Below are 56,795 nucleotides of genomic sequence, written 5' to 3'. Positions count from 1 at the left end.
GGTCCTCCAGCACCGCACGCAGCTGCGCCGGCGTCCGGACGAACGTCGAGCACTCGAACCCGAGCTCCTCCTCGAGCGCCGCCTGCACCGCGCGCTCCACCGCGGCCCGAGCCCCGGTCGCGTCGAGGACGACGTTGCCGCTGTTGACGTACGTCCACACGTCCTCGTACCCGAGGCCCTCGCACACGGCGACCACGCGGCTCATCGCGACGCGGCGCCGGCCGACGTTGACGGCCCGCAGGAACCCCACCCGGGTGCTCATGGCGCCCACCCTAGGCCCGTCGCGCGCCCCGGTGGGACGCTCGCCGAGCTGCGCCGCCGGCGGGAGCTCAGCCCGCCGCCGGACCCGTCGTGAGCCGCACCTGCTCGTCCGAGAGCCACAGTCCGATCAACCCCGCGAAGTGCGCCTCGAAGCGCTCCCACTCCTGCGGCGGGTACGTCTGCTGCACGGTGGAGACGAGCATCCGGTGGAAGTCCTCGGAGCCGACCCACTCGAGGACCATCTCGGGGACGTGCGCGAGCGTCGAGTCGCAGAAGGCGCGGTAACGCTCGGCCTCGAAGTGGTCGTCGGCCAGGGCCTGGTAGGCGGCCAGGCGACCCTGGTGGTCGAGCACCTCGTCGTCGGCCACGGCGAACCACGGGGCGGTGTCGATGTGCGGCCGCGGCGAGCGCCCGGTCACGGTGCAGAACGTCGTCCAGCGCAGCAGCGCCGTCATCGCCCAGGGGAAGTAGTAGTGCAGCGACGTGACGGCGACGTCTGGGCACGCGTTCGCGTAGTCGATGGGGTACACGACCCCGTCCTTGACGAGCATCTCGCAGGAGTTGAACTCCCACCGGAAGAAGGCGTTGACGGTCTGGCTCACCGTGAGGACCTCACGGCCGACCTCGTCGGAGAGGAAGTCGTGGACGACGGCGTAGCGCTCGTGCATCGGCTCCTCGGGGCGGAACTTCATCGCCATCGTCTCGGGGCCGATGGTCAGCGTGCGGACGAAGTGCTCGTAGTCCGGCACCGACGCCTGCAGGTGCATGAGCATCTCGCCGGAGTCGTCGTACGCCCGGTGCAGGTCCTCGCGGTCGCGGACCTGCGAGACGCCGCGCCAGCCACCGCCGTCGAAGGGCTTCATGTAGAGCGGGTAGCCGAGCGAGTCGGCGATCTCGTCGAGGTCGAACGAACGGTTGTACTTCGCCGAGGTGAAGGCCCAGCGGGCGTTGTCGACGGGGTTCTTGTACGGCACGAGCACGGTCTCGGGCACGTTCATCCCGAGCCGCATGAGCGCGCAGTACGCCGAGTGCTTCTCCATCGACTGGAAGGTGAACGGGCTGTTGAGCAGGTAGACGTCGTCCATGAGCGCGGCCTTCTTGAGCCACTCGCGCGGGTGGTAGTACCAGTGCGCGAGCCGGTCGATGACGAGCTCGTGGCGCGCCCGGTCGCGCAGGTTGAACGGCTCGATCGTCATCCGCTCGGTCGAGAGCGTGTGCCGCGAGCCGTCGGGCGCGGTGAGCACGCCCAGCCGGGCGGCGAGCGCCTCGAACGCGGTCGGCCAGTCCTGCTCGGCGCCGAGCAGGAGGCCGACGGGGTGGTCGGTCGGGTCGGTCACGGCGAGGTCCCTTCGTCAGGTGAAGCGGGGCAGGTGGTGGGCGAGCTGGCGGGACCACCACGGCCAGTCGTGGGCGCTGTCGTGGCCCCAGACGTCGAGCTCGTGGCGGATCCCCTTGCCGGACAGCACGTTCGCGAACTCGTGGGTGGCGGGCAGCGACCTCGTCGGCGAGACCTCGAACGGCCCCTGGCCGACGACGAGGAGGATGGACACCCGCGAGCGCAGCCAGTCGAGGTGGTCCCCACCGGCGTGCGCGAGGTAGGCCGAGGGGTTCGAGAAGTACGTGGCGTCGCCGACCTCGCCCCAGCCGTTCCACGTCGTCGGGTCGTAGTTGCCCGAGAGCCCGATGGCGACGGGCACGACGTCGGCGCGGGTCAGCGCGAGGTGCACGGCGTGGTACGCGCCCATCGACGGCCCGACCGCCACGACCTCCGACGAGCCGCCGGTCTCGGCCCGCACCCACGGGAGGACCGCCTCCGACAGCCACGCCGTGTAGGCCCCGGCACGGCGGGCGCGCTCCTCGGTCGGCAGCGAGGTGTCGGACCAGGACCAGCCGTCGAGGGAGTCGACGCAGAAGAGGTTGACCCGGCCGGCGTCGACGAGCGGGCGGACCGCGTCGAGCATCCCGTTGCCCTCGGCGTCACGGGCCGCGCCGGCCTCGGACGGGAAGAGCAGGACCGGCCGCCCCCAGTGGCCGTACCGCACGACCTCGAGGTCGGCGTCGTGACCGGGGACCCCGAGCCGGACGCTGCGCTGCTCCATGCGCCCCGACCCTAGCCGGGCGTCAGGCCGGCTCGCCCTCGGAGCACCACACCGTCCGCAGGACGTCGGTGAGCGTGGGGTCGAGCGCGTCACGCCACGCCGTGTACGAGTGCAGGTCGTCGACCTCGCGGTGGCGCACGTCGTGGCCGGCGCGGGCGAGGGCCGCGGCCATGTCACGGTTGTTCGCGGCGTTCTCCTCGAGCGCGCCGCACGTCATCCCGACGACGAGCGGGTGCTCCGCGTGCCGCGTGTCGAGGACGGCCTGGACCGCGCGGGAGATGCGGCCGAAGTACCGGAAGCCGCTCTCGGAGTCGTCGTGTCGGACCTGGAAGAACGAGCCCGACTGCGCGAGAACCCCACCCACGCGCGGAGCGGCGGCCAGGGCCAGCAGCAGCGCCGTCAGGCCGCCGAGGCTGGCCCCGACGACGACGACCGGCGCCGAGACGGGATGCGCCGCCGCGATCCGGTCCAGCCCGGCCTCGGCGACGGTGCGCAGGTAGCCGGGCGAGCCGGAGTACCACGCGTCGCGCAGGACCGGATGGGCCAGCGCGACACGGTGCGGCGGGAGGACGCCGGCCTCGACGAGCGCGCCGGAGTAGCGCGTCATCCCGGCGAGCAGGTCGTACTCGGGCCCGTCGTGGACGAGGAGCAGCGGCGCGGGCTCGTCGTCGGCGAGCTGCTCGGGGGTCCACACGGTGACGGGCACGTCGTCGGCGGTCTCCCCCGCGACGGCCATCGGCGACATCCGCCCGGGGGCGACGGGCGCGTCGAGCCACCACGGCGGTGCGTAGCCGGGCAGCTCGAGCACCGACCGGTCGCCGAACGCGGTGGCGACGCGCAGCGGGTTGGCGGGGTCGCAGACGACCTCGGTCTCCTCGCCCCGGCGCAGCGCGAGCCGGTACTCGACGCGCCCGAGGGCGGGCCGGGGCAGGACGAGCCGCCAGCCCCCGGGGACCGCCGTGAACTCCCGCGGACCGGGCACGGCGGGGTCGCAGTCGAGCGAGACCCCGGTGAGCGTGGCGTCGTCGGTGTCGTGGACGAGCTCGAGGGTCTCGTCAAGGACGACGACGGGCACCGTCAGAAGAGGGCGCTCATGAGCGCGGTGCGCCCCTTGCGCACCCGCTCGTCCTGCGCGCCGACGACGTCGAAGAGCCCGAGGAGGTGGGTGCGGGCGCGGTCGCGCTCCTCCCCCGCGCTCGTGCGCACGAGGTCGACGAGGCGGGTGAAGGCGTCCTCGACGTGACCGCCGAGGACGTCGAGGTCGGCGACGACGCAGGCGGCCTCGACGTCGGACGGGTCGGCCGCGGCCGCCGCGCGGGCGGCGTTGAGGTCGACCCCCTGGGTGCGCTCCATGAGCCGCACCTGCGCGAGCCCGAGGCGCGCGTCGTCGTCGGAGGCGTCCGCGGCGATCGCCTGCTCGTAGGCCTGCGCGGCCGCGGCGAGGTCACCCCGCTCGATGGCCTCGTAGGCCGCCTCGTGCAGCGGCGAGAGGGCCTCCTCCTCGGCCTCGGCGCCCTCGGGGAGCGGGCCGAGGTCGACGCGACCGGTGATGCCGTTCTGCACCGCGGCCTGGAGCAGCTGCTCGACGGCCTGCCCGACCTGGCCCTCGTCGGCGATGCCGGGGAAGAGCGGGACCGGCTGGCCCTGGAGCAGCCCGAAGGTGGCCGGCACGGTCGGCTGGCCGAAGGCCTGCACGAGCAGGGGCTGGAAGGCCTGGAGCAGCTCGGGGTGGCCGGTGAGGTCGGCGGTGAGGACGAGGACGCGCCCCTCCTGCCGGGCGGCGACCGCCGCGACCGTGTCGATGAGCTGCCGCGTCTGCGGGTGGCCCGAGGACCACAGGACGAGCAGCCCGGCGACGTTGACCGTCCGGGTCAGGGCCTGCTGGAGCGTGGCCGGCGTGACCTCGACGACGAGGCCGTCGGGGACGGCCGGAGCGACGGGCGCGGGCTGCCCGGGCACGGGCCCGGCGGGTGCGCCCGGGCCGGCGGTGGCGGCACCGGGTGTGGTCATCGCCGCCACGGCGGACAGGTCGACGGCGCCCCGGGCGCCGGCGGGGTCGGGAGTCTGCGTCATGGTCGGATTCTCGCGCACCTCGGGCCCTCGCGCGGGACCGGGGTCAGCGGCCCTTCCCGGAGACGAGGAGCTCGGTCGCGCCGATGGCGGACACCTCGCCCTCGGTCGGCACGACGAGGACGACCGGCTCCAGGCTCGTGAGGCGCACGTCGCGGGTCACCTTCTTCTTCCCGACGAGCCGCGAGTAGCGCGAGGGCAGGACGAGCTCCTTCGCCTTGGCGCCCACCGTGATGGTGTCGGTGCGGCGCATGAGGCCGAAGGCGACGGCGCTCCCGTCGGCGAGCCGGAAGGCGACGGCGTCGTCGAGGTCGGGCTCGTGCTCCTGCTCCAGCTTCGCGAGCGAGCCGAGGGCCTTGGCCTGCACGGCGGCGGTGGACCCCAGCGCCTGCCCGAAGGGGTCGTCCGTCGTGACGTCGGCGGGGGCCTTCTTCGGGGCCGGGCGGGCGAGCGCGCTGGCGTAGGCGTCGAACGCCTTCGCCGGCGACATGACGAGCCCCTCCCCGTCCTCGACGTCGACGAACGGCGCCCCGCCGTCCGTCGAACCGAGGCTGGGCAGCCGCGAGCCCGCGAGCATCGGCACGGAGGCCTCGATGCGGTACGGGTCCGCCGGCTTGCGGGCGACCATGACGTGGAGGGACTGGGTCGAGGTGGTCTCGTCGAGCGTCGTCGCGAGGATGGCCCGCGGCCACTCCCGGCCCCGGGACTGCGCGAGGACCGTCGGCGCCGGCTGCTTCGCGAGGTCGGACCCGGCGGTCGTGGCGGCACCGCGGGCCGCGGTCGAGTCCGCGACGGTCAGGGCGTCGCCGGCGAGGACCTTCGCGCGGGCGTCGTGCCCCTCGTCGCCCTTCGTCGCGGCGTCGGCGGCCGCGGCGGCGAGCAGGCGGGTGGCGATCGCCACGGCACCGTCCTCGTCGAGGGGGGCCGAGGCGGGCTGCTCCGCCGGGGCGGGGTGCAGGCCGACGAGCGCGTCGGTGGCCCCGCACCCGGTGGTGACGAGCGCCAGGCCGACGGCCGCGGCGGCGAGGGCGGTCCGGCGGCGGGGTCGGACGGGGTTCGGGTGGCGGGTCATCGGGCGTCCTCCGGGGTGGCGGCGGTCGGCTCGGGGGTCGGGCGGGTGGGCACGGCCGGCACCGCGGCCGCCGTGCGGGAGCGGCGTGGCCAGAGGGCGACGACGCCGGCGGCGAGGAGGAAGAGGCCGACGAGGACGGCGACGACGGACTCGACGAACCAGCGCTTGTCGACGACGGTGAGCGTCACCCGTTCCACCGACCCGCCGTCGGCGGCGATGACGACGCTCTCGGGTGCGTCGGCCTGCTCGACGGTCAGGGTGACCGGCCCCTCGGCGTCGTCCTGCTGGCGCCAGAGGTCGGCGCTGCCGAGCTGCGCCGGCTCGCCCGAGCCGCGCGCGCTCGTCGTGAGCGCCCAGTCGCGGACGGAGACCCCGCTCACCTCGACGCGGCGGCCGTCACCGATGACGGCGGAGGCGTCGGAGGGGTTGGCGCGGGCCATCCAGAGGGAGGCCCCGCGGGACGGGGTGGCGCTGACCCGGACGTCGGCGTCGACGCGGTTGAGCACGTCGGGGGTGATGACGACCGGGCTGCCGGGCGCCGGCGTCGTGGTGAACTCGGCGGTGCCACTGCCACCGAGGGCGACGGCGAACCACACGCCGGTCGCCGTGAGGGCGAGCCCGGCCAGGGCGGCGAGGGCGCCGGCCACCCGCGTGAGTGTCCTGAGCATCGAGAGGGTTCCTTCGGGTCCGGGGACGCCCCGCGCCGGGTCGGTCTGGCGCAGGGCGATCTCTCCACGATGACAAACGCCCGGGGGTCCCGACAAATCCCGGTCTCTCAGGGAAGGAAGTCCCGCGACCCCACCCGTACCTCGCGCAACAGGGAGAACAGGAGGGCGTGCTGCTCCTCCGAGAGCGAGGCGAGACCGAAGTCCGCCTCCTCGAGGTCGCGCGTCACGGCCTCCATCGCGGCCCGCCCGGTGTCCGTGATGACGGCGAAGGCGCCGCGCCGGTCGGCCGGGTTGGGGACCCGCTCGACGAAGCCCTGCGCGACGAGCCGCTGGACGATGTTCGTCGCGCTCGTCGGGTGGACCATGAGCCGCTCGCCGACCTTCGACATCGACAGCCGCCCCTCGCGGCTGAACGCGAGGAGCACGAGGGCCTCGTAGCGGGCGAAGGTCAACCCGTGCCGCCCGGCGATGGCGTCGAAGCGCCCCAGCAGCAGCTGCTGCACGCGCATCACGGACGTCGCGGTGGCCATCGAGGTCGCCCGCGACCCCTCGCCCCACCGCGCCACCCAGAGCTCGCGCGCCCGCTCGATCGGGTCGAACGGGAGGCGCACCGGCTCGCTCACGCCTCAACGCTAGCGAACGCGACACGCCCGCCGTTCGCCCGTCCGGGCCCCGTGTCCCTACCGTGGTCCCCGTGACTGGCTCGAGAAGCGTGGCCTGGGACGCGTACGCCGCCGTCCTCTTCGACCTCGACGGCGTGCTGACGCCGACCGCCGAGGTGCACATGGCGGCCTGGGCGGAGATGTTCGACGAGTACCTCGCCGGGCTCGACACCTCCCGGCCCGGCCTCGAGGGGGCCGACACCTCCCCCTACACCGACGCCGACTACTTCGCCCACGTCGACGGCAAGCCCCGCTACGAGGGCGTCGCCGACCTCCTCGCGGCGCGGGGCATCACCCTGCCGCACGGCTCGCCCGACGACCCGCCCTCCGCCGAGACCGTCTGCGGGCTGGGCAACCGGAAGAACGACGCCTTCCGCACCGTGCTCGAGCGCGACGGCGTGCGCCCCTACCCGGGCTCGGTCGCTCTCCTGGACCACCTCCGCGACCTCGGCACCCCCCTGGCCGTCGTGTCCTCGTCCGCCAACGCCCCGGCGGTCCTCGACGCGGCCGGCCTCACCGACCGGTTCGTCACGGTCGTGGACGGGCGGGTGGCGCGCGAGCTCGGGCTCGCCGGCAAGCCCGCCCCTGACACCTTCCTGCACGCAGCGCAGGTGTGCGGGGCGCAGCCCGCTGCCGCGGTCGTCGTCGAGGACGCGGTCTCCGGCGTGCGGGCCGGCGCCGCGGGCGACGTCGGCCTCGTCGTCGGCGTGGACCGCGGGGCGGGCGCCGAGGCGCTCACCGCCGCCGGCGCCGACCTCGTGGTCGCCGACCTCGGCGAGCTGGCGTGAGGACCGCGGCCGTCGGGCCGGACCCCGTCGACCGGCTGCGCTTCCCCGCCGACCCGTGGCGGCTCGTCGAGTGCGCCCCGGACATGGACGACCTCGGGCTGACCGAGACCCTCTTCACCGTCGCCAACGGCTACCTCGGCCTGCGCGGCAACCCGGAGGAGGGCCGCGAGGCGCACGAGCACGGCACCTTCGTCAACGGCTTCCACGAGACCTGGCCGATCCGGCACGCGGAGTCCGCCTACGGGTTCGCGCGCACGGGCCAGACCATCGTCGACGTCCCGGACGCCAAGCTCATGAAGCTCTACGTCGACGACGAGCCGCTCGTCGTCGGCATGGCCGACCTCGAGCACTACGAGCGCGCGCTCGACTTCCGGGCGGGCCTGCTGCGGCGCTCCCTCGTCTGGCGCACCCCGTCGGGCAAGCGCGTCCGGGTCGACTCCACGCGGATGGTCTCGATGACCGAGCGCCACCTCGCCGTCCTCACCCTCGAGGTGACCATGCTCGAGGGCGACGCCCCGGTCGTCGTCTCCTCCCAGCTGCTCAACCGCCAGGACGGCGAGGACGAGTACCACGCCCCCGCCCCCAGCCGCGCCTCGACGAGCGACCCCCGCAAGGCGTCGGTCTTCGAGGGCCGGGTCCTGCTGCCCCTGCTGCACACCGCCGACGAGGACCGCCAGGTCCTCGGGTACCGCTGCGCGAGCTCGGGGATGACGGTGGCCGTCGCCGCGGACCACCGGGTCGCCATCGAGGACCCCTACGAGGTGGTCGTCCGCGACGACGACGACCTCACCAAGGCCGTCTACCGGGTCGAGGCGCGCGAGGGCCACACCATCCGCGTCGAGAAGCTCGTGGCCTACCACACCTCGAGCAGCCTGCCGGTGCGCGAGCTGCGCGACCGCTGCGAGCGCACCCTCGACCGCGCGGTGCGCCGCACGGTCGCGGACCACCACGCCGCGCAGCACGCGTGGTTCGACACCTTCTGGGCCGCGAGCGACGTCGAGGTCGACACCGCCGACGCGCACGCCGACGCCGTGCAGCAGGCGGTGCGGTTCAACCTCTTCGCCCTCGCGCAGGCGAGCGCGCGGGCCGACCGGATGGGGGTGCCGGCCAAGGGCGTGACGGGGTCGGGCTACGAGGGCCACTACTTCTGGGACAGCGAGATCTACGTCGCGCCGTTCCTCACCTACACGCAGCCGCAGACCGCCCGGAACCTGCTGCGCTTCCGCAGCCTCATGCTGCCGGCGGCCCGCGACCGCGCCCGGGAGATGTCGCAGCGCGGGGCGCTGTTCCCCTGGCGGACGATCAACGGCGAGGAGGCCTCGGCGTACTACGCCGCGGGCACCGCGCAGGTGCACATCGACGCCGACGTCGTCCACGCGCTGACGCAGTACCTCGCCGCGACCGACGACGTCGACTTCCTCCTGCGGCACGGCATGCCGATCCTCGTCGAGACGGCGCGCCTGTACGCGGACCTCGGGTTCTGGCGCAGCAACGGCACCGACAGCTTCCACATCCACGGGGTGACCGGGCCGGACGAGTACACGACGGTCGTCAACAACAACCTCTTCACCAACGTGATGGCCCGGGCGACCCTCGAGCACGCGGCCGACGCGGCCGACCGGCTGCGCGTCGAGCACCCCGACGACTGGGCCGTCCTCGCGCACCGTCTGCACGTCACGCCGGACGAGGTGACCGAGTGGCGCCGGTGCGCCGACGGGATGCACATCCCGTTCGACGCCGGCCTGGGCATCCACCCCCAGGACGACTTCTTCCTCGACCGCGAGGTGTGGGACCTCAGCCGCACGCCCGCGTCGCTGCGGCCGCTGCTCCTGCACTACCACCCGCTCGTCATCTACCGCTTCCAGGTGCTCAAGCAGGCCGACGTCGTCCTCGCCCTCTACCTCCAGGGCCACCGCTTCACGGCCGACGAGAAGCGCGCCGACTTCGAGTACTACGACCCGATCACCACCGGGGACTCGACGCTCTCGGCCGTCGTGCAGTCGGTCGTCGCCGCGGAGGTCGGCTACCACCAGGCCGCGCTGGAGTACTTCCAGGACGCCCTGTACGTCGACCTGGCCGACCTCCACGACAACACCGTCGACGGCCTCCACGTCGCCTCCGCCGGCGGCGTGTGGGCGACCCTCGTCGGCGGCTTCGGCGGGATGCGAGACCACGGCGGCCGCCTCACGCTCGACCCCCGGCTCCCCGCGGCGTGGGGTTCCCTGTGCTTCCGCCTCACGTGGCGGGGGACGCGGGTCGCGGTGCGGCTCACCGCATCCGAGCTGCGGATGGAGGTCGAGGCGGGCGACGGCGAGGTGCCGGTCTCCGTCCGGAGCGCCGACCACGTCGTCGCGCCGGGCCGACCGGTCGTCGTCGCCCTCGAGCACCAGGGACCCCGCGTCGACGGCCTGCTCCCCAAGCGCCCGCAGACCGGCGGCACCCGCGCCGACGGCAGCCGGATCACCGCGGGCGTGCCGGACCCGATGCCCTTCGACGTCGCCGACTCCCCGGACGCCTTCGCGGGCGGGACGACGAGCTGAGCGCGCCCGGCCCGACCGCCCCGTCAGGTCGTGCGGGCCGCCTCGACGAGGCGGTCGGCGGCGGACCACGCGTCGGTCCGGCCGTCGACGACCTCCGCGGCGAGCGCGGCGATCCGGTCGGCCCCGGCGACCCGGCCGACGCGGGCCCGCAGCGCCTCGAGCGCCAGGCCCTCGACCTCGCGCGCGGCCCGGGCCAGCCGCCGGTCGCGCAGCCCGTCGGTGCCGAGGTGCGCCCGGTGGCCCTCGACGGCCTCGACGAGGTCGTCGACGCCCACGCCGGACGTGGCGACCATCCGGACCACCGGTGGGCGCCAGCCGGACGCGCCCCGGTCGGCCATCTCCACCATGTGCCGCAGGTCGCGGGTGGTGCGTGACGCGCCCTCGCGGTCGGCCTTGTTGACGGCGAGGACGTCACCGACCTCGAGGATGCCGGCCTTCGCCGCCTGGATGCCGTCGCCCATGCCCGGGGCGAGCAGGACGACCGTCGTGTCGGCGGTCCCCGCGACCTCGACCTCGCTCTGACCCACCCCGACGGTCTCGAGGAGGACGACGTCGCAGCCGGCGGCGTCGAGCACGCGCAGGGCCTGCGGGGCGGCCCAGGACAGCCCACCGAGGTGGCCGCGCGAGGCCATCGAGCGGATGAAGACCTCGGGGTCGGCGGCGTGCTCGGACATCCGGATGCGGTCGCCGAGCAGCGCCCCGCCGGAGAAGGGCGAGGACGGGTCGACCGCGAGCACACCGACACGCCGGCCGCGCGCGCGGTGGGCCGCGACGAGCGCGTTCGTCGTCGTCGACTTGCCGACCCCGGGCGCGCCGGTCAGGCCGACGACGTGCGCGCGGCCGGAGTCGGGGGCCAGGGCCACCATCACCTCGCGCAGGGCGGGGTGGGCGTCCTCGACGAGGGAGATCAGCCGGGCGACGGCGCGCGGGCTCCCCTCCCTCGCCGCGGAGACGAGGGAGGGGACGTCGACGTCGCGCGCCGCGGCCAGCGGGGTCAGCCCCGGGCCGGGACCTTGACGACGAGCGCGTCGCCCTGGCCGCCGCCGCCGCAGAGGGCGGCCGCGCCGACGCCGCCACCGCGGCGCTTGAGCTCGAGGGCCAGGTGCAGCGTGATGCGCGCGCCGGACATCCCGATGGGGTGGCCGAGCGCGATCGCCCCGCCGTTGACGTTGACCTTGTCGGCGTCGAGGCCGAGCTCCTTGGTCGAGGCGAGCCCGACCGCGGCGAAGGCCTCGTTGATCTCGACGAGGTCGAGGTCGGTCGGCGAGATGCCTTCTCGCGCACAGGCCTTCGCGATGGCGCGGGCCGGCTGGCTCTGCAGCGTCGAGTCCGGGCCGGCGACGACGCCGTGGGCGCCGATCTCGGCGAGCCACTCGAGGCCGAGCTCCTCGGCCTTCGAGCGCTTCATGACGACGACGGCCGCGGCGCCGTCGCTGATCTGCGAGGCCGAGCCCGCGGTGATCGTGCCGTCCTTGCTGAAGGCCGGGCGCAGGCCGCCGAGCGACTCGGTCGTGGTGTCGGGGCGGATGCCCTCGTCCGACTTGAACTCGACGGGTTCGCCGCGGCGCTGCGGGATGCTCACGGTGACGACCTCGTCGTCGAAGAGGCCGTCCTTCCACGCGCGCGCCGCGAGCTGGTGGCTGCGGGCCGAGAACTCGTCCTGCTGCTCGCGGGTGAAGGCGAGGTCGCCGGTGTTGGCGGTCTCGGTGAGCAGGCCCATCGCCTGGTCGGTGAACGCGTCCCAGAGGCCGTCCTGCGCCATGTGGTCGTGGAGGGTGACGTCGCCGTACTTGTAGCCGTCCCGGCTCTTCTCGAGCAGGTGCGGCGCGTTGGTCATCGACTCCTGGCCACCGGCGACGACGACGTCGAACTCGCCGGCGCGGATCAGCTGGTCGGCGAGCGCGATGGCGTCGATGCCGGAGAGGCACACCTTGTTGACGGTCAGCGCGGGCACCGACATCGGGATGCCGGCCTTCGTCGCGGCCTGGCGGGCCGGGATCTGGCCCTCGCCGGCGGTGAGGACCTGGCCCATGATCACGTAGTCGACCTGGTCCGGCGCGACGCCGGCCTTCTCGAGGGCGCCCTTGATGGCGAAGCCGCCGAGGTCGGACCCGCTGAAGCCCTTGAGGGAGCCGCTCATCCGCCCCATCGGGGTGCGGGCGCCGGCGACGATGACGGTCGGGTCGGTGGACATGCGGTGGCCTCCGTGGTCGGGTCGGGGAATCCTCTCGATGCTAGTCGGCGGCCTCCGACGCTGCCGACCCCGAGGGACGGTGACGCTCGCCACCGTGCCCTGTCGCCGCGCGCGGGGCCGACCTACGCTGGCCGCATGACCGCCACCGACCTCTTCACCGCCATCGACCACGTGGGTGTCGCCGTCCGCGACCTCGACGAGGCGGTCGCCTTCTACGAGCGCGCCTACGGGATGACGAAGCTGCACGAGGAGACGAACGAGGAGCAGGGCGTGCGCGAGGCGATGATGGGCGTCGGCGACAGCGGATCCTGCATCCAGCTGCTCGCGCCGCTGTCGGAGGAGTCGACGATCGCGAAGTTCCTCGACCGCAGCGGCCCCGGCATCCAGCAGATGGCCTACCGCGTCGAGGACATCGACGCCGTGTGCGCGACCCTGCGCGAGCGCGGGCTGCGGCTGCTCTACGACACCCCGAAGCGCGGGACGAGCAACAGTCGGGTCAACTTCGTGCACCCGAAGGACGCCGGCGGCATCCTCGTCGAGCTCGTCGAGCCGGCGGCCGACGCCGCCCACTGACCCCGGTCAGGCCTCGGGGCGCCGTCCGGCGGCCGCGAGGACCGGCAGCAGCGGCAGCAGGACGAAGGCCGGGACGACGAGCCCGGAGTCGTTGACGGCGAACCCGACGACCCCGAGGACGACGGCCGCGCGCAGGAGCACGCCCCCCGGCGGCGGCACGCGCCACCCCGCGCGCCACGCGACGAGCAGGAGCACGAGCGCCGCGAGCGAGATCGTCAGCAGCGGCGGCGAGCCGAGGTTCGTGAGGTTCTGCGCGAGCTTGCGCCCGACCACCTCGTCGGCGCCGCCGTCGAGCACGGTCTGGACGAACTCGCCGAGGTGCGTGCGCGCCGCGGCCGGCCGCAGCCAGTCGAGGACCGCGAGCGCGAGCGTGAGGACGACGACGGCCACGCCGGCCACGAGCACCCGGACGACGGTGAGCCGCAGGCCTGCCGCGGCCGCGAGCACGAGCAGGCCACCCAGGACGAGGCCGGGCGGGCCGCCGAAGTCGGCGCCGTAGGACGGATGGCCCTCGAGGGCCGTGGCGAGCAGGAGCAGGAGCGCGGCGAGGCCGACGGCGACCCGCCGGCGGGGCCGCGACCACGCCCCGAGCACCGCCATGACGGTGAGGACCGCGACACCGTAGAGCGCGAAGCTCGTGTTGCCGAAGCCGTAGAACCGCCCGCCCACGGTCGGGTTCTGCCCGAAGACCGACGAGAGCTGCAGGCGCGACCCCGCGAGGACGTCGCCGCCGAGCACGACGAGCGTGACGACCCCGACGACGAGGGCCGCGCCGAGGCGGTGGCGCCGCCCGGCCCCGAGCGCCGCGCCGGTGACGAGCGCGACGGCCGCGACGAGCGCACCGGCGAACGCGAGGCGCGGCCGCCCGGTCGACCACCACGGCACGAGGTTGGCGACGAAGGTCGAGACGGGCACCGACGCGACGGCGACGCCGGAGGCGACGAGCCACGCCGGCGGGGGTGCGTCCGCTCCCCCGCGGCGACGACGGGCCAGCAGCACGCCGACGGCGGCGGCGCACCACACGGCGAAGGCCGCCGCCAGCCACCCGGTGACCTGGGGGCTCACCTCGCGCAGCGTCGCGGCCCGGACCTCGAAGCCGTCGCGCGCGGCGACCCGCTCCGGACCGGGGACGTCGTCGGCCTCGGCGGTGACGACCCGCCCGGTCAGCCCCGACGCGTCGGCCCCGGACCACTCGAGCACCGACGCCGTGAGGTCCTGCAGCTGGACGAGGCCCGGCTGGCGGGTCGACGGCGAGGTGAGGACGCCCTCGGGCGGCCCGGAGACGACGACCGCCCGGGGGCGCACCGGCGAGTCGCCGTCACCGACCCCGGCGACGACGAGGCGGGTGCCCGGCGCCGTCGAGCGGACGAGCCCCTCGACGACCGTGTCGAGGCGGCGCAGCGCCGCGTCGCGCGCGGCGGGGTCGACCGGGAGGGTGCCGGCGTCGACGAGCAGCACCGGGCACGAGGGGGTGGCGGGGACGTCGGTCGAGTAGTCGGGGACGGCCCCGTCCTCGTCGGCGGCCGCGAGCGCGGCCCCGGGCCCGACGGCCTGCACGCACCTGCCGGCAGCGGCCAGCCGCTGCCCGAGCGTGCCCGGCACCGCGCCGTAGGAGGCGTCGCGGGCGGCCTGCCGGTAGGTGCCCCAGCCGGGGACCGTCCCGGAGTCAGGGGCGGCCGGCGGCTCGCAGGTCGCGGTCGGTCCACCGGCCCGGCGGCCCGCCGACAGGGTGAGCCAGCCGTCGACGGCACACGCCCGCGAGTGCGGACCGCGCACCGTCAGGGAGGCGACGGCCCCCTCGGCCGCGACCCGCGAGAGCCACGGCGTGCGGGCCTCGTCGATGTCGGACCACGCGAGACCGGGAGCACCGACGAGCACCACGGGGACGGGGTCCGTCGCCGCGGTGGCCGAGGCCGCCGGCACGGGCCCGAGGACCGCCGTGAGCACCGCGCAGACCGCCGCGACGAGCGCGCCTACCACGGCGCGCGGGGGTCGGCGGATGGGCTCGGGACACACACCGGAACGGTATCCCGCGCGCCCGCCCACCGGCTGCCCGCTCCGTGACCGGGGTCACGGGGTGACTGCCGTCTCAGGCAGTACCGGGGTCGTTGACCGGCCAGTAGGTTCACCCAGAACCGCTGCCCAGCACCGAAGGAGCACGACCCCATGGACCAGATCCGCGAGGCCATCCTCTCCGGTGACCGCACCCCCGAGACCTACTCGGGGATCGCCGTCCCCAGCTCGTACCGCGCCGCCACCGTGCACAAGGACGAGGTCGACATGTTCGAGGGCCTTCCGACCAGGGAGAAGGACCCGCGCCGGTCCCTCCACGTCGAGGACGTTCCCACCCCCGAACTCGCCCCGGGCGAGGCGCTCGTCGCGGTGATGGCCAGCGCCATCAACTACAACACCGTGTGGACCTCGATCTTCGAGCCCGTCTCCACCTTCGGCTTCCTCGAGCGCTACGGCCGCACCTCGGAGTTCGCGAAGCGGCACGACCTGCCCTACCACGTCGTCGGCTCCGACCTCGCGGGCGTCGTGCTGCGCACCGGCCCGGGCGTCACCAAGTGGAAGCCCGGCACCGAGGTCGTCGCCCACTGCCTCTCGGTCGAGCTCGAGGACGCGGAGGGCCACGACGACACGATGATGGACCCGCAGCAGCGCATCTGGGGCTTCGAGACCAACTTCGGCGGCCTCGCCGAGCTGGCGATCGTCAAGGCCAACCAGCTGATGCCGAAGCCGGCGCACCTCTCGTGGGAGGAGGCTGCCTCCCCCGGCCTCGTCAACAGCACGGCCTACCGGCAGCTCGTCAGCAAGAACGGCGCCCACATGAAGCTCGGCGACCGCGTGCTCATCTGGGGCGCGAGCGGCGGCCTCGGCTCCTACGCCACCCAGATGGCCCTCGCCGGTGGCGCGACCCCCATCTGCGTCGTCTCCTCCCCCGAGAAGGCCGACATCTGCCGGGCGATGGGCGCCGAGCTCATCATCGACCGCTCCGCCGAGGGGTACCGGTTCTGGAACGAGGAGAACACCGAGCAGAACCCGAAGGAGTGGCAGCGCCTGGGCAAGAAGATCCGCGAGCTGACCGGCGGCCACGACGTCGACATCGTCTTCGAGCACCCGGGCCGCGAGACCTTCGGCGCGTCCGTCTACGTCGCACGCAAGGGCGGGACGATCATCACCTGCGCGTCGACCTCGGGCTACCTCCACGAGTACGACAACCGCTACCTGTGGATGAACCTCAAGAAGATCCTCTCCTCGCACTTCGCCAACTACCGCGAGGCCTGGGAGGCCAACGACCTCATCGACCGGGGCATCGTCCACCCGACCCTGTCGAAGACCTACCGGCTCGAGGACGTGGGGCAGGCCGCGCTCGACGTCCACCGCAACGCGCACCAGGGCAAGGTCGGCGTCCTCACCCTCTCCCCCGAGGAGGGCCTGGGCGTCAGCGACCCGGAGAAGCGGGCGCGCTTCGAGGCCGAGATCAGCCGGTTCCGGGACGCCTGAGCGACATCCCGGTCACCTCCGCCCCCGGCCCGCACCCGCCACTAGGGTGTGGGCCGGAGGTGTCCTGGTGCGGATGACGACGGTGTGGGGCCCGGTGTCCCGGTGGGGCGACTACCGGCGGCGCCAGCGGCGCGTGCTCGAGCAGAGCAACCACATCGACCCCGAGGCGATCCCCGCCGAGGGCGACCTGCCGCCGGTCCCCGCGGGGCCGCTCGACCCCGGCACCGCGGCGCTGCTGCGCTACGGCTCGGCGGGCCAGCCGCTCAACCGGCACTCGCCCTTCTACATCGGGTTCTTCGGGGCCACGGGCGCGCTGCTGGCCGTCGGCCTGTGGACCGGCCTCGCCCGGCTCGCGACGACCATCACCATCCTCCTCGTCGCGTTCTTCCTCGCCCTCGCGCTCGACCCCGTCGTCGAGAAGCTGTCGGAGCGGTGGCTGCCCCGCCCCGTGGCCGTCACGGCGGTCTTCGGCGGGCTGCTGCTCGTCCTCGCCGCCATCGCCTCGCTCGTCCTGCCGACCGTCGTCGTCCAGGGGTCGGCCCTCGCCGCCCGCACGCCCGAGTACGTCGGCGACCTCCTCGACGCCCGGTGGGTCCGCGAGCTCGACCGCCACTACGACGTCATCGACCGGCTCCAGACCGAGCTCGTGTCCAAGCTGACCGACCAGTCGTTCGTCGAGGGCCTGCTCGGCGGCCTCCTCGGGGCCGGCCGGGCCGTGCTCAGCGGCACCTTCCAGGTCCTCACCGTCCTCGTGCTGACCCTCTACCTCCTCGTGTCGATGCCCCGCGTCAAGACCGCCGCCTACGCCCTGGTCCCCATGAGCCGGCGCCCGCGGGTCGTCGCGCTCTCGGAGGAGATCATGCGGCGGGTCGGCGCCTACGCCGGCGGGCAGGTGCTCATCGCGACCCTCAACGCGGTGCTGTCCTACGTCATGCTGAGCATCGTCGGCGTCCCGTACCCCGCGGTGCTCGCGGTCACCGTCGGCCTGCTCGGCCTCATCCCGATGGTCGGCGCGACGCTCGGGGCGGCCATCGTCACGCTCGTCGCGTTCTTCGACGAGCCGCAGAAGGCGCTCGTCGTCGTCGTGTACTACGTCGTCTACCAACAGGTCGAGAACTACGTCATCGCCCCGCGGGTCATGCAGCAGACGGTCTCGGTCCCCGGCACCGTCACCGTCGTCGCCGCCCTCGCCGGCGGAGCGCTGCTCGGCGTGCTCGGAGCGCTGCTCGCCATCCCCGTCGCGGCCGGCCTGCTCCTGCTCTACGAAGAGGTCCTCGTCCCCCGCCAGCGCGAGGCCTGAGGCCGGCTCAGGGCTGCGCCGCGTGTCGCGAGGCCCAGCAGCGGGTGTGCCAGTGGCGTCGCTCCTCGACCCCGCCCACCCCGGTCGCCGGCCACGCGACGACGTGCGCCGTCCCGACCGGGATGCCCTGGTGGCACCCCGGGCAGCGGTACTCGCGGCTCGACGTCGCACCGGTCAGGCGGCGGACGTGCCAGGGCCGCCCGCGCCACTGCTCGGTCGCGACCTCCGTCGAGCCGCCGAGCGGGCGGGACTCGAGGTCGCGGCGGCGACGGTTGGAGCGGGGCACGGCGAACAGTCTGCCGCTCAGCCCCGCACGCGGGCGGACGTGGGGTCGTACGGCGGGCGCAGCGAGACCTCCGCCGGGTACCGCGTGCCCGCGACGTCGACCTCCCAGGTCCCCTCGCGCAGCCACTGCGCCGTGACGCCCTCCTCGCGCTCGACGCCTGCGAGGCCGACGGCTCCCCCGACGGTCCAGCCGTAGGAGCCGCTGCGGACGTCACCGACCGCGACACCGTCGCGCAGGACGACCTCGCCGTGGAAGAGCAGCGGCTCGGGGTCGCCGACGACGAGCGAGACGACGCGGTGGCGCGGGGCGCCGGCCTCCGCGCCCGCCTGCACCGCGTGACGGCCGCGGAAGCCGCCCGGCTTGTCGGCCGCCACCGCGAAGGACAGCCCGGCGGTGCGGACGTCGTCGGTGGTGTCGACGTCGTGGCCGTAGTCGCGGTAGCCCTTCTCGAGGCGCAGGCTGCCGAGCGCGGCGAGCCCGGTCGGCCGCAGGCCGTGCGGCGCGCCGGCCCCGAGCAGCCGGTCCCAGAGGGCGGGGGCGGCCCCGGCCGGGACGTAGAGCTCCCAGCCCAGCTCGCCGACGTAGGTGACACGCACGGCGAGCACCGGTGTGCCGTCGACGTCGACGGTGCGGGCGGCCCGGAACGGGAACGCGGCGTCGCTCCAGTCCGCCTGCGGCGCAACGGTCTCGAGCACCGCGCGCGACGCCGGGCCCTGGAGGCTGAGCATCGCGCCGTCCTCGGTGACGTCCGTGACGGTGGCGTCGGCGTCGCCGAGGGCGCGGCGCAGGATCCCGAGGACCTGCGCGTGCTGGGTGTCGGAGGCGACGACGAGCAGGTCGTCGGCGGCGAGCCGGGTCACCGTGAGGTCGGCGAGCAGCCGGCCGTCGTCGGCGAGCCACTGCGTGTAGGTGATCCGGCCGTCGACCGACAGGTCCCCCGCGCTCAGCCGGTCGAGCACGGCGAGGGCGTCCGGGCCGCGGACCGCGAAGCGGCCCATGAACGACATGTCGAAGAGGCCGGCGGCCTCCCGGACGGCCCGGTGCTCGGCCTCCCAGTGCGCGAACCACGGGGCGCGCCCCCACGTCGGCTCGGCCTGCGGGGTCTCCCCCGGCCCGGCGTACCAGGCGGCGCCCTCCCAGCCCGAGACGTCGCGCAGGTACCCGCCGGCCGCGACGACGCCATCGTGGACGGGCGAGCGGAACACGCCACGCGAGGTCGTCAGCTGCACGCCCGGCGTGTGCGCCGCGTAGACGGTGCCGAGCACCTCGGCGGTCCGGGCCCGCCGGTGCTCCGGCAGCAGCTGGTGGTCGCGGAAGCGGGCGACGTCGATCCCCGTCACGTCCACGTCCGGGCGCCCGCTGAGCACCCAGTGGGCCAGGATGCGCCCCAGCCCTCCGGCCGACAGGATGCCGACCGAGTTCAGGCCCGCGCAGACGAAGTAGCCGTGGATGCCGGGCGCCTCGCCGACGCCCGGTGCGAGGTCCGGCATGAACGACTCGGGGCCGCAGAAGAACGTGCGGATGCCGGCGGTCTCGACGACGGGCACGCGGGCCATCGCCTTCTCGAGGAACGGACCGACGCGGTCGGTGTCGGGCGGGAGGGTCCCGAAGGAGAAGTCGCGCGGGATGCCCTCGACCTTCCAGGCGGCCGCGACCGGCTCGAAGAGGCCGACCATCATGCCGCCGCCCTCCTCGCGGTAGTACCCGTAGGAGGCGGGGTCCTCGAAGACCGGCGCGTCGGGGCTCATCCCGTCGATCGGCTCGGTCACGAGGTAGTAGTGCTCGGCGGCCTGGTTGGGCACGACGACCCCGTTCTGCGCGGCGAGCTCGCGGGCCCACATCCCGGCCGCGTTGACGACGACGTCGCACTCGACCGTGCCGCGGTCCGTGACGACCCCCGTCACCTCCTCGACGACACCGCGCCGGCGGGTGAGCACCTGCTCGACGCGGACCCCCTCGGCCACCCGCACGCCGCGGGCGCGGGCCCCCTTCGCGAGCGCCATCGTCAGGTCGACGGGGTTGACCCGGCCGTCCCCGGGGACGTGGAAGCCGCCGGCGAGGTCGTCGGTGCGGGCCAGCGGGAAGAGCTCGGCCATCTCCGCGGGCGAGACCTCGTCGACCTCGAGCCCCAGGCGCCGCTGGAAGGTCGCGACCCGCCGGTACTCCTCGAGCCGGTCGCGGTCGGCCGCGGCCTCGACGAGCCCGACCGGCTTGAAGCCCGTCGACTGCCCGGTCTCGGCCTCGAGGCGCGCGTAGAGGTCGCGCGAGTACAGCCGCAGCCGGGTGCTCGTCTCGCTGAACGAGCCGAAGCAGGTCATCAGGCCGGCGGCGTGCCACGTCGTGCCGGAGGTCAGGCGGTCGCGCTCGAGGAGCAGCACGTCGCTCTCGCCGGCCTGCGCCAGGTGGTAGGCCACCGAGGTGCCGATGACTCCTCCGCCGACGACGACGACACGGGCGCGGGACGGCAGCTCTGCGGCACTCACGCGCCGAGCCTAGGGGGTCGACCGTCCGGCGGACACGCCCCTGGCGCTGCTCGAGAGGAGGCAACACGCAGGGGCTCGCGTCCGGACGTCGGCGTGTCGCCTCCCCTCGCGCGGGCCTGTGGATGACGACCTCGGTCCACACGCTCGTCCGACGATGCTCGACCCATGTGCCCGCGCCGCCTGCCACCGCTCCCGGGTGGTCCGCTGTCGCTCGCGGACGCCCGCGCCCGGGGGCTCGCGGACCACGACTGGCGCGACGAGCGCCTGCACCGGGTGACCCGGGGGGTCCGCGCCCTCGCCGTCCCCGAGGACCTGCGCGAGCGGGCCCGGGCGTTCGCGCTGGCCCTGCCGCCGGACTGCGCCTTCTCGCACGTCACCGCGGCGCGGCTGCACGGTCTGCCGCTCCCACCGGCGCCGGAGCGCGACCCCCTGCTGGACGTGATGCGGCCCACGGGACGGGGTCGCGTCGAGCGGGCGGGGTGCCGGCCGCACCGGGGGCTGGAGCGGCGCGAGGTCGTCGTGGTGGACGGCGTGCGCGTCACCGGCCTCACCGACACGTGGGTCGACCTCGCCTCCCTCGACCGGTCGGTGCTCGGCCTCGACGACCTCGTCGTCGTCGGTGACGCGGTGGCCTCCCGGTGGGCGGCCCCGGGGGTCCTGCGCTCCCCCACGGAGGTCGACTCGGCCGTCGCGCCCCTCCGGTCCTGCCTCGACGCGCGCGACGCCCCACGGGGAGGGCGGCTCCTGGCGAAGGCCCTCCCCCTGGTGCGCCCCGGGGTGCGCTCGCCGATGGAGACCCGCAGTCGGTTGATGTTCGTCCGCGCCGGGTTCCCGGAGCCGGCGCCGTGCGCACCCGTCCACACCCGCGACGGCGGCTGGCTCGCCGAGGGCGGCCTCGTCTGGACGCCGCAGCGGGTCGTCGGCGAGTACCAGGGCGAGGTGCACGGCGGGATCGCCGCTCGGAGCGCCGACGCGCGGCGCGCCGGGCTGCTCCGCGACGAGGGGTGGACCGTGCTTGAGATCTACGCGCAGGACCACCGCGACCCCGTGCGACGTCGCGATCTGCTCCGGCGCTTCGCCCGCGCGCTCGGCCTCGACCCGGGCACGCTCCGGCTGGAGTGACTCCTCGAGAGGAGGCGACACGCAGGCGCGCATGTCCGGACGTCGGCGTGTTGCCTGCCCTCGAAGGAGGTCCCGGCTCCGGGACCGCTCAGGCGTAGGTGCGGAACCCGCGCCCGGTCTTGCGACCGAGGTACCCGGCGGTCACGAGGTGCTCCAGCAGCGGCGCCGGCGCGTAGCCACGCTCGCGGAACTCGAGGTAGAGCTCGCGCTCGATGGCCAGCGACACGTCGAGCCCGACGACGTCGAGCAGCTCGAAGGGCCCCATCGGCAGCCCGCAGCCGGTCTTCATCGCGGTGTCGATGTCGTCGGCGCTCGCGTAGTTGGCCTCGAGCATCTTCACGGCGTCGTTGAGGTAGGGGAAGAGCAGCGCGTTGACGATGAACCCGCTGCGGTCGCCGCAGGTGACGGCCACCTTGCCGGTCTTCGCGCAGAGGTCCTGGACGGTCGCGACGACGTCGGGCGCGGTCGAGATCGTGTGGACGACCTCGACGAGCTTCATGACCTGCGCCGGGTTGAAGAAGTGCATCCCGATGACGTCCTGCGGCCGCGCGGTGACCTTGGCGCAGTCGATGATCGGCAGCGAGGAGGTGGTCGTCGCGAGGATCGCGCCCGGCTTGCAGATGCGGTCGAGGTCGCGGAAGAGGTCCTGCTTGACGGCGAGGTCCTCGGCGACGGCCTCGACGACGAGGTCGACGTCGGCGAGCGCCTCGCGCCCGGTCGCGCCGGCGACCCGGCCGAGCAGCGCGTCGGCGTCGGCCTGCTCCATCCGGCCCCTCTCGACCGCGCGGGCGCAGCTGCGGCCGAGCGCGGTGACGACGTCGGCGACCTTGGCGTCCGAGCGCGCCACGAACGTCACGGCGTAGCCCGCCTTGGCGAAGACCTCGACGATGCCCGTCGCCATCGTGCCGCTGCCGACGACGCCGACCGAGCGCACCTCGCGCAGGTCGACGCCCGCGGGCACCCCGCCGGACGGGGTCTGCGCGTCGGGGACGACCTCGGGCGAGCCGGGGGCGGCGTAGGTGTAGAAGCCGCGGCCCGACTTCCGGCCGAGCAGGCCGGCGGAGACCATCTGCTTGATGATCGGGCTCGGGGCGTGGAGCCGGTCACGCCCCTGCTTGTACATCGTGTCGAGGATCTCGTACGCGGTGTCGAGGCCGATGAGGTCGAGCAGCTGCAGCGGGCCCATCGGGTAGCCGCAGCCGAAGCGCATCGCCGCGTCGAGGTCCTCGCGGGTGGCGTAGCGGCTCTCGTACATCGCGACGGCGTGGTTGAGGTAGCCGAAGAGCAGCGCGTTGGCGATGAAGCCCGCCTTGTCGCCGACGATGACCGGCTTCTTGCCGATGCGCTCGGCGAGGGCCTTGACGTCCTCGAAGACGTCGTCGGCCGTGATGACCGTGCGGATGACCTCGACGAACTGCTGCACCGGGGCGGGGTTGAAGAAGTGCATCCCGACGACCCGCTTGGGGTCACGGGTCGCGACGGCGATCTCGGTGACGGGCAGCGAGGAGGTGTTCGTCGCGAGCACCGCGTCGGACGCGACGATGTCGTCGAGCCGGCCGAGGATCTGCTTCTTCAGCTCGAGCTGCTCGGGCACGGCCTCGACGACGAGCTGGCAGCCGGCGAGGTCGGCGAGGTCGCTCGTGAAGCGGACCCGGGCGTGGAGCGCGTCGTGCTGCTCCTGCGTGATCTTCTCGCGGCGCAGGGCGCGGCCGGTGCTGCCGGCGAGGATCTCGCGTCCGTGCGCGACGCCGGCCTCGTTCGCGTCGACCGCGACGACGTCGATGCCGTTGCGCGCGAACACCTCCACGATGCCTGCGCCCATGGTCCCGAGGCCGATCACACCCACGCTGGTGAAGTCACGCGTCATGGCGGCGATCCTTCCAGAGGGCCTCGCAGGCCACGAGACCGGCGGGGCGTGACGCTGCTTACCCCCTCACCAGTCCACCCCGGACGCCACGAGCTCGACCTCGAGGTCGAGACGGTCGCGCGGGTCGAGGGGCAGCAGGCCGATGGGCGTCGGCACGTCGGCGTGGCCGCACAGCTGCACGAGGACGTCGTCGTACGCGGCCCGGGCGGCTGCGAGCCGCGCCGCGCGGTGCGGCTGGTCGCCACCCTCGATCCGGACCACCTCGGCCGCGAGCCGGCGCAGCTCGAGCACGAGCAGGACCGGCGGCACCGGCTGGGGCCGGGCGCGGCGCACCATCCCGACCCGCTCCATCCCGTCGGCGACGCCCCGCAGCCGGTCGGCGCACCACCGGGTGGGGCGACCCAGCAGCCGGAGCACCCGCGGCGCGGGCTCCCCCGTGAACCAGCGCAGGAGCGTGAGGCCGGCCACGAAGACGGCGCCCGGCAGTGCCACGAGCACCAGCGGCACCAGCGCTGCCCTCATCGGCCTCACCTCGGGCTCCAGTGTGCGCGCCGCTCCCGAGGCGGGGCAAGCGGTCGCGAGCGGCGATGGGTAGGGTTCACGCTCGTGCGGATGGTCATCGCGACGTGCTCGGTCGACTACGAGGGACGCCTGAGCGCCCACCTGCCCCTCGCGACCCGCCTCCTCCTCGTCAAGGCGGACGGGTCGGTGCTCGTGCACTCCGACGGCGGCTCGTACAAGCCGCTCAACTGGATGTCCCCGCCGTGCGCGATGGCCGAGGTCGCCCCGGACGAGACCGAGGTCGCCGACGGCGTCACCGCGGTCTGGGTCGTCCAGCACGCGAAGTCCGAGGACCGGCTGCGGGTGCGCCTGCACGAGGTCCACCACGACAGCGCGCACGACCTCGGGGTCGACCCCGGCCTCGTCAAGGACGGCGTCGAGGCGCACCTGCAGAAGCTGCTCGCGGAGCACATCACGACCCTCGGCGAGGGCTGGACCCTCTCGCGCCGCGAGTACATGACGGCGATCGGGCCGGTCGACATCCTCTGCCGCGACGCATCCGGCGGCCACGTCGCCGTCGAGATCAAGCGGCGCGGCGAGATCGACGGGGTCGAGCAGCTGACCCGCTACCTCGAGCTGATGAACCGCGACCCGCACCTGGCCCCCGTCACGGGCATCTTCGCCGCCCAGGTCATCAAGCCGCAGGCCCGCACCCTCGCCGAGGACCGCGGCATCCGCTGCGTCGTCCTCGACTACGACGCCCTGCGCGGCATCGACGACACCGAGCACCGCCTCTTCTGACCCGGACCGCCGACCGGCCGGAACATCCGCGTCATCACGGTGACGGCGCGGAAGCTCATCGGCGTCGCGGATGCATCCCCGTCACGGTCCAGTGTCCGCGTCATCACAGGGACGACGCGGTTCCTCCGCGCCACTGTTTCGGCGTCCTCCCGGCCGGGTAGCCGAAGGGGCATGACCGACACGAACACCACTCCCCGCAAGGTCGCCTTCCTCGTCGCCACCGAGGGCATCGAGCAGGTCGAGCTCACCGAGCCCTGGAAGGCCGTCGAGCAGGCCGGACACACCCCCGTCCTCGTCTCCACCGAGGCCGGTGAGGTCCAGGCCTTCAACCACCTCGACAAGGCCGACACCTTCTCGGTCGACGTCGTCGTCTCCGACGCCGAGGTCGGCGACTACGACGCCCTCGTGCTGCCCGGTGGCGTCGCCAACCCGGACGCCCTGCGCACCGAGCAGGACGCCGTCTCCTTCGTGCGCACGTTCGTCGAGTCCGGCAAGCCGGTCGCGGCGATCTGCCACGCCCCGTGGACGCTCATCGAGGCCGACGTCCTGCGCGGCCGCACGCTGACGTCCTGGCCGAGCCTGCAGACCGACCTGCGCAACGCGGGCGCGACGTGGGAGGACCGCGAGGTCGTCATCGACGACAACCTCATCACGAGCCGCAACCCCGACGACCTCCCCGCCTTCGGCAAGGCCCTGACCGACGCCCTCGGCGCCTGACCGACGCTCCCTCGCGCCCGTCCCGGCTCAGGCCGGGGCGGGCGCGTCGCTGTCGGCGGGGAGCGGTGACAGCCCCCGGGACTCGCGGATGACGTCGACGAAGCGGGCCATGATGTCGTTGAGCCCGAAGTCCTTCGGGGTGAACACCTCGGCCACGCCGAGCGCCTTGAGCCGGGCCGCGTCGGCGTCCGGGATGATCCCGCCGACGATGACCGGCACGTCGCAGGCGCCCGCGGCCCGCATCCGCTCGAGGACGTCGGGCACGAGCTCCATGTGCGACCCGGAGAGGATCGAGAGCCCGACGAGGTGGACGTCCTCGGCGACGGCCGCGCCGACGATCTGCTCGGGCGTCAGCCGGATCCCCTGGTAGACGACCTCGAAGCCGGCGTCCCGGGCCCGGACGGCGACCTGCTCGGCCCCGTTGGAGTGCCCGTCGAGACCCGGCTTGCCGACGAGGACGCGCAGCCGCTCGCCGAGCTCCTCACCGGTCGAGCGGACGAGGTCGCGCACCCGCGCCAGTTCGGCGCTGCCCGCGGCGACCCCGACCGAGCCGGTGACCCCCGTCGGCGCCCGGAACTCGCCGAACACCTCGCGCAGCGCGCCGGCCCACTCCCCCGTCGTCAGCCCGGCCCGCGCGCACTCGAGCGTGGCCGGCACGAGGTTGGCCGACCCGGCCGCGTCCTCGCGCAGGCGGGCGAGGGCCCGCTCGGCCCGCTCGCGCCGCGCGGGGTCGGCGTCCCGCTCCTCGCGCCAGCGCCGCACCGCCTCGACGGCGGCGGCCTCGACCCCGGGGTCGACGGTCTGGATCGCCGTGTCGAGGTCGGCGGTCAGCGGGTTGGGCTCGGTCGACTCGAAGCGGTTGACGCCGATGACCACCTCCTCCCCTGCCTCGATGCGCGCCCGGCGGCGCGCGTGCGACGCGACGAGCTCGGACTTCATGTAACCGCCCTCGACGGCCGCGACCGCGCCGCCGAGCTCGGCGACCCGGGCCATCTCCTCGCGCGCCCCCGCGAGCAGCTCCTCGACCTTGGCCTCGACGACGACCGACCCCTCGAAGAGGTCCGCGTACTCGAGCAGGTCGGACTCGTACGCGAGCACCTGCTGGATGCGCAGCGACCACTGCTGGTCCCAGGGCCGGGGCAGCCCGAGCGCCTCGTTCCACGCCGGCAGCTGCACCGCGCGGGCCCGCGCGTCCTTGCTCAGGGTGACCGCGAGCATCTCGAGGACGATCCGCTGGACGTTGTTCTCGGGCTGGGCCTCGGTGAGCCCCAGCGAGTTGACCTGCACGCCGTAGCGGAAGCGCCGCTGCCTGGCGTCCTGCACGCCGTAGCGCTCGAGCGTCACCTCGTCCCAGAGCCGGACGAAGGCGCGCATCTTGCACATCTCCTCGACGAACCGGACGCCGGCGTTGACGAAGAACGAGATGCGGGCGACGACCTCGCCGAACCGCTCCGGCGGCACCTGCCCGGAGTCGCGGACCGCGTCGAGGACCGCGATCGCGGTCGACATCGCGTAGGCGACCTCCTGCACCGGCGTCGCCCCGGCCTCCTGCAGGTGGTAGCTGCAGATGTTGATCGGGTTCCACCTCGGGATCTCGGCCACGGTGTGCGCGACGAGGTCCGTGATCAGCCGCATCGAGGGCCCGGGCGGGAACGCGTACGTCCCCCGCGACAGGTACTCCTTGATGATGTCGTTCTGCGTCGTGCCGGCGAGCGCCCGGACCGCCTCGTCGGGGTCGAGGCCGGCGGCCTCCGCCTGCTCCTCGGCGACCACCTGGTAGAGGGCGAGCAGCCACATCGCCGTCGCGTTGATCGTCATCGACGTGTTCATCTCGGCGAGCGGGATGCCGTCGAAGAGCGCGCGCATGTCGCCGACGTGCGACACGGGGACGCCGACCTTGCCGACCTCGCCGCGCGCGAGCGCGTGGTCCGGGTCGTACCCGGTCTGGGTCGGGAGGTCGAAGGCGACCGACAGGCCGGTCTGGCCCTTCTCGAGGTTGCGCCGGTAGAGCGCGTTGCTCGCCGCCGCGCTCGAGTGTCCGGCGTAGGTGCGCATGACCCACGGGCGGTCGCGCTCGGGGCGCGGGGCGTCGGTGCTCTCGGGCATGGCCGGAACGCTAGCCGCGGGCCCTCGACCCGGGTAGGTCGTCCGGCGGTGAGAGTGCCCACACGTGAGGCACGCCACGGCGGCGGCGGCACGACGACCGGCGTCGCACCGGCCGCCGCTCAGGGCACCGGGACCGGCGGCGCGAGCAGTCCGGGCAGCCGCAGCCGCAGGAGGAGACGCCGGGTGCGGTCGTCGGCGGCCACGACGACGAGGCGGCGACCGGCCCGGTGGGCCCGTCGGTGCGCCTCGAGCAGCAGCCCGAGCGCGCACGCGTCCCCGATGTGCGCCCCCGTGAGGTCGAGGTGGAGGGGGTCAGCGCCCTGGGCGATGACCCGGTGCAGCGCCGACCTGAGGTCGGCGGCGCTGCGGGCGTCGAGGCGCCCCGTCACGGTGATGAGCACACCCTCGTCCCGGGCGTGCTCGGTGATGGTCGCGGTCGGTGCTCCCCGGTCGGCCACGTCCTCCCCCTCTCCACGTCGTCGTGTGCCCCTATCGACCCACGAACCCGCCCCGGTGGCCCAGCGGACACGGTCACGATTCGACAACGACGTCGCCGATGTCACCTAGCGGCCAGCGCCGTGGCCGTGCCGGTCGCCTGCGAGACTGTGCGCATGGTCAACCTCACCCGGATCTGGACCCGGACCGGCGACGACGGCACGACGGCGCTCGGCGACCTCAGCCGCACCCGCAAGACCGACGTGCGCCTGGCCGCCTACGCGGACGTCAACGAGGCGAACGCCGCCCTCGGTGTCGCCATCGCCTGCGGCGGGCTGCCGGTCGAGGTGCGCACCGTCCTGCTGCGCGTGCAGAACGACCTCTTCGACGTCGGCGCCGACCTGTGCACGCCGCTCCAGGAGAGCTACGAGTACCCGCCGCTGCGCGTCAAGGACGAGTGGGTCGCCGAGCTCGAGGCCGACTGCGACACTTGGCTCGCCCCGCTCGAGAAGCTGCGCTCGTTCATCCTCCCCGGCGGCACGCCGGGCTCGGCGTACCTCCACCAGGCGCTCACCGTCGTCCGGCGGGCCGAGCGCTCGACGTGGACGGCCATCGAGGAGTACGGCACCGAGCCGGGCAGCGAGCGCGGCCACGGCGGGGTCAACCCGACGACCGCCCAGTACCTCAACCGGCTCTCGGACCTGCTCTTCGTCCTCGCGCGCACGGCCAACGTCGACGCCGGTGGCGACGTCCTCTGGGCGCCCGGCGGCGGCCGCGAGGCCGACCCCAACGCCCGCTGACGTCAGGCGACGTTGACGTTGAGTCCGGGCGGGCTCGACTCGAGCCAGGCCCGGACGGCGGTGTAGGCCGCGGGCACGAAGGCGAACTCGCACGAGCGCCCGGCCGCGGTGCCGGTCACGGCCACCGGCTCCGAGAGCCCGGGGATGACCTCGGTCGTCGGCTGCGGCGAGCCGAGCTCGACCTCCCCACGCAGCCACGACACCTCGGGCCGCAGCGACGGTCCGACGATGCTGAACCACTCGAAGCGCTCGGCCCCGAGCCGGGCCAGGCCCAGGCGCCAGCGTCCCCCGTCGTCGTCGCGCAGCGCGCAGAGCATGACGGGACGACCGTCCCCGGAGATGAACCGACGGCGCGCCCACACGAAGGTGAGCACGCCGAGGACGGTGAGGACGACGAGGGCGAGGACGAGCTCGGAGACGACCAGTGCATCCATCCGAAGCCCGTCCCCGCCCGTGTCGTCAGGAACCCATGCCGGCGGCGTCCACCGTCTCGGCGACGATCGTCACGCGGTCGTGGTCGACCGACATGAAGCCGCCGTCGACGACCGCGCTCTTCCAGCCACCGGCGTTGATGCGGACCTCGCCCTCGGCGAGGACGACGAGCATCGGCTGGTGGCCCGGGAGCACGCCGAGGTCACCCTCGGTCGAGCGGGCGCTGACCTGGCTGGCCTCGCCCTCCCAGACCTTGCGGTCCGCGGCGACGAGCTCGACCTGGAGAGCCATCAGAGGTTCTTCTGGATCTCGGCCCACTGGCGCTCGACGTCGTCGAGGCCACCGCACATGAAGAACGCCTGCTCACCGACGTGGTCGTACTCGCCGTCGCAGATCTTCGTGAACGCCTCGATGGTGTCGGTCAGCGGGACCGTCGAGCCCTCGATGCCGGTGAACTGCTTCGCGACGTAGGTGTTCTGCGACAGGAAGCGCTGGATCCGGCGGGCGCGGTTGACGAGGATCTTGTCCTCCTCGGACAGCTCGTCGATGCCGAGGATCGCGATGATGTCCTGCAGCTCCTTGTTGCGCTGGAGGATCTGCTTGACGCGGACCGCGGTGTTGTAGTGGTCCTCCGCGATGTAGCGACGGTCGAGAATCCGGCTCGTCGAGGTGAGCGGGTCCACGGCCGGGTAGATGCCGAGCGAGGCGATCTCGCGGCTGAGCTCGGTCGTCGCGTCGAGGTGCGCGAACGTCGTCGCCGGGGCCGGGTCGGTGTAGTCGTCGGCGGGGACGTAGATCGCCTGCATCGAGGTGATCGAGTGACCACGCGTCGAGGTGATGCGCTCCTGGAGGACGCCCATCTCGTCGGCGAGGGTCGGCTGGTAGCCCACCGCGGACGGCATGCGGCCGAGGAGGGTCGAGACCTCCGAGCCCGCCTGCGTGAAGCGGAAGATGTTGTCGATGAACAGGAGCACGTCCTGCTTCTGGACGTCGCGGAAGTACTCCGCCATCGTCAGCGCGGACAGGGCGACGCGCAGGCGGGTGCCCGGCGGCTCGTCCATCTGGCCGAAGACCAGGGCGGTCTGGCCGAGGACGCCGGCCTCCTCCATCTCGACCATGAGGTCGTTGCCCTCACGGGTGCGCTCGCCGACGCCGGCGAACACCGAGACACCACCGTGGTCGCGCGCGACACGGGCGATCATCTCCTGGATGAGGACGGTCTTGCCGACGCCCGCACCGCCGAAGAGGCCGATCTTCCCGCCCTGGACGTACGGGGTGAGCAGGTCGATGACCTTGATGCCCGTCTCGAACATCTGGGTCTTGGACTCGAGCTGGTCGAAGGCCGGGGCCTTGCGGTGGATGCCCCAGCGCTCGCTCACCTCGAAGCGCTCGCCCTCCTCGAGGTTCATGACCTCGCCGGTGGTGTTGAACACCTTGCCGAGGGTGGCGTCGCCGACCGGCACCGTGATGGGGCCGCCGGTGTCCTGCACCGCCGTGCCGCGGACGAGGCCGTCGGTCGGCTGGAGGGAGATGGCGCGGACCATGTTGTCGCCGACGTGCTGGGCGACCTCGAGGTTGAGCGACTTCTTCTCGCCGCCGATCTCGACCTCGGTGGTCAGCAGGTTGTACTGGTCCGGCATGCCGTCGACGGGGAACTCGACGTCGACGACCGGGCCGATGATGCGGGAGATCCGGCCGACCGCGCCGGCGGCGGCGGCCTCGCTCTTCTCGGTGACAGTGGCAGTCATGGTCTCTCTCTCACTCACTTGCTCTCGGCCAGCGCGCTGGCGCCACCGACGATTTCGCTGATCTCTTGGGTGATCTCGGCCTGGCGCGCCTGGTTCGCCAGCCGGGTGTACTTCTTGATGAGCTCCTCGGCGTTGTCCGTCGCCGACTTCATCGCCCGCTGGCGGGCGGCGAGTTCGGAGGCGGCCGCCTGCAGCATGCAGTTGAAGAGCCGGGCGTTGACGTACTTCGGGAGCAGCGCGTCGAGCACCTGGGCGGCGCCGGGCTCGAAGTCGTACAGCGGCAGGAGGTCGTCCGCGGACGGCTTCTCCTCGCCCTCGACGACCTCGAGGGGCAACAGCCGGATGACCTCGGGCTCCTGGGTGACCATCGAGACGAACCGCGTGAAGACGACGTGGACCTCGTCGACCCCGCCCTCGTCGGTCGCGGTCGTGAAGTCGGCGACGAGCCGCTCCCCCACCTCGCGGGCGACGTCGAAGGTCGGCTTCTCGGAGAAGCCGCTCCACTCCGCCGCGTACTCGCGGTGACGGAACTTGTAGAACCCGATCGCCTTGCGGCCGAGGAGGTAGGGGACGACCTCCTTGCCCTCCTCGCGCAGGCGCGCGACGAGCCGCTCGCTCTCCTTGATCACCGCGGAGGAGTACGCGCCGGCCAGACCGCGGTCGGAGGTCATGATGACGACCGCGGCGCGGCGCACGTCCTCCTTCTCGGTGGTCAGCGGGTGGTCCTCGTTGGAGAAGGTCGCCACCGCCGAGACCGCTCGGGTCAGCGCCCGGGCGTACGGCGAGGACTCACGCACGGCCTGCTGGGCCTTGACGACCCGCGAGGCCGCCATGAGCTCCATGGCCCGCGTGATCTTCTTCGTCGCGCTGACGGACCGGATGCGCTGCCGGTACTCCCGGATCTGCGCTCCCATGTCTTTCCGCCTTTCGTGGTGTCTGCTCGGTGGAGGGGCGTCAGCGCTTCTGGCGGACGATCTGCTCCTGGTCGGAGTCCATCGCCTCGCTGCCGTCCTCGCCCTGGTCGTTCACCGGGACCGCCTCGGCGCCGGAGCCGTCGAAGAGCTTGGTCTTGAAGGTGTCGACCTCGGCCTCGAGCGCCTGCTCGGTGCCCTCCTCGAACTTGCCGGTCTCGCGGATGGCCGCGAGGAGGTCCGACTTCGTGCGGCGGAGGTGGTCGAGGAACTCGGTCTCGAAGCGGCGCACGTCCTCGACGGCGACGCTGTCGAGCTTGCCGGTCGTGCCCATCCAGATGGAGACGACCTGCTCCTCGACCGGGTACGGCGCGGCCTGCGACTGCTTGAGGAGCTCGACGAGGCGGGCACCCTTGGCCAGCTGCGCACGGGAGGCCGGGTCGAGGTCGGACGCGAACATCGCGAAGGCCTCGAGGGCGCGGTACTGCGCGAGGTCGAGCTTGAGGCGACCGGCGACCGACTTCATCGCCTTGATCTGCGCGGCACCACCGACGCGGGAGACGGAGACACCCACGTCGATCGCCGGGCGGACGTTGGCGTTGAACAGGTCGGCCTGGAGGTAGATCTGGCCGTCCGTGATCGAGATGACGTTGGTCGGGATGTACGCCGAGACGTCGCCCGCCTTGGTCTCGATGATCGGCAGGCCGGTCATCGAACCGTGGCCGAGCTCGTCCGAGAGCTTCGCGCAGCGCTCGAGGAGCCGGCTGTGCAGGTAGAAGACGTCACCCGGGTAGGCCTCGCGGCCCGGCGGGCGGCGCAGGAGGAGGGAGACGGCGCGGTAGGCCTCGGCCTGCTTGGACAGGTCGTCGAAGACGATGAGGACGTGCTTGCCCTGGTACATCCAGTGCTGGCCGATGGCCGAGCCGGTGTAGGGGGCGAGGTACTTGAAGCCCGCGGAGTCGGAGGCGGGGGCCGCGACGATGGTCGTGTACTCCATCGCGCCGGCCTCCTCGAGCGTGCCCTTGACGGACGCGATCGTGGAGCCCTTCTGGCCGATGGCGACGTAGATGCAGCGGACCTGCTTGTCCGGGTCACCGCTCTCCCAGAACTCCTTCTGGTTGATGATCGTGTCGACCGCGACCGTGGTCTTGCCGGTCTGGCGGTCGCCGATGATCAGCTGGCGCTGGCCGCGGCCGATCGGGGTCATCGCGTCGACGGCCTTGAGGCCGGTCTGCAGCGGCTCGTGGACCGACTTGCGCTGGACCACCGTGGGGGCCTGCAGCTCGAGGGCGCGGCGCTCCTCGGCCTCGATGTCGCCGAGACCGTCGATCGGGGTGCCGAGCGGGTCGACGACGCGGCCGAGGAACTTGTCGCCGACGGGGACCGAGAGGACCTCGCCGGTGCGCTTGACCTCCTGGCCCTCCTCGATCTTGGAGAAGTCACCGAGGACGACGACGCCGATCTCGTGGACGTCGAGGTTGAGCGCGAGGCCCAGCGTGCCGTCCTCGAACTGCAGCAGCTCGTTGGTCATCGCCGAGGGCAGGCCCTCGACGTGCGCGATGCCGTCACCGGCGTCGGTGACGCGGCCGACCTCCTCGCGGGAGGCCGCCCCCGGCTCGTAGGAGCGCACGTAGCTGTCCAGCGCGTCCCGGATCTCGTCCGGACGGATCGAGAGCTCCGTCATGTGTGATCTTCTCCTCGGTCACCGGCCCCTGTGGGCCGCAGTTCGTGTGGTCGTGCGTCTGAAGTTGTCGTGCGGGGGTCAGCTGCCGGTGACGTGCCGGCGCGCCTCGTCGAGGCGGCGCAGCACGGTCCCGTCGACGACCTCGTCGCCGACCTGGACCCGGATGCCGCCCATGACGGCGGGCTCGAGGACCACCTGGAGGGCGACGGCCTTGCCGTAGTGCTTCTCGAGCGCGCTGCGCAGGCGGGCCTGCTGCTGCTCGCTCAGGGCGACGGCGGTCGTCACCAGGGCGGTGAGCTCGTCGCGGCGGCGCGAGGCGAGCTCGAGGTAGGCCTCCATGACCCGGTCGAGCCGACGACCGCGCGGCGTGCGCACGGCCTGCTCGACGAGGCGCACCGTCTCGGGGGCGGCCTTGGCGGCCAGCAGCGTCCGGACGAGGCCGGCCTTGCCCTCGGCGTCGGTGTTGCGGCTGGAGAGCGTGTCGCGCAGACCGGGGTCGGCGGCGACGATCCGCTCGAAGCGGAACAGCTCGTCCTCGACCCGGTCGATGCGGCCCGCGGACTCGGCACCCGCGAGGACCGCCTGCACGGCCAGGCTCTCGAGGGTGTCGCCGAGGTCGCGCTCGTCGGCCCACCGCTGGCCCGCCACCGTGGCGACGAGCTCGGCGGTGGAGGCGCCGAGGCGGCTGCCGAACAGCGAGCGGGCGAGCCCGGCCTTCGCCGAGCCCTCGCGGGAGGGGTCGGCGAGCGCGCGCCGCAGGGACGCGTTGCCCTCGACGACACCGGTCACCCCGAAGAGCTCCTCGGCGAGGGTCCCGGCGTCACCGCCGCGCAGGGCGGTGTCGAGGGCCTCCTGGGAGGCCTTCGCGGCACCGCGGGACGAGCCACGCATCAGGCGTCCTGCCCGGCCGGCGTGACCTTCTCGGGCCGGACCTCGCCGGCCTCGAGCTCCGCGAGGAAGCGGTCGACGATGCCCTTCTGGCGCACCTCGTCCTCGAGGGACTCGCCGACGATCTTGCTCGCGAGGGCGGTCGACAGCGTGCCGACCTCCTGGCGCAGCTGGACCACGGCCTGCTGGCGCTCGGCCTCGACCTGGCGCTTGGCCGACTCGGTGATGCGGGACGCCTCGGCCTGGGCCTGGGCGCGCATCTCCGCGACGATCTGCGCGCCCTGCTCGCGGGCGGACTCGCGGATCGAGTTCGCCTCGGCGCGGGCCTCGGCGAGCTGGGCGGTGTACTGCTCCAGCGCGGCCCTGGCCTCGGCCTGGGCCTGCTCGGCCTGCTCCATGCCGCCCTCGATCGCCGCGGTGCGCTCCTCGTACAGAGCCTCCATGCGCGGCACGACCTTGGTCGCGAAGAGCCAGTAGAGGATGGCGAAGGCGATGGCGCCGACGATGATCTCGCCGGGGTGGGGCAGGAGGGGCAGGGCCTCGGGCCAGCCCACTCCCTCGGCGGTCTGCACGGATGCGAGAACCACGTCGCTTACCTATCTGTCGGACGGACGGTCTGTGCTGCGGAGGTGCGTCGTCAGCCTGCGAAGACGAAGACGAAGACGAGACCGAGGATCGCGAGCGCCTCGGTGAGCGCCATGCCGGTGAAGGCGATGGTCTGGAGCATGCCGCGGGCCTCCGGCTGGCGGGCCACACCGTTGATGTACGCGGCGAAGATGAGACCCACACCGATACCGGGGCCGATGGCGGCGAGACCGTAGCCGAGGTACGTGATGTTGCCAGTCATTGCGTTTCCTTTCGGACGGCGCCGGGCCTGTCCCGGCGTCGGTGAACTGTTCTGGTGGTCGTGCTACCGGACTGCTCCGGCGGTCAGTGGTGCTCGCTCACCGCGTCGCTGATGTACAGCGCCGCGAGGAGGGTGAAGATGAACGCCTGGAGGAACTGCACCAGGAGCTCGAAGAAGGTCATGACGATGCCGAAGCCCATGCCGAGCACGCCGGACGCCTGGATGCCGATGTTGCTGCCGTGGAGGAGCAGGTACTCGCCGCCGAGGATGAACACGAGGAGCATCAGGTGGCCGGCGAGCATGTTGCCGAACAGTCGCAGCGCGAGCGTCAGCGGCCGGATGATGAAGTACGTGAGGAACTCGAGCACGAACATGATCGGGCGCAGCCAGAGCGGCAGGCCGGGGGGCACGAGCGACTTGAGGTAGCCCACGACGCCGTGCTTCCGGCGGATCGCGACGGTGTGGTAGACGACGTACACGACGAGGGTCAGCACGATCGGGAAGGCGATCCGGCTGAACGAGGGGAACTGCACGAGCGGGAAGATGCCCATGACGTTGTTGAACAGGATCATCGTGAACAGCGTCATCAGCAGCGGGATGAACGGACGGAAGTCCTTCGCGCCGATGATGTCGCGGCCGATGCTGTTGCGCACGAAGCCGTAGACGCCCTCGGCGAGGAACTGCCGCTTGCTCGGGACCACCGAGAGCTTGCCGGCGACGGTCATGAAGAACGCGCCGATGAGCACGACCGAGACGATGACGACGAACGCCGGACGGGTCAGCGCGAAGTCGTTGGTGTCGCCCCCGATGAGGGGCCACCAGAAGCTCTCCGGGCCGGGGGCGACGAAGCCCTCACCGTCAGCGGCGGCGACGCCGGTCTGAAGCCAGTGTGCGGGAACCACGCTGGGGCTCACAGCCTCTCCTCGGGGAATTCACAGGCGCGCTCGACGGGCGCCCGATGGAACGGGACGTACGCTACCCGACCCTCGCGGGTGGTCGCGACGGCGGGTCGGACGGGCTGACGGGCGCTCACGAGCGCTCCTCCGGGCCGTCCGGGAGGTCGTAGACGGGGACGCGGGCGCGGCGCAGGGCGCGCATCGCGAAGACCTGCCACACGATCGTGACGACGAAGGCGACGATCCCCAGGGCGGGACCGTCGACCCACGACGCGTCCTTGAACGCGATGATCACGAGCAGGAGCAGGAAGACCTGCCCGAGGTAGACGGCCATCGCGACGGCGAAGAACGCCGTCGGGTTGGCGTCGCGCACGAGCCGGCTGAGCAGGAACATCCCGGAGGCGAAGAAGCCGAGCGAGACGACGAGACCGAGGGAGCCCCCGGCGATCGCGTCCGCGCCGCGGACGACCGCGAGGACGACGACGGCCAGCACACCCGCGACGGCGGACGGCGCCAGCGCACCCCGGAGCATCGCTCCGAAGGGGGCACCGGCGTGCGGTGCGGCGCTGGGCTGCGGGTCGGTCATCCGTGATCGGCCTGTCGTCGGTGGGTGGAGAGCGGACTCTCCCGGGACGGCTTGTGAAAGTTATCACAAGCCCCCGACGAGGCCAAAAGCGCAGGTCAGACGCGTCGGGCGAGGACGACCCAGATGGTCCGCGCGATGATCTCGAGGTCGAGCACCGGGGACCAGTTGACGAGGTACTGCAGGTCGTAGCCGAGCTTGTACGCGGCGTCGGTGTGGTACCGGCCGTGGATCTGCGCGAGGCCGGTCAGACCGGGCGGGACCTCGTGGCGACGGGTGTACCCCGCGATCTCCTGCTCGAACCCCGCGGTCAGCTCGGGACGCTCCGGGCGGGGCCCGACGACCGACATCCGGCCGGTGAGGATGTGGAGGATCTGCGGCAGCTCGTCGGCCCGGGTGGCCCGCAGCCAGCGGCAGGCCGGGATGACGCGGGGGTCCCCGGAGCCGGACGACAGCTGCGCCCCGGTGACCTCGGCGTCGGTCCGCATCGTGCGGAACTTCACCATCTCGAAGGTCTCTCCCCCGGCGCCGACGCGCGTCTGCCGGTAGAGCAGCGGACGCCCCGCCACCACGAGCTGGTGCAGCGCGACGCCCCCGAGGAGGAGCAGCCAGACCGGCGCCGTGACGACGACGAGCACGAGGTCGAGCAGGCGCTTGAAGTGGCGCTGCGAGGCCGCCATCGTCTGCGGCATGAGGAGGACGAAGGGCAGCCCCGCGACCTCGCGCAGGCGGTCCAGGCCGAAGAGCGTCTCGCGCCCGCCGACCCGCAGCAGGACGGTGACGTCCTGCTGGTCGAGCCGCCCGATGGTCCGCGGGTACCAGAGGTCGAGCCAGCCGGCGCTGAGGAGCAGCACGTCGGTGGCCCGCGTGCGCGCGACCGTCTCGACGATGGCGTGCGGGTCGTCGACCTCGGCCACCACCTCGAGCGGCGAGTGGTTGGCCACGACGTGCTGACGGGCGAGCTCGATGTCGGGCGCCAGCCCGGCGAGGACGACGCGCGGCGGGCCCTCGCGCCGGGTGCGCATCCAGTGGACGACCCCCCGGTTGACCGCGACGGCGACGCCCGCGAGGGCCATCACCGCGACGAGGTTGGTGATGGGGAACGGCAGCGGCCGGTCGACGATCGACCCGCGCTGGCGCAGCAGCGCCGAGAGCACGAGGTTGAGCAGCGCGACGAAGCTGCCGGCGGCGAGCGAGAGCCTGGCCGCCCGGGGCAGCACCGCCGCTCCCCCGAGGCGCGGCTCGCGCTCGTAGAGGCCGCCGAAGTAGAACGCGACGAGGAAGATGCCCGCCGAGACCGCGAAGGAGAGCGCGTAGAGAGCCAGGGGGTAGGTCGGCCACGGCGGCAGTCCGTAGCGCCAGACCATCGTCAGCACCGACAGGAGGAACACGGCCCCGGCGTCGAGCACCATGACGAGCCGGAAGCCCCGGCGGTTGAGCCGGGTCAGCAGGCGCGGTTCGGGGTCCGGGACGGAGTCGGTCACGGGCGGCGGCTCCGGCGGCCTCAGGCCGGTCGGGGGTACGCGGGGAAGGCCTGCACCAGCTCGGTGACCTCGGCCCGGACCGCGCGCGAGACCTCGTGCTGCGGGTCGGCGTCGCCCTCGGTCACCGCCCGGGCGATGAGCCGCGCGATGGTGCGCATCTCGTCCGCGCCCATCCCCTGCGTCGTGACGCAGGGCGTGCCCACCCGGATGCCCGAGGCGATGTTCGGCTTCTGCGGGTCGAACGGGATCGCGTTCTTGTTGAGGGTGATCCCGGCGGCGTCGCTGCGCGCCTCGGCGTCGACGCCCGTGACGTGCACGCCCTGGAGGTCGTGCAGGCTCAGGTGCGTGTCGGTGCCACCGGTCGTCGGCCGGATGCCGTGCTCGCCGAGGGCCTGCGCGAGGACCTTCGCGTTGGCGATGACCTGGCGCGTGTACGCGGCGTACTCGGGGGTCGCGCACTCCTTGAAGTTCACGGCCTTCGCGGCGATCGTGTGCATCTGCGGGCCACCCTGCATCATCGGGAAGACGGCCTTGTCGATGGCGGCGGCGTGCTCCTCGCGGCAGACGATCGCGCCGGAGCGCGGGCCGCGCAGCACCTTGTGCGTCGTGAACGAGACGACGTCGGCGTGGGGCACCGGGCTCTCGATGGCCTTGCCGGCGACGAGGCCGATGAAGTGCGCGGCGTCGACCCAGAAGACCGCGCCGACCTCGTCGGCGATGGCCCGGAAGCGCGCGAAGTCGATGGTGCGCGGGATCGCGGAGCCACCGGCCAGGAGGACCTTGGGGCGGTGCTCCTTGGCGAGGCGCTCGACCTCGTCGTAGTCGATGTCCTCGGTGTCCTTGTCGACGCCGTAGTGCACCGCGTCGAACCACTTGCCGGAGAAGGAGACCTTCGTGCCGTGGGTCAGGTGACCGCCGTGCGGGAGGCTCATGGCGAGGATCGTCTCGCCGGGCTTGAGGAACGCGCCGTAGACGGCCTGGTTCGCGCTGGCGCCCGAGTGCGGCTGGACGTTGGCGTGGTCGGCACCGAAGAGGGCCTTGGCCCGCTCGATGGCGAGCGACTCGGCCTTGTCGACCTCCGAGCAGCCGCCGTAGTAGCGGCGGCCCGGGTAGCCCTCGGCGTACTTGTTCGACAGCGTCGAGCCGAGGGCCGTGAGGACCTCGGGGCTCGAGAGGTTCTCGCTGGCGATGAGCTGCAGCCCGCCGCGGAGCCGGTCGAGCTCGCCGGTGAGGACCGAGGCGATCTCGGGGTCGAACGCCGAGAGGGCGTCGAAGTCGGATCCGTAGAACGTGTCACTCATCGTCGGCGCTCTCCCGCGGCTGGTCCTGGCTGCTCGCGCCGGGCTCGGCGCCCGACAACTCTAGGGCGTCGGCGCGCGAGCGCTCGACGACGGCCATGACGGCCTCCTCCGACAGCGCGCCGAGCCGGAGGATGGCCGGCTCGTCGCGTGTGCAGTCGACGATCGTCGAGGCCAGGCCACCCGTGCTCGGCCCGCCGTCGAGGTAGAACTCGACGCTCGCCCCGAGCTGCGTCGCGGCCTCGACGACCGTGCGGCTCGAGGGGTACCCGTGGCGGTTGGCGCTGCTCACGGCCATCGGGCCGACCTCGCGCAGGAGGGCGAGGGCGACCTCGTCGTCGGGCATCCGCAGCGCGACGGTGCCGCCGGTCTCGCCGAGGTCCCAGGCGAGCGAGGGCTGCGCGCGCAGGACGACGGTGAGCGGGCCGGGCCAGAACTCCTCGACGAGCGCGCGGGCGTAGTCGGGCACCTCGGTCGCGAGACCCTCGAGCGTGCGCGCCTCGGGGACGAGGACCGGAGGGGGCATGTCGGTGCCCCGGCCCTTGGCGTCGAGGAGGTCGCGGACGGCCTCCGGCGAGAAGGCGTCGGCACCGATGCCGTAGACGGTGTCGGTGGGCAGGACCACGAGGCGTCCGTTGCGGACACCCTCGGCGACCTTGGGCAGCGCGTCGGCACGCCCCGCCTCGGTGGTGCAGTCGAAGACCGGGCTCATGGGGGCCAGCCTAGGGCGCCACCCCGGCGTGGATGCGGAGGGTTCAGCCGCGCGGGGCGCGCACGGCCACGGTCGTGCGCGGGCGGCCCGCGAGGTCGCGGTGGTCGACGACGTCGTGCCACTCCCCCGTCGCCCGCAGCGCCCCCGGCAGGGACCCGCCCTGCTCGTCGGCGTGCTCCATGACGAGCACCCCGCCCGCGCGCAGGAGCACCGCGGCACGGGCCGCGACCGCGAGCGGCACCGCGAGGCCGTCGGCGGAGCGGCCGTACAGCGCGAGCGCCGGGTCGTGGTCGCGCACCTCGGGATCGACGGGCACGGCGCCGTCGGGGATGTACGGGGGGTTGCTGACGACGACGTCGACGGCGCCCTCGAGGTCGTCGAAGGCGGTCGTGGCGTCGCCGAGCCGCAGGTCGACCGGCAGCCCGAGGCGGTCGACGTTGCGCCGCGCCCAGCCGTGCGCGTCGGGCGACAGCTCGACGGCGTGCACCCGGGCGTCGCGGACCTCGTCGGCGACGGCGAGCGCGATGGCCCCCGACCCGGTGCAGAGGTCGACGACGACCGGGGCCGGCCCCGCGGCGCGCGCGGCGTCGACCGCGTGACCGGCGGTCAGCTCGGTCTCGGGGCGCGGCACGAAGACGCCGGGCCCGACGCCGAGCGTCAGGTGCCGGAAGTGCGCGCGCCCGGTGAGGTGCTGCAGCGGGACGCGGGCTGCCCGTTCGTCCACGAGGTCCTCGAACCGGGCCACGTCCCGCTCGACGACGGCCGTGCGCAGGATGCCCCGCATCCGCACCTCGCCGTGGTCCACGCCGAGGACGTACGAGAGCAGCTCGACGGCGTCGGCGTCCGGCGACGGGACGCCGGCCCCGGCGAGCGCGGCCCGGGCCCCGGCGAGCAGGACGTCGGTCGTCGTCATCGGTCGGAGATGGCGGCGAGCCTCGCGGCCTCGTCGGCGTCGACCGCGGACTGCACGACCGGGTCGAGGTCGCCGTCGAGCACGGCGTCGAGGTTGTGCGCCTTGTAGCCCGTGCGGTGGTCGCTGACGCGGTTCTCGGGGAAGTTGTACGTGCGGATGCGCTCGCTGCGGTCGACGGTGCGGACCTGGCTCGCGCGGGCGTCGGACTCCGCGGCGTGCCGCTCGTCCATCGCCATCTGGTGCAGGCGGGCGCGCAGCACGCGCAGCGCGGCCTCGCGGTTCTGCAGCTGGCTCTTCTCGTTCTGGCACGACACGACGAGGCCGGTCGGCAGGTGGGTGATCCGGACGGCGGAGTCGGTCGTGTTGACGCTCTGCCCGCCGGGGCCGCTGCTGCGGAAGACGTCGATCCGCAGGTCGTTCGCGTCGATCGTCACCTCGACCTCCTCCGCCTCGGGCATGACCCAGACCCCGGCGGCGGAGGTGTGGATGCGGCCCTGGCTCTCGGTGACCGGCACGCGCTGGACACGGTGCACGCCACCCTCGTACTTGAGCCGGGCCCACGGCGCCTCGCCGGGCGCGGCCGTGCCCCGCGACTTCACCGAGACGCGGACGTCCTTGTACCCGCCGAGGTCGGACTCGGTCGCGTCGAGCACCTCGGTGCGCCAGCCGCGGCGCTCCGCGTGGCGCAGGTACATCCGCAGGAGGTCACCGGCGAAGAGGGCCGACTCCTCGCCGCCCTCCCCCGCCTTGACCTCGAGGATGACGTCACGGTCGTCCTCGGGGTCGCGCGGCACGAGCAGACGGCGCAGCCGGTCATCGGCCGCGGCGACGGCCTCCTCCAGCGCGGGCAGCTCCTCCGCGAACGCGGGGTCCTCACCGGCCAGCTCGCGGGCCGCCCCGAGGTCGTCGCGCGCCGCTCGCCAGGCGCGGTGCGCGGCGACGACCGGTCCGAGCGCGGCGTAGCGCTGGTTGGCCTCGCGCAGCCGGTCGGGGTCGGAGGCGACGGCGGGGTCCCCCATCGCGCGCTCGAGCGCGGCGTGCTCGGCGACGAGCACCTCGGCGGACTCGATCACGGGCCGGACCTCCTCGGGACGGGTGGGGGTGGAGACACGGACGCGCCGGCCCGCCCTCCAGGGGCGGACCGGCGCGTCGCGGATGCTACTTGGCGGCCTTCTTGCCGTAGCGGGCCTCGAACCGGGCCACGCGGCCACCGGTGTCGAGGATCTTCTGCTTGCCCGTGTAGAACGGGTGGCAGGCGCTGCAGACGTCGGCGTGGATGACGCCGTTGGCCGCGGTGCTGTGCGTGGTGAACGTGTTGCCACACGTGCAGGTGACGGTGGTCTCCACGTACGTGGGGTGGATGTCCTTCTTCACGATGTCTCCTCGGATGTCTCCGGGTCGGCGGGCCCAGCACCCTGCTGGTCACCCTGGGCGCCCCGACTGCGGCCCTCGTGGGAGGCTGCTCAGGAAACGCGTCTGTGCCGTGAACCGGTCCAGCGGTCAAGTGTGCCAGAGCGGGTCACCGTCACCTAAACGGTGGTGCTCCGTCCTCGACCACTGTGCACAACGGCCCGGGCGCCCGTGGCATTCCCCGCGCAGCGGGGGCCCGGCCGTCAGACGACCGACAGGTGCCGAACCGGCGCCGCGGCCGGCCAGGTCAGCTCGACGACGTTCCCGACGCCGGCCACCGACGTCACGTCGAGCCGGCCGCCGAGCGCCTCGACGGCCTCGCGGGTGAGGCCACCGTCGGAGCCCGCCGGCGCGACGCCGGGGCCGGTGTCGCCGAGCCGCAGCGTGACGAGCCCGGCGTGCCGGCCCAGCGAGAGCGCGATCTCCGTCCCCGGGGGCAGCGTGGCCACGGCCCGGGTGAGCACCGTGACGACGAGGTCGTGCCACGCCGAAGAGGGCAGGGGGACGTCGAGCGGCTCGTCGTCGAGGTCGACCGAGAACAGCAGCGAGCGACGGCAGGCGGCCGCGGCGAGGGTGGTCACGGCGTCGACGAGCAGCGCGGAGAGGTCGGGGGCCTCGGGCAGTGGCGAGGTGACGGGCTGGGCGGACATCGGGACTCCTTCCGGTGCTCGGTGGGGGCGTGCCGCCACGCTAGGGACCCGCCCCGGGGTGCGGTCCAGACCTCGGCCGCAGGTGGGGCCGTTCGCCTGATGCCCACCTCGACCGGTCATCGGCCCGGGCCGACCGTCGGCCCCGGCCGCTACCGTCGGGTGGATGAGGTACGGAGCCGTCGTCCCCTGGGCCACCGAGCGCGAGTTCGCCGACCTCGCGCGCGTCGCGGAGGACGCAGGATGGGACCAGGTCTTCACGTGGGAGTCCGTCTGGGGGCAGGACGCGTGGGCGACCCTCGCTGCCGCGGCGATGGTCACCGAGCGCATCCGGCTCGGGACGATCGTCACCCCGGCGTCCCGCTACCGGCCCTGGGACCTCGCCTCGCGGGTGGCCTCGGTCGACCGGCTCTCCGGCGGACGGGTCACGCTCGGCGTGGGGCTCGGCGCCCTGCACGGCAACTGGCTGGCCTTCGAGCCCGACGAGGGCCGCGCGACGCGCGCGGCGAAGCTCGACGAGGGGCTCGCCGTGTGGGCGGGGCTCCTGGGCGGCCAGCCCTTCGAGCACCACGGCGAGCACTGGTCGGCGCGGCCCGTCACCGAGCTCGTCCCGCCTCCCCCGGCGCAGCGCCCGCACCCGCCGGTCTGGTGCGTCGGCGCGCTGCTCCCCGGTCGCTCACGCCAGCGCTCGCTCGAGCGCGCGGCCCGCTGGCAGGGCGTCCTCCCCGCGGTCGTCGGCGGGGGTCTCGACGACCCCGGCTCGCGCCTGACCCACGACGCCCTGCGCGAGGTCGTCGCGCGAATCACCGACCTGCGGGCCGCCGCCGGGCTCTCGATGGACGGCTACGACGTCGTCGTGGAGGGCGACTCCCACGGGTCGTTCGGCGACGCCCGTCCTCCGGTCGACGCGTGGGCCGAGGCCGGCGCGACGTGGTGGGTCGAGTCCTGGTGGGACCTGCCGGACGACGAGTCCGGGCGGACGGAGCTGCGCCGCCGGCTCGCGCTCGGGCCGCTGCGCTGACCCGCCGCCCGACGCGACGACGACGCCCCGGCCACGCGCTGGCGTGACCGGGGCGGTCGGGTCGGGCGAGGCGCCTCAGGCGTCCTCGTCCTCCGGCTTCATCGAGCTCGTCTGCTGCACCGAGACGAGGAACTCGTAGTTCGTCTTCGTCTTCTTCAGCCGGTCGAGCAGCAGCTCGATGCCCTGCTGGCTGTCGAGCGCGGCGAGCACCCGGCGCAGCTTCCACATGATCTTCAGCTCGTCGGGGGCCAGGAGGATCTCCTCGCGCCGCGTGCCGGAGTTGTTGACGTCGACCGCGGGGAAGATCCGACGGTTCGCGAGCTGCCGGTCGAGCTTGAGCTCCATGTTGCCGGTGCCCTTGAACTCCTCGAAGATCACCTCGTCCATCCGCGAGCCGGTCTCGACGAGCGCCGTCGCGAGGATGGTCAGCGAGCCGCCGTCCTCGATGTTGCGCGCCGCCCCGAAGAACTTCTTCGGCGGGTAGAGCGCGGCCGAGTCGACGCCGCCGGAGAGGATGCGCCCGCTCGCCGGCGCGGCGAGGTTGTAGGCGCGACCGAGCTTGGTGATCGAGTCGAGGAGCACGACGACGTCGTGGCCCATCTCGACGAGCCGCTTGGCCCGCTCGATGGCGAGCTCGGCGACGGTCGTGTGGTCGTCGGCGGGCCGGTCGAAGGTCGAGGCGATGACCTCGCCCTTGACGGCGCGCTGCATGTCCGTGACCTCCTCCGGACGCTCGTCGACGAGGACGACCATGAGGTGGCACTCCGGGTTGTTCGTCGTGATCGCGTTGGCGATGGCCTGCATGACCATCGTCTTGCCGGCCTTCGCCGGGGCGACGATGAGCCCGCGCTGGCCCTTGCCGATCGGCGCGACGAGGTCGATGATCCGGGTCGTCAGCTGCTGCTGCGTCGTCTCCAGGCGCAGGCGGTCCTGCGGGTAGAGCGGCGTCAGTTTGCCGAACTCGGGACGCCGGCGGGCGTCCTCCGGGGTCATCGCGTTGACGGTGTCGAGGCGCGCGAGCGGCGTGTACTTCTGGCGGTTGTTGCGCGAGCCGACGGTGTGCTGCTGCGCCTCCTCGCCCTCGCGGACGGCCTTGATCGAGCCGGTGACGGCGTCGCCCTTGCGCAGGCCGTAGCGCTTGACCATCTGCATCGGGACGTAGACGTCGCTGCTGCCCGGCAGGTAGCCGGTCGTGCGGACGAAGGCGTAGCTGTCGAGGATGTCGAGGATGCCCGCGACCGGCACGAGGACGTCGTCGTCGTGGATCTGCGGCTCGCCCGCCTCCGAGCGCTGCTCGGGGGCGTCGCCGGGCTGACGGGTCCGCTTGTCGCGGTTGCGCCCCCGGTTGCGACGGCGGCGGCCGCGGCCGCCCTCCTCGTCGTCGTCCCGGCGCTGCTGGTCGGCGGCGCCGCGGTCGTCGCGGGGCTGCTCGCGCTCGTCGCGCTGCTCACCGCGGTCACGGCCCTGCTGCTCACCGCGGTCGCGACCCTGCTGGTCGCGCTCGGCGCGCTCCCGGCGGCTCTGCTCGCGCTGCTCGCCGCGGTCACGGCTCTGCTCGCGCTGCTCGCCGCGGTCACGGCTCTGCTCGCGGTCGCCGCGCTCGCGCACCTGCTCCCGCTCGGCGCGCTCGACGGCGGGCGCCTGCTCGGGTGCGCGCTCGGCGGCCGGCGCCGGCTCGGCGGCGGCCTCGGTGCGACCGGCCGGGGCCTCCGCCCGGCGGGAGCGGCGCGCGACGGGCTGCTCGCCCGTGGCGGCGGGGCCGCTCTCGCCGTTCTGGCGGGCGCGGATGGCGGTGACGAGGTCGCCCTTGCGCATCTTGGCGGTCCCTCTGATGCCCATGCTCGAGGCGAGGCCCTGCAGCTCGGCGAGCCGCATGGCCGACAGGGCGCCGGACCGGCGCTGACCGCCGGCGGACGCCGACGCCTCGAGGGTGGTGGTGTCTGACACGAAGGATCCTTTCCCTCGCTCGTGGACCGGCAGGGTGGGCCGGTCTGGGTGGAAGGGGCCACGCCCGAGCGTGCAGCCGGTCAGGCTGCGGTCTCTGTGCCCCGGGGGCGTGGGAGGGCGGTCGGCTGCAGGCATCGGGAACAGGGCCCGGCATCGGCGGCGATCGCTCGTCGCCCACAGTACCACCGCGCCCCGGGCCCGGACGCAGGATCCACCGGGACGCGCCCGCCGCGCGTCCCCGCAGGTCAGGGGGCGGCGACGACCTCGACGGACGCGCCCTCGGTGGGGATGCCCGGCGTGAGCACCCGCCACCCCGCGGGTCCGAACGAGCGGGCGCGGTCGAGCCGCTCCAGCTGCGCGAGGACGAGCACGGACGGGCCGGCGCCGGAGATCGCGGCGGCGTGGCCGTCGGCCCGCAGGGCGTCGACGAGCGCCATCGACGCGGCGTAGGACGGCCGGCGCGCCTCCTGGTGCAGCCAGTCGCGGGTGGCCTCGACGAGGAGGGCGGGCTCGTCGCGCAGGGCGTGGACGAGGAGGGCGGCACGGGCCGAGTTCGCCGCCGCGTCGGCCAGGCGCACCTGCTGCGGCAGCACCGAGCGGGCGCGCGCCGTCGAGAGCTGGGTGTCCGGCGCGAAGACGACGGGGGCGAGGTCGGGGTGCACCGGCAGGCGCACCGTCGTCGTCCCCTCGGGCTCGCTCCACGAGAGGGTCACGCCGCCGTAGACGCTCGCCGAGGCGTTGTCGGGGTGGCCCTCGAGACGCGCCGCCAGCGAGTTCGCGGCGTCGAGGTCGACCGCTCCCCCGTCACCGCGGGAGACCGACGCCAGGGCGAGCGCGGCGACGATGCCGGTGACGATCGCGGTCGCCGACGAGCCCATCCCCCGGCCGTGCGGGACGGCGTTGACGCACTCGAGGCGCAGGCCGGCCGGCGCCTCGACGCCCGCCTCGACCCAGGCGGTCCGCATCGCCCGGTGCACGAGGTGGGTCTCGTCGAGCGGGACGGCGCCCGCCCCCTCGCCCTCGACGACGACGACGAGGCCGGGCTCGGAGGTGACGGTCGCGCGACAGCGGTCCCACACACCGAGGGCGCAGCCCACGGAGTCGAACCCGGGCCCGAGGTTGGCGCTGCTCGCCGGCACGCGGACGTCCACGGCCGCCCCCGGGCGCAGCGCGCTCACGTCACCCCTCGAGGCCGAGCGCGGCCGCGACCGAGTAGGCGTCGACCGGCACGCGGATCGGCTCGACGTCGCCGCCGTCGGCCGAGCGCAGGGCCCACTGGGGGTCCTTGAGACCGTGGCCGGTCACGGTGCACACGATGGTGGCGTCGGCCGGCACCCGGCCGGCGCGGTGCATCTTGAGCAGGCCGGCGATGCTCGCCGCCGACCCGGGCTCGACGAACACGCCCTCGGTGGAGGAGAGCACGCGGTGCGCCTCGAGGATCTCGTCGTCGGTGACGGAGTCGATGAGCCCGCCCGACTCGTCGCGCGCCGCCTCGGCCTGCCGCCACGAGGCGGGGTTGCCGATCCGGATCGCCGTGGCCACGGTCTCGGGGTGGTCGACCGGGTGGCCGAGGACGATCGGCGCGGCGCCGGCCGCCTGGAAGCCCCACATCTGCGGGCGCCGGGTGGCGACGGGCGGAAGGGCGGTGCCGTCGAGAGCCGTTGTCTCCGAGGCGTACTCGGTGTAGCCCTTCCAGTACGCCGTGATGTTGCCGGCGTTGCCGACCGGCAGCACGTGGATGTCCGGGGCGTCGCCGAGCGCGTCGACGACCTCGAAGGCCGCGGTCTTCTGGCCCTCGATGCGCGCCGGGTTGACCGAGTTGACGAGCTCGACGGGGTAGGACTCGGCGAGCTTGCGGGCGACGGTCAGGCAGTCGTCGAAGTTGCCCTCGACCTGGATGAGGGTGGCGCCGTGGGCGATCGCCTGCGACAGCTTGCCCATCGCGATCTTGCCGTCGGGCACGAGGACGGCGCAGGTCATCCCCGCCTTGACCGCGTAGGCCGCGGCGCTGGCGCTCGTGTTGCCCGTGCTGGCGCAGATGACGGCCTTCGCGCCGTTCAGCTTCGCGGCCGAGATCGCCGCCGTCATCCCGCGGTCCTTGAAGGACGCGGTCGGGTTGAGGCCCTCGTACTTGACGAGGACGTTGGCCCCCGTGAGCTCCGAGAGGTTCTCGCACGGGATGAGCGGGGTGCCGCCCTCGAGGAGGGTGACGACCGGCGCGCCGGCCAGGCTCGGCAGGCGCTCGGCGTACTCGCGGATGACGCCGCGCCACTGGTGGGCCACGTCAGGCTCCTTCCACACGCATGACGGAGGCGACGTCGTCGACCGCCTCGAGGGCGGCGAGGGCGTCGACGGTGGCGGACAGCGCGGCGTCGCTCGCGCGGTGGGTGACGACGATGAGGCGGGCCCGGTCGTCCTCGTCGGGGACCACCTGCTGGCGCACGGTCTCGATCGAGACGCCCTGCTCCGCGAAGACCGCCGCGACCTGGGCGAGCACACCCGGGCGGTCGGCCACGTCGAGGCTGATGTGGTAGCGCGTCACGGCGCGCCCCAGGTCGACGACGGGCAGGTCGGCGTAGGCCGACTCCCCCGGGCCGCGCCCGCCGGCCACCCGCTGGCGGGCGACGGCGACGACGTCGCCGAGGACGGCGGACGCCGTGGGGTCGCCACCCGCGCCACGCCCGTAGAACATCAGCTCGCCGGCGGCCTCGGCCTCGACGAACACGGCGTTGAAGGCCTCGCGGACGCTGGCCAGGGGGTGCGAGCGCGGGACCATCGCCGGGTGCACGCGGACGCTGACGGCGTCGGCACCCTCGGCCTCGACCCGCTCGCAGATCGCGAGCAGCTTGACGACGCAGTCGTTCTCGCGGGCGGCGTTGATGTCGGCGGCGGTCACCTCGGTGATGCCCTCGCGGTGGACGTCGGCCGAGGACACGCGCGTGTGGAACGCGAGGCTCGCGAGGATGGCGGCCTTGGCGGCGGCGTCGAAGCCCTCGACGTCGGCGGTCGGGTCGGCCTCCGCGTAGCCGAGCGCCTGCGCCTCGGCGACGGTCTCGGCGAAGCCCGCCCCCGAGACGTCCATCTTGTCGAGGACGAAGTTCGTCGTGCCGTTGACGATGCCCATGACCTTGCGGACCCGGTCGCCGGCGAGCGACTCGCGCACCGGCCGCAGGATCGGGATGGCCCCGGCGACCGCGGCCTCGTAGTAGAGGTCGACCCCGGCACGGGCGGCGGCCTCGAACAGCGTCGGGCCGTCCTCGGCGACGAGCGCCTTGTTGGCGGAGACGACGGCCGCGCCGTGCTCGATCGCGCGCAGGATGAGGCCGCGGGCCGGGTCGATGCCCCCGACGACCTCGACGACGACGTCGGCCCGGGTCACGAGCTCGTCGGCGTCGGCGGTGAAGAGCGAGGGGTCGACGGGCACGTCCGGCCGCGGCCGCTGCGGGCGCCGCACGGCGATGCCGACGAGCTCCAGCGGGGCGCCGACGCGCGCGGCGAGGTCGTCGGCCTGCTCGACGAGCATCCGGGCCACGGACGAGCCCACGACGCCGCACCCGAGCAGGGCGACGCGCAGGGGTGCGCCGGGTTCGTGGGCCATGGCGGGATCGGTCTCCTCGGTCGTCGGGCTCAGTCGTCCGCCACGTCGAGGGCGAGCAGGTCCTCGATCGTCTCACGACGCACGAGCACCCTGCTCTCGCCTCCACGGACGGCGACGACGGGGGGTCGGGGGGTGTGGTTGTACTGGCTGGAGAGGCTGCGGCAGTAGGCGCCGGTGCCCGGCACGGCGACGAGGTCGCCCGGGCGGACGTCGGCCGGCAGGTACTCGTCGAGGACGACGATGTCGCCGCTCTCGCAGTGCCGCCCGACGACGCGGGCGAGCACGGGGTCGGCGCTCGAGGCCCGGTTGGCGAGGGTGCAGGAGTAGTCGGCCTCGTAGAGCGCCGGGCGGGCGTTGTCGCTCATCCCGCCGTCGACCGAGACGTAGGTGCGCGAGTGACCCGCGCCCAGGTCGACCGTCTTGACGGTGCCGACCTCGTACAGGGTGAACGTCGTCGGGCCGACGATGGCCCGGCCCGGCTCGACCGAGACGCGGGGGACGCGCTCGCCGAAGTCGCGGGAGACGATGGCGGCCATCGCCGCGGCGAGCGCGTCGGCCGGCATCGGGTCGTGCTGCGAGGTGTAGGCGATGCCGTAGCCGCCGCCGAGGTCGACCTCCGGCATCGACACCCCGTGCTCCTCCTCGACCTGTCGGTGCAGCCCGGCCAGCCGGTGCACGGCGGCCTCGAAGCCCCCGGTGTCGAAGATCTGGCTGCCGATGTGGCTGTGCAGGCCGCGCAGGTCGACGGCCTCCGGGTGCGCGAGCAGCCGGGCCACGGCCTCCAGCGCCCGCCCGCCGGCGAGGCTGAAGCCGAACTTCTGGTCCTCGTGCCCGGTGGCGATGAACTCGTGGGTGTGCGCCTCGACGCCCACCGTGACGCGAACCATGACCGGCGCGCGCACACCGAGCTCGGTCGCGAGGGCCACGACGCGGTCGATCTCGTCGAACGAGTCGACGACGACGCGGCCGACCCCGTAGGTCAGCGCGGCGTGCAGCTCCGCGACGGTCTTGTTGTTGCCGTGGAAGGCGACCCGCTCCGCGGGGAAGCCCGCCCGCTGCGCGACGGCGAGCTCGCCCCCGGTGCAGACGTCGAGGTGGAGGCCCTCCTGGTCGACCCAGCGCGCGACGGCCGTGCAGAGGAAGGCCTTGCCCGCGTAGTAGACGTCGGCGCCCCCGGAGCTCGCGAACGCTGCCGCGAACCCGTCACGGAAACCCCTTGCGCGCGAACGGAAGTCCTCCTCGTCCATGACGTAGGCCGCCGTGCCGTGCCGCTCCGCGAGCGTGACGACGTCGACCCCTCCCACGGTGAGGCGCCCCTGGTCGTCGCGCCCGACCGACGAGGCCCAGAGCTGCGGCAGCAGCTCCATGACGTCGCCCGGGTAGGGCAGGTAGAGCGGCGGGCCGCCGTAGCCCTCGGCGTGGAGGGCGCCGGCCTCGTGCGCGCGCACGGCTCAGCCCCTCACATGCGCTCGGGCGCCGAGACGCCGAGCAGGTCGAGACCGTTGGCGAGGACCTGGCGGGTGGCGTCGTTGAGCCAGAGTCGGGTCCGGTGGAGGTCGGTGACCTCCTCGTCGGCGTTCGTCGGGCGCACCCGGCACGTGTCGTACCACTTGTGGAAGCGCGCGGCGAGCTCCTCGAGGTAGCGCGCCACCCGGTGCGGCTCGCGCAGGTGCGCCGCCTGGGCGACGACCCGCGGGAAGTCGCCGAGCACCGCGAGGAGCGCGGCCTCGGTGGGGTCCGCGAGCAGCGAGGCGTCGAAGCCGTCCGCGCGGTGCACGCCGTCCTCCGCCGCGAGGCGCGCCACGTTGGCCGTCCGGGCGTGGGCGTACTGCACGTAGAAGACCGGGTTGTCGTTGGTCTGCTTGCGCAGCTCCTCGCCGTCGAGCGAGAGCGGGCTGTCGGCCGGGTACCGGGCCAGCGAGTACCGGATCGCGTCGGTGCCGATCCACCCGATGAGGTCGCGCAGCTCGATGATGTTGCCGGCGCGCTTGGACAGCTTCGCGCCGTTGAGGTCGACGAGCTGCCCGATGCGCACCTCGATGTTGTGCTCCGGGTCGTCCCCCGCGCAGGCGGCGATCGCCTTGAGCCGGTTGATGTAGCCGTGGTGGTCGGCGCCGAGGAGGTAGATCTTCTCGTCGAAGCCGCGGTCCTTCTTCGACAGGTAGTACGCGGCGTCGGCGGCGAAGTACGTCGGCTCCCCGTTCGCGCGGAACAGCACCCGGTCCTTGTCGTCGGTGAAGTCGGTCGTCCGCAGCCAGACGGCGCCGTCCTGGTCGAACACGTGCCCCTGCTCGCGCAGCCGGTCGACGGCCGAAGCGACCGCGCCACCGTCGTGGAGCGTCTTCTCCGAGAACCAGACGTCGAACCGCACCCCGAAGGCCTCGAGGGTCTCGCGGATGTCGGCGAGCTGCAGCGGGTAGGCGAGGTCGCGGGCCAGGGCGAGCGCCTCGTCGTCGGGGAGCGAGACGAGGTCGGGCCGCTGCGCGAGCACCTGCTCCGCGAGGTCGTCGACGTACGCGCCGGGGTAGCCGCCCTCGGGGGTCGGCTCGCCCTTGGCGCGGGCGAGCACCGACGCGGCGAACTTGTCCATCTGCGAGCCGGCGTCGTTGAGGTAGTACTCCGTCGTCAGCGTGGCGCCGGAGGCCCGCAGCAGCCGTCCCATGGCGTCGCCGAGCGCCGCCCAGCGGGTGTGCCCGAGGTGCAGCGGCCCGGTCGGGTTCGCCGAGATGTACTCGAGGTTGATGACGTGCCCGGCCTCGGCCTCGTTGTGGCCGAACGTGGTCCCGGCCTCGACGATGCTGCGCGCGAGCTCGCCGGCGGCGGCGGCGTCGAGGGTGATGTTGAGGAAGCCCGGACCCGCGACGTCGACCGCGGCGACGCCGTCGACGGTCCGCAGGCGCTCGGCCAGGGTGGTCGCGAGCTCGCGCGGGTTCATCCCGGCGGGCTTGGCCAGCTGGAGCGCGACGTTGGTCGACCAGTCCCCGTGGTCGCGGTTCCTCGGACGCTCCACGCGCACCTCGTCGGGCACGGTGACGGCGAGGTCACCAAAGTCGACGGCGGACACGAGGGCGCCGCGGATGGCGGCCGAGAGCTGTTCGGGGGTCACCCGCGCCAGTCTACGGACGGCGGTGACGGGCCCGTCCGGCCGCCGCGAGCCGTGAGACGACGGCCACGAGGTCGTCGGGGTCGAACGGCTTGCTCACGTACGCGTCGAAGCCCGCGCCGCTCACCTCGGGGCTGTCCAGGTCGGTCGCCGTGGCGGTGACGAGGACGACGGGCACCTCGTCCAGGGGGTGGTGCGAGCGGATCGCCGCGATGGCCCACCAGCCGTCGTACGGAGCCATCTGCGAGTCCAGGACGATGACCGCCGGGCGCTCGCCGTCGGCGTCGATGAGCCGGCTCATGGCCTCGTGCCCGTCGGCCGCCTCCTCGACCCGGAAACCGCCCAGCTCGAGGTTGATCCGCAGGAGGCGGCGGATCGCCTCGGTGTCGTCGCACACGAGGACGAGTGGCCCGTCGCCAGGTCCCGCCCACCCGGTTTGCATGCCCCCAAGCCTAGGCTGCTAGCCTCTCCCCGCGTCGCGGTTTCGACCATGACGCGCGTCATGCCGCCCCCGTAGCTCAGGGGATAGAGCACCGCCCTCCGGAGGCGGGAGCGCAGGTTCGAATCCTGCCGGGGGCACCGACGCAGGAGGGCCCGGACCGTGCGCACACCGCGTCGCGGACCGGGCCCTCCCGCCGTCCTCCCCCACCCCGCGGCGGTCGTGACCGCACCGTGCTCGTCCGCCGGGCCCGGGCGGGCATACTCTGGGGTGGGGACCGGTCCTCGCTCGAGGACACCCGGGTGGTGCAGCCGCCCGGATGCGGCACCGCCGCGTGCACGCCGACGGCGTGCGCACCCGGTCCCCCGCGACACCGGCTGGCGTCCACGGCCCGCACCCACGGGTGCCCGCCGACGCCACGACCCAGGAGAAGGAACGCTTGGCACAGCGAGCACCCCGGCGCCGCGGTGGCGGTCCCCGTGACCGTCGCCCGACCCGCACGACGCACGAGGAGGGTCTCCTCCCCGTCATGGCGCGCACGGTCCGTCAGGTCGAGGCCGCGGCCGGCCGCGGACACGTCCGTCCCTCGCAGCGCACGACCTTCCAGGTCCTCGCGCTGCTCGTGCGCGAGGAGCGGGCCCGGCTCAAGGGCGACCCCTCGGTGCCCGAGGCCGAGCGCACCGCGACGATGACGCGGCTCGACGGCATCGCGACGATCCTCGCGAAGACCGCCGCCCGGGACACCAGCCTGCTCCAGCTGCTCGCCGAGGACGCCGTCGTCCCGCCCGAGGCGCACGACCTCAAGAACGACATGCTGCGCTCCGCCGGCCGCGAGCCGGAGCCGGAGCCCGAGCCGGAGGCCCCGTCGGCCGACGACGCACCCGCCCCGCGCCGCGTCGTCCCGACCGCCGTCATGGCCCGTCAGCTCGCCAACCCCTTCCTCGCGCCGGACCTGTCGGCCGTGCAGGCCGTGCGGCCGCGCACCAACCGGCTCGCCACCTGGGAGCTGCTGACCCCGCTCTTCCGGGCCTTCGAGCAGGGCGGCGACGCGACGTGCATGCCCCTGCCCGAGCCCGAGGGCGTCGTCCACGGCATCGAGGGCCTCGAGCTGATGCACCACCAGGCGCAGGTCGTGGCCGCCGCCGCCGCCGGCCACCGCACCTTCCTCCTCGCGGACGAGCCCGGTCTCGGCAAGACCGCCCAGTCGCTGCTCGCGGCCGAGGCCGCCGGCGCCTTCCCCCTCCTCGTCGTCGTGCCCAACGTCGTCAAGGCCAACTGGGCCCGCGAGGCCGCCCGGTGGACGCCACGGCGCACCGCGACGGTCGTGCACGGTGACGGCGACACGGTCGACGGCTTCGCCGACATCGTCGTCGTCAACTACGACATCCTCGACCGCCACGTCGGGTGGCTCGGCACCCACGGCTTCCGCGGGATGGTGCTCGACGAGGCGCACTTCATCAAGAACAAGACCTCGCAGCGCTCCAGGCACGTCCTGGCCCTCTCGCAGAAGGTCCGCGAGCGCGCCGCCGCGCCGCTGCTCATGGCGCTGACGGGCACGCCGCTCATCAACGACATCGAGGACTTCCGGGCCGTCTGGCAGTTCCTCGGCTGGATCGACGACACCCGCCCGCGGCCCGCCCTCATGGCGGCGCTCGAGGAGACCGGGCTCACCCCGGCCGACCGTGGCTTCTCGGCCGCCGCCCGGCGCAGCGTCATCGACCTCGGCATCGTCCGGCGGCGCAAGGTCGACGTCGCCTCCGACATCCCGGCCCGCCGGGTCGCGGACCTCCCCGTCGAGCTCGACGACGAGGCGAGCCGCTCGGTCCGCGCCGCCGAGCAGCAGCTCGCCAAGCGCCTCCTCGCGCGCTACGACGCGGCCGTCTCCGCGCGCAGCACCCCCGTCGAGGGCGTCGACCACGAGCTGGTCCGCCGCGTCGCCGCGGCCCTGCGCCGCGACACCGGTGGCGAGACCTCCGGCGACAACGTCTTCTCCGTGCTGCGGCGCATCGGCCAGGCCAAGGCCGGCCTCGCGGCCGACTACGCCGCCCAGCTGGCGCGCAACGTCGGCAAGGTCGTCTTCTTCGCCAAGCACGTCGACGTGATGGACACCGCGGAGGCGACGTTCGCCAAGCGCGGCATCGGGTACTCCTCCATCCGTGGAGACCAGACCCCTGCCGTCCGCGCCGCGAACATCAAGGCCTTCCTCGAGGACCCCGAGGTGTCGGTCATCGTCTGCTCGCTCACCGCGGCCGGCGTCGGGCTCAACCTCCAGGTGGCTTCGAACGTCGTCCTCGCCGAGCTGTCGTGGACCTCGGCGGAGCAGACCCAGGCGATCGACCGCGTCCACCGGATCGGGCAGACCGAGCCGGTCACCGCGTGGCGCGTCATCGCCACCGGCACGCTCGACCCGCGCCTCGCGGAGCTCGTCGACGAGAAGGCCGGGCTCGCCGCCCGGGCGCTCGACGGGTCCGACGAGGAGGTCGGCGACGCCACCGACGTCCAGCTCGAGGCGATGGTCACCCTCCTCGAGGACGCGCTCGCCGCGCGCTGACGCCGTGGGCACCCGGTGAGCACCGCGCTGGACGCGGGCCTGTGGGGCCTGCTCGCCGGCGGGGCGCTCGTCGTCGGTGCGCTCGTCGCGTGGTTCGTCCGCGTGCCACGGGCGGTCGTCGCGGTCGTCATGGCCTTCGGCGCCGGGGTCCTCGTCTCGGCGCTGTCCTTCGACCTCGTCGACGAGGCGGAGCGCACCGGCGGCCTGCTGCCGACCGTCCTCGGCTTCCTCGGCGGCGCCCTGGCCTACTTCCTCGCGAACGTCGCGCTGGGACGTCTGGGCGCCCGGCACCGCAAGCGGTCGCACGGCCGGCAGCCGTCGGAGTCCGAGCAGTCCGGCAGCGGCGCCGCCATCGCCGTCGGCGCGCTGCTCGACGGTGTCCCGGAGTCGGTCGTCCTCGGCCTCAGCCTGCTCGGCGGGCAGGGGGTCGGGGTGCCGGTCCTCGCGGCGATCGTCATCTCGAACCTGCCCGAGGGCCTGTCGAGCGCGGCCGGGATGAAGGCCGCCGGCCGCAGCGCCCGCTACGTGTTCGGGGTGTGGGTGGGCATCGCCGTCGCGAGCGGCCTGGCCGGCCTCCTCGGCGTGCTGCTCCTCGAGGGCGCCTCCGCCGAGGCGGTCGCCGCCATCACCGCGGTCGCGGCCGGCGCCATCCTCACGATGGTCGCCGACACGATGATCCCCGAGGCCTTCGAGCGCACCCACATGGTGACCGGGCTCGTGACGACGCTCGGGTTCGCCACCGCGTTCGTCGTCGGGCGGCTCTGACCTGCAGGTCGGAGCCCCCCCCCCACGCCGGGGGGGGCCCCCCCGGGGGGCGGCCGAGACCCCCCC

53 protein-coding genes and 1 tRNA gene (1 of these 54 running past the window's edge) are annotated in these 56,795 nt (G+C 73.8%); 13 read left to right on the top strand and 41 right to left on the bottom strand.

Annotated features, from left to right (window positions below; translation table 11 throughout):
- From KMZ30_RS01310 to KMZ30_RS01275, 8 genes are all read right to left on the bottom strand, one after another.
- Positions 1-262, bottom strand: the 5' end (the start) of a protein-coding gene (locus tag KMZ30_RS01310) for a DUF1697 domain-containing protein (RefSeq protein ID WP_215511049.1). Its footprint begins 272 nt before the window's first position; the window shows 262 of its 534 coding nt (coding positions 1-262); the start codon lies at positions 260-262; the stop codon falls past the left edge of the window.
- Positions 263-329: 67 nt separating this feature from the next.
- A complete protein-coding gene (locus tag KMZ30_RS01305) occupies positions 330-1,598 on the bottom strand; it encodes an ATP-grasp domain-containing protein (RefSeq protein ID WP_215511048.1) in 1,269 nt (422 codons plus the stop codon).
- Between the two features lie 15 nt (positions 1,599-1,613).
- On the bottom strand, positions 1,614-2,360 hold the full coding sequence (locus tag KMZ30_RS01300) for an esterase family protein (protein ID WP_215511047.1): 747 nt from the start codon (positions 2,358-2,360) through the stop codon (positions 1,614-1,616).
- Positions 2,361-2,382: 22 nt separating this feature from the next.
- Positions 2,383-3,435 carry an alpha/beta hydrolase-fold protein gene (locus tag KMZ30_RS01295; RefSeq protein WP_215519841.1) on the bottom strand — a complete coding sequence of 351 codons (1,053 nt, stop codon included), beginning with the start codon at positions 3,433-3,435 and terminating at the stop codon, positions 2,383-2,385.
- Positions 3,436-3,437: 2 nt separating this feature from the next.
- Positions 3,438-4,433, bottom strand: a complete 996-nt coding sequence (locus KMZ30_RS01290; RefSeq protein WP_215511045.1) for a tetratricopeptide repeat protein — start codon at positions 4,431-4,433, stop codon at positions 3,438-3,440.
- Between the two features lie 43 nt (positions 4,434-4,476).
- Entirely contained in the window at positions 4,477-5,502 is a 1,026-nt protein-coding gene (locus KMZ30_RS01285; RefSeq protein ID WP_215511044.1) for a DUF8094 domain-containing protein, read from the bottom strand.
- On the bottom strand, positions 5,499-6,170 hold the full coding sequence (locus KMZ30_RS01280; RefSeq protein WP_215511043.1) for a hypothetical protein: 672 nt from the start codon (positions 6,168-6,170) through the stop codon (positions 5,499-5,501). Before KMZ30_RS01280 ends, KMZ30_RS01285 begins: the two co-directional genes overlap by 4 nt.
- A 107-nt stretch (positions 6,171-6,277) precedes the next feature.
- Complete coding sequence (locus KMZ30_RS01275) at positions 6,278-6,793, bottom strand: MarR family winged helix-turn-helix transcriptional regulator (RefSeq protein WP_215511042.1); 516 nt, start codon at positions 6,791-6,793, stop codon at positions 6,278-6,280.
- A gap of 62 nt (positions 6,794-6,855) precedes the next feature.
- On the opposite strand from KMZ30_RS01275, the gene KMZ30_RS01270 reads away from it, so the two are divergent.
- Entirely contained in the window at positions 6,856-7,620 is a 765-nt protein-coding gene (locus tag KMZ30_RS01270) for an HAD family hydrolase (protein WP_372449515.1), read from the top strand.
- Positions 7,617-10,160, top strand: coding sequence for a glycoside hydrolase family 65 protein (locus tag KMZ30_RS01265; RefSeq protein WP_308279519.1), 2,544 nt, complete (start codon positions 7,617-7,619; stop codon positions 10,158-10,160). Before KMZ30_RS01270 ends, KMZ30_RS01265 begins: the two co-directional genes overlap by 4 nt.
- A gap of 23 nt (positions 10,161-10,183) precedes the next feature.
- Here KMZ30_RS01265 and meaB read toward each other — a convergent pair whose 3' ends face one another.
- Together meaB and KMZ30_RS01255 are read right to left on the bottom strand one after the other, a co-directional pair.
- Positions 10,184-11,149 carry a methylmalonyl Co-A mutase-associated GTPase MeaB gene (gene meaB, locus KMZ30_RS01260; RefSeq protein ID WP_215511235.1) on the bottom strand — a complete coding sequence of 322 codons (966 nt, stop codon included), beginning with the start codon at positions 11,147-11,149 and terminating at the stop codon, positions 10,184-10,186.
- A gap of 5 nt (positions 11,150-11,154) precedes the next feature.
- Positions 11,155-12,354, bottom strand: a complete 1,200-nt coding sequence (locus tag KMZ30_RS01255) for an acetyl-CoA C-acetyltransferase (RefSeq protein WP_215511041.1) — start codon at positions 12,352-12,354, stop codon at positions 11,155-11,157.
- Positions 12,355-12,489: 135 nt separating this feature from the next.
- Between KMZ30_RS01255 and mce the strand changes: the two genes are divergently transcribed.
- Positions 12,490-12,927 (top strand): methylmalonyl-CoA epimerase, encoded by a 438-nt coding sequence (mce, locus tag KMZ30_RS01250; protein ID WP_215511040.1) that lies wholly within the window; start codon positions 12,490-12,492, stop codon positions 12,925-12,927.
- A 6-nt stretch (positions 12,928-12,933) separates the two neighbouring features.
- On the opposite strand, the gene KMZ30_RS01245 is transcribed toward mce, so the two are convergent.
- Positions 12,934-14,943 (bottom strand): hypothetical protein, encoded by a 2,010-nt coding sequence (locus tag KMZ30_RS01245; protein WP_215511039.1) that lies wholly within the window; start codon positions 14,941-14,943, stop codon positions 12,934-12,936.
- Between the two features lie 150 nt (positions 14,944-15,093).
- On the opposite strand from KMZ30_RS01245, the gene ccrA reads away from it, so the two are divergent.
- A complete protein-coding gene (gene ccrA / locus KMZ30_RS01240) occupies positions 15,094-16,434 on the top strand; it encodes a crotonyl-CoA carboxylase/reductase (protein WP_215511038.1) in 1,341 nt (446 codons plus the stop codon).
- Positions 16,435-16,507: 73 nt separating this feature from the next.
- On the top strand, positions 16,508-17,734 hold the full coding sequence (locus tag KMZ30_RS01235) for an AI-2E family transporter (protein ID WP_215511037.1): 1,227 nt from the start codon (positions 16,508-16,510) through the stop codon (positions 17,732-17,734).
- Positions 17,735-17,741: 7 nt separating this feature from the next.
- Here the strand turns inward: KMZ30_RS01235 and KMZ30_RS01230 are convergent, their stop codons facing one another.
- Positions 17,742-18,020, bottom strand: a complete 279-nt coding sequence (locus KMZ30_RS01230; protein ID WP_173028123.1) for an Rv1322 family protein — start codon at positions 18,018-18,020, stop codon at positions 17,742-17,744.
- Between the two features lie 17 nt (positions 18,021-18,037).
- Complete coding sequence (locus KMZ30_RS01225; RefSeq protein WP_215511036.1) at positions 18,038-20,503, bottom strand: GcvT family protein; 2,466 nt, start codon at positions 20,501-20,503, stop codon at positions 18,038-18,040.
- Between the two features lie 165 nt (positions 20,504-20,668).
- On the opposite strand from KMZ30_RS01225, the gene KMZ30_RS01220 reads away from it, so the two are divergent.
- Positions 20,669-21,625, top strand: a complete 957-nt coding sequence (locus KMZ30_RS01220) for a hypothetical protein (protein ID WP_215511035.1) — start codon at positions 20,669-20,671, stop codon at positions 21,623-21,625.
- 88 nt (positions 21,626-21,713) lie between these two features.
- Here KMZ30_RS01220 and KMZ30_RS01215 read toward each other — a convergent pair whose 3' ends face one another.
- Both KMZ30_RS01215 and KMZ30_RS01210 read right to left on the bottom strand, forming a co-directional pair.
- Positions 21,714-23,492: a 3-hydroxyacyl-CoA dehydrogenase family protein gene (locus KMZ30_RS01215; protein WP_215511034.1), complete on the bottom strand. Its 1,779-nt coding sequence runs from the start codon at positions 23,490-23,492 to the stop codon at positions 21,714-21,716.
- 66 nt (positions 23,493-23,558) lie between these two features.
- Positions 23,559-24,014, bottom strand: a complete 456-nt coding sequence (locus KMZ30_RS01210; RefSeq protein ID WP_215511033.1) for a hypothetical protein — start codon at positions 24,012-24,014, stop codon at positions 23,559-23,561.
- Positions 24,015-24,098: 84 nt separating this feature from the next.
- Between KMZ30_RS01210 and nucS the strand changes: the two genes are divergently transcribed.
- Entirely contained in the window at positions 24,099-24,794 is a 696-nt protein-coding gene (nucS, locus tag KMZ30_RS01205; RefSeq protein WP_215519840.1) for an endonuclease NucS, read from the top strand.
- 171 nt (positions 24,795-24,965) lie between these two features.
- On the top strand, positions 24,966-25,511 hold the full coding sequence (locus KMZ30_RS01200; RefSeq protein WP_215511031.1) for a type 1 glutamine amidotransferase domain-containing protein: 546 nt from the start codon (positions 24,966-24,968) through the stop codon (positions 25,509-25,511).
- A gap of 27 nt (positions 25,512-25,538) precedes the next feature.
- On the opposite strand, the gene KMZ30_RS01195 is transcribed toward KMZ30_RS01200, so the two are convergent.
- Together KMZ30_RS01195 and KMZ30_RS01190 are read right to left on the bottom strand one after the other, a co-directional pair.
- A complete protein-coding gene (locus KMZ30_RS01195; RefSeq protein WP_215511030.1) occupies positions 25,539-27,617 on the bottom strand; it encodes an ethylmalonyl-CoA mutase in 2,079 nt (692 codons plus the stop codon).
- Between the two features lie 119 nt (positions 27,618-27,736).
- Positions 27,737-28,075: an STAS domain-containing protein gene (locus KMZ30_RS01190; protein WP_215511029.1), complete on the bottom strand. Its 339-nt coding sequence runs from the start codon at positions 28,073-28,075 to the stop codon at positions 27,737-27,739.
- Between the two features lie 153 nt (positions 28,076-28,228).
- Between KMZ30_RS01190 and KMZ30_RS01185 the strand changes: the two genes are divergently transcribed.
- Entirely contained in the window at positions 28,229-28,852 is a 624-nt protein-coding gene (locus KMZ30_RS01185) for a cob(I)yrinic acid a,c-diamide adenosyltransferase (protein ID WP_215511028.1), read from the top strand.
- 2 nt (positions 28,853-28,854) lie between these two features.
- Here the strand turns inward: KMZ30_RS01185 and KMZ30_RS01180 are convergent, their stop codons facing one another.
- The 17 genes from KMZ30_RS01180 to KMZ30_RS01100 form a co-directional block, all read right to left on the bottom strand.
- Positions 28,855-29,286 carry a DUF2550 family protein gene (locus KMZ30_RS01180; protein ID WP_215511027.1) on the bottom strand — a complete coding sequence of 144 codons (432 nt, stop codon included), beginning with the start codon at positions 29,284-29,286 and terminating at the stop codon, positions 28,855-28,857.
- A gap of 25 nt (positions 29,287-29,311) precedes the next feature.
- Positions 29,312-29,578 carry a F0F1 ATP synthase subunit epsilon gene (locus KMZ30_RS01175; RefSeq protein WP_030527799.1) on the bottom strand — a complete coding sequence of 89 codons (267 nt, stop codon included), beginning with the start codon at positions 29,576-29,578 and terminating at the stop codon, positions 29,312-29,314.
- Complete coding sequence (gene atpD / locus KMZ30_RS01170) at positions 29,575-31,032, bottom strand: F0F1 ATP synthase subunit beta (protein WP_215511026.1); 1,458 nt, start codon at positions 31,030-31,032, stop codon at positions 29,575-29,577. The genes KMZ30_RS01175 and atpD overlap by 4 nt, the downstream gene beginning before the upstream one ends.
- Positions 31,033-31,046: 14 nt before the next feature.
- On the bottom strand, positions 31,047-31,946 hold the full coding sequence (locus KMZ30_RS01165; RefSeq protein ID WP_215511025.1) for a F0F1 ATP synthase subunit gamma: 900 nt from the start codon (positions 31,944-31,946) through the stop codon (positions 31,047-31,049).
- A 40-nt stretch (positions 31,947-31,986) separates the two neighbouring features.
- Positions 31,987-33,627, bottom strand: coding sequence for a F0F1 ATP synthase subunit alpha (gene atpA / locus KMZ30_RS01160; protein WP_215511024.1), 1,641 nt, complete (start codon positions 33,625-33,627; stop codon positions 31,987-31,989).
- A gap of 78 nt (positions 33,628-33,705) precedes the next feature.
- Entirely contained in the window at positions 33,706-34,518 is an 813-nt protein-coding gene (locus KMZ30_RS01155; protein ID WP_215511023.1) for a F0F1 ATP synthase subunit delta, read from the bottom strand.
- Positions 34,518-35,102 carry a F0F1 ATP synthase subunit B gene (locus KMZ30_RS01150; RefSeq protein ID WP_215511022.1) on the bottom strand — a complete coding sequence of 195 codons (585 nt, stop codon included), beginning with the start codon at positions 35,100-35,102 and terminating at the stop codon, positions 34,518-34,520. Before KMZ30_RS01150 ends, KMZ30_RS01155 begins: the two co-directional genes overlap by 1 nt.
- A gap of 50 nt (positions 35,103-35,152) precedes the next feature.
- A complete protein-coding gene (atpE, locus tag KMZ30_RS01145) occupies positions 35,153-35,362 on the bottom strand; it encodes an ATP synthase F0 subunit C (RefSeq protein ID WP_215511021.1) in 210 nt (69 codons plus the stop codon).
- Positions 35,363-35,445: 83 nt separating this feature from the next.
- The gene (atpB, locus tag KMZ30_RS01140; RefSeq protein ID WP_215511020.1) at positions 35,446-36,276 is read right to left on the bottom strand and encodes a F0F1 ATP synthase subunit A; all 831 of its coding nucleotides are present in this window, start codon (positions 36,274-36,276) and stop codon (positions 35,446-35,448) included.
- Between the two features lie 115 nt (positions 36,277-36,391).
- Positions 36,392-36,844, bottom strand: a complete 453-nt coding sequence (locus KMZ30_RS01135) for a Cg1360 family ATP-synthase-associated protein (protein WP_215511019.1) — start codon at positions 36,842-36,844, stop codon at positions 36,392-36,394.
- A gap of 95 nt (positions 36,845-36,939) precedes the next feature.
- Complete coding sequence (locus KMZ30_RS22195; protein ID WP_215511018.1) at positions 36,940-38,325, bottom strand: sugar transferase; 1,386 nt, start codon at positions 38,323-38,325, stop codon at positions 36,940-36,942.
- Between the two features lie 20 nt (positions 38,326-38,345).
- Entirely contained in the window at positions 38,346-39,626 is a 1,281-nt protein-coding gene (gene glyA, locus KMZ30_RS01125) for a serine hydroxymethyltransferase (RefSeq protein WP_215511017.1), read from the bottom strand.
- Complete coding sequence (locus tag KMZ30_RS01120) at positions 39,619-40,335, bottom strand: L-threonylcarbamoyladenylate synthase (RefSeq protein ID WP_215511016.1); 717 nt, start codon at positions 40,333-40,335, stop codon at positions 39,619-39,621. The genes glyA and KMZ30_RS01120 overlap by 8 nt, the downstream gene beginning before the upstream one ends.
- 43 nt (positions 40,336-40,378) lie before the next feature.
- Positions 40,379-41,248, bottom strand: a complete 870-nt coding sequence (gene prmC, locus KMZ30_RS01115; RefSeq protein WP_215511015.1) for a peptide chain release factor N(5)-glutamine methyltransferase — start codon at positions 41,246-41,248, stop codon at positions 40,379-40,381.
- Positions 41,245-42,321, bottom strand: a complete 1,077-nt coding sequence (prfA, locus tag KMZ30_RS01110) for a peptide chain release factor 1 (protein ID WP_215511014.1) — start codon at positions 42,319-42,321, stop codon at positions 41,245-41,247. The genes prmC and prfA overlap by 4 nt, the downstream gene beginning before the upstream one ends.
- 85 nt (positions 42,322-42,406) lie before the next feature.
- Positions 42,407-42,622, bottom strand: a complete 216-nt coding sequence (gene rpmE / locus KMZ30_RS01105) for a 50S ribosomal protein L31 (RefSeq protein WP_030527785.1) — start codon at positions 42,620-42,622, stop codon at positions 42,407-42,409.
- A 239-nt stretch (positions 42,623-42,861) separates the two neighbouring features.
- Complete coding sequence (locus KMZ30_RS01100) at positions 42,862-43,308, bottom strand: sensor histidine kinase (protein ID WP_215511013.1); 447 nt, start codon at positions 43,306-43,308, stop codon at positions 42,862-42,864.
- A gap of 163 nt (positions 43,309-43,471) precedes the next feature.
- On the opposite strand from KMZ30_RS01100, the gene KMZ30_RS01095 reads away from it, so the two are divergent.
- Entirely contained in the window at positions 43,472-44,326 is an 855-nt protein-coding gene (locus KMZ30_RS01095) for an LLM class flavin-dependent oxidoreductase (RefSeq protein WP_215511012.1), read from the top strand.
- Positions 44,327-44,401: 75 nt separating this feature from the next.
- On the opposite strand, the gene rho is transcribed toward KMZ30_RS01095, so the two are convergent.
- The 7 genes from rho to KMZ30_RS01060 all read right to left on the bottom strand — a co-directional run bounded on the left by rho (position 44,402) and on the right by KMZ30_RS01060 (position 53,416).
- Positions 44,402-46,201: a transcription termination factor Rho gene (gene rho / locus KMZ30_RS01090; protein WP_215511234.1), complete on the bottom strand. Its 1,800-nt coding sequence runs from the start codon at positions 46,199-46,201 to the stop codon at positions 44,402-44,404.
- 317 nt (positions 46,202-46,518) lie between these two features.
- Positions 46,519-47,451 (bottom strand): homoserine kinase, encoded by a 933-nt coding sequence (gene thrB, locus KMZ30_RS01085; protein WP_215511011.1) that lies wholly within the window; start codon positions 47,449-47,451, stop codon positions 46,519-46,521.
- Between the two features lies 1 nt (position 47,452).
- A complete protein-coding gene (gene thrC / locus KMZ30_RS01080) occupies positions 47,453-48,556 on the bottom strand; it encodes a threonine synthase (protein ID WP_215511010.1) in 1,104 nt (367 codons plus the stop codon).
- A 1-nt stretch (position 48,557) separates the two neighbouring features.
- Positions 48,558-49,871, bottom strand: coding sequence for a homoserine dehydrogenase (locus KMZ30_RS01075; RefSeq protein ID WP_215511009.1), 1,314 nt, complete (start codon positions 49,869-49,871; stop codon positions 48,558-48,560).
- A 29-nt stretch (positions 49,872-49,900) separates the two neighbouring features.
- Positions 49,901-51,319 (bottom strand): diaminopimelate decarboxylase, encoded by a 1,419-nt coding sequence (gene lysA / locus KMZ30_RS01070; RefSeq protein WP_215511008.1) that lies wholly within the window; start codon positions 51,317-51,319, stop codon positions 49,901-49,903.
- 11 nt (positions 51,320-51,330) lie between these two features.
- A complete protein-coding gene (gene argS, locus KMZ30_RS01065) occupies positions 51,331-52,977 on the bottom strand; it encodes an arginine--tRNA ligase (RefSeq protein ID WP_215511007.1) in 1,647 nt (548 codons plus the stop codon).
- Between the two features lie 10 nt (positions 52,978-52,987).
- Positions 52,988-53,416 carry a response regulator gene (locus KMZ30_RS01060; protein WP_215511006.1) on the bottom strand — a complete coding sequence of 143 codons (429 nt, stop codon included), beginning with the start codon at positions 53,414-53,416 and terminating at the stop codon, positions 52,988-52,990.
- 65 nt (positions 53,417-53,481) lie between these two features.
- Between KMZ30_RS01060 and KMZ30_RS01055 the strand changes: the two genes are divergently transcribed.
- The 3 genes from KMZ30_RS01055 (at position 53,482) to KMZ30_RS01045 (ending at position 56,729) form a co-directional block, all read left to right on the top strand.
- Positions 53,482-53,553, top strand: a tRNA-Arg gene (locus KMZ30_RS01055).
- Positions 53,554-53,942: 389 nt separating this feature from the next.
- Positions 53,943-55,964, top strand: coding sequence for a DEAD/DEAH box helicase (locus KMZ30_RS01050; RefSeq protein ID WP_215511005.1), 2,022 nt, complete (start codon positions 53,943-53,945; stop codon positions 55,962-55,964).
- 15 nt (positions 55,965-55,979) lie between these two features.
- Entirely contained in the window at positions 55,980-56,729 is a 750-nt protein-coding gene (locus KMZ30_RS01045) for a ZIP family metal transporter (protein ID WP_215519839.1), read from the top strand.
- Positions 56,730-56,795 lie beyond the last annotated feature (66 nt).

Origin of the sequence: Phycicoccus mangrovi (assembly GCF_018729305.1) — a bacterium.
In the GTDB taxonomy this organism is placed as follows: Bacteria; Actinomycetota; Actinomycetes; order Actinomycetales; family Dermatophilaceae; genus Phycicoccus; species Phycicoccus jejuensis.
Note: the sequence above shows the minus strand (reverse complement) of the source record. Positions and strands in the feature narration are given on the sequence as shown.

Bases quoted from the DNA above. Each gene is read 5' to 3' on its own strand.
- atpD (WP_215511026.1), bottom strand. From the start codon at position 31,032: ATGACTGCCACTGTCACCGAGAAGAGCGAGGCCGCCGCCGCCGGCGCG.
- KMZ30_RS01200 (WP_215511031.1), top strand. From the start codon at position 24,966: ATGACCGACACGAACACCACTCCCCGCAAGGTCGCCTTCCTCGTCGCC.
- mce (WP_215511040.1), top strand. From the start codon at position 12,490: ATGACCGCCACCGACCTCTTCACCGCCATCGACCACGTGGGTGTCGCC.
- KMZ30_RS01050 (WP_215511005.1), top strand. From the start codon at position 53,943: ATGGCGCGCACGGTCCGTCAGGTCGAGGCCGCGGCCGGCCGCGGACAC.
- atpA (WP_215511024.1), bottom strand. From the start codon at position 33,627: ATGACGGAGCTCTCGATCCGTCCGGACGAGATCCGGGACGCGCTGGAC.
- KMZ30_RS01300 (WP_215511047.1), bottom strand. From the start codon at position 2,360: ATGGAGCAGCGCAGCGTCCGGCTCGGGGTCCCCGGTCACGACGCCGAC.
- KMZ30_RS01220 (WP_215511035.1), top strand. From the start codon at position 20,669: ATGTGCCCGCGCCGCCTGCCACCGCTCCCGGGTGGTCCGCTGTCGCTC.
- KMZ30_RS01210 (WP_215511033.1), bottom strand. From the start codon at position 24,014: ATGAGGGCAGCGCTGGTGCCGCTGGTGCTCGTGGCACTGCCGGGCGCC.
- KMZ30_RS01235 (WP_215511037.1), top strand. From the start codon at position 16,508: ATGACGACGGTGTGGGGCCCGGTGTCCCGGTGGGGCGACTACCGGCGG.
- KMZ30_RS01290 (WP_215511045.1), bottom strand. From the start codon at position 4,433: ATGACGCAGACTCCCGACCCCGCCGGCGCCCGGGGCGCCGTCGACCTG.
- KMZ30_RS01135 (WP_215511019.1), bottom strand. From the start codon at position 36,844: ATGACCGACCCGCAGCCCAGCGCCGCACCGCACGCCGGTGCCCCCTTC.
- KMZ30_RS01100 (WP_215511013.1), bottom strand. From the start codon at position 43,308: ATGTCCGCCCAGCCCGTCACCTCGCCACTGCCCGAGGCCCCCGACCTC.
- KMZ30_RS01285 (WP_215511044.1), bottom strand. From the start codon at position 5,502: ATGACCCGCCACCCGAACCCCGTCCGACCCCGCCGCCGGACCGCCCTC.
- KMZ30_RS01120 (WP_215511016.1), bottom strand. From the start codon at position 40,335: ATGAGCCCGGTCTTCGACTGCACCACCGAGGCGGGGCGTGCCGACGCG.
- ccrA (WP_215511038.1), top strand. From the start codon at position 15,094: ATGGACCAGATCCGCGAGGCCATCCTCTCCGGTGACCGCACCCCCGAG.
- KMZ30_RS01075 (WP_215511009.1), bottom strand. From the start codon at position 49,871: ATGGCCCACGAACCCGGCGCACCCCTGCGCGTCGCCCTGCTCGGGTGC.
- KMZ30_RS01165 (WP_215511025.1), bottom strand. From the start codon at position 31,946: ATGGGAGCGCAGATCCGGGAGTACCGGCAGCGCATCCGGTCCGTCAGC.
- KMZ30_RS01095 (WP_215511012.1), top strand. From the start codon at position 43,472: ATGAGGTACGGAGCCGTCGTCCCCTGGGCCACCGAGCGCGAGTTCGCC.
- KMZ30_RS01185 (WP_215511028.1), top strand. From the start codon at position 28,229: ATGGTCAACCTCACCCGGATCTGGACCCGGACCGGCGACGACGGCACG.
- KMZ30_RS01255 (WP_215511041.1), bottom strand. From the start codon at position 12,354: ATGTCCACCGACCCGACCGTCATCGTCGCCGGCGCCCGCACCCCGATG.
- atpE (WP_215511021.1), bottom strand. From the start codon at position 35,362: ATGACTGGCAACATCACGTACCTCGGCTACGGTCTCGCCGCCATCGGC.
- KMZ30_RS01155 (WP_215511023.1), bottom strand. From the start codon at position 34,518: ATGCGTGGCTCGTCCCGCGGTGCCGCGAAGGCCTCCCAGGAGGCCCTC.
- rho (WP_215511234.1), bottom strand. From the start codon at position 46,201: ATGCGGCTCGCCGAGCTGCAGGGCCTCGCCTCGAGCATGGGCATCAGA.
- KMZ30_RS01215 (WP_215511034.1), bottom strand. From the start codon at position 23,492: ATGACGCGTGACTTCACCAGCGTGGGTGTGATCGGCCTCGGGACCATG.
- glyA (WP_215511017.1), bottom strand. From the start codon at position 39,626: ATGAGTGACACGTTCTACGGATCCGACTTCGACGCCCTCTCGGCGTTC.
- KMZ30_RS01195 (WP_215511030.1), bottom strand. From the start codon at position 27,617: ATGCCCGAGAGCACCGACGCCCCGCGCCCCGAGCGCGACCGCCCGTGG.
- KMZ30_RS01280 (WP_215511043.1), bottom strand. From the start codon at position 6,170: ATGCTCAGGACACTCACGCGGGTGGCCGGCGCCCTCGCCGCCCTGGCC.
- prmC (WP_215511015.1), bottom strand. From the start codon at position 41,248: ATGACGACGACCGACGTCCTGCTCGCCGGGGCCCGGGCCGCGCTCGCC.
- KMZ30_RS01180 (WP_215511027.1), bottom strand. From the start codon at position 29,286: ATGGATGCACTGGTCGTCTCCGAGCTCGTCCTCGCCCTCGTCGTCCTC.
- KMZ30_RS01060 (WP_215511006.1), bottom strand. From the start codon at position 53,416: ATGCAAACCGGGTGGGCGGGACCTGGCGACGGGCCACTCGTCCTCGTG.